This is a genomic window from Rhodococcus sp. NPDC079359 (assembly GCF_040702585.1).
Classification (GTDB): Bacteria; Actinomycetota; Actinomycetes; order Mycobacteriales; family Mycobacteriaceae; genus Rhodococcoides.
In genome coordinates this window covers 1-55,034 of sequence record NZ_JBFBLH010000020.1, presented here as the reverse complement: position 1 = coordinate 55,034, position 55,034 = coordinate 1, and the positions used below count along the sequence as shown (strand labels likewise).

55 protein-coding genes and 1 pseudogene are annotated in these 55,034 nt (G+C 65.3%); 39 read left to right on the top strand and 17 right to left on the bottom strand.

The genetic code is table 11. The annotated features are described in order from the left end of the window. A partial coding sequence (locus AB0362_RS26245) for a carboxyl transferase domain-containing protein (protein ID WP_366236296.1) occupies positions 1 to 629 on the bottom strand: 629 nt, incomplete at its 3' end. 96 nt (positions 630 to 725) lie between these two features. Here AB0362_RS26245 and AB0362_RS26240 point away from each other — a divergent pair. Genes AB0362_RS26240 through AB0362_RS26225 form a run of 4 tightly spaced genes read left to right on the top strand, consistent with a single transcriptional unit; the run spans position 726 to position 4,255 of the window. After that, the gene (locus tag AB0362_RS26240; protein ID WP_149405436.1) at positions 726 to 1,562 is read left to right on the top strand and encodes a biotin--[acetyl-CoA-carboxylase] ligase; all 837 of its coding nucleotides are present in this window, start codon (positions 726 to 728) and stop codon (positions 1,560 to 1,562) included. A gap of 47 nt (positions 1,563 to 1,609) precedes the next feature. Continuing rightward, entirely contained in the window at positions 1,610 to 2,209 is a 600-nt protein-coding gene (locus AB0362_RS26235; RefSeq protein WP_094688946.1) for a PH domain-containing protein, read from the top strand. A 39-nt stretch (positions 2,210 to 2,248) separates the two neighbouring features. Then, complete coding sequence (locus tag AB0362_RS26230; protein ID WP_037190266.1) at positions 2,249 to 2,929, top strand: response regulator transcription factor; 681 nt, start codon at positions 2,249 to 2,251, stop codon at positions 2,927 to 2,929. Positions 2,930 to 2,935: 6 nt separating this feature from the next. Next, a complete protein-coding gene (locus AB0362_RS26225; RefSeq protein WP_317808774.1) occupies positions 2,936 to 4,255 on the top strand; it encodes a HAMP domain-containing sensor histidine kinase in 1,320 nt (439 codons plus the stop codon). Between the two features lie 21 nt (positions 4,256 to 4,276). Here the strand turns inward: AB0362_RS26225 and AB0362_RS26220 are convergent, their stop codons facing one another. Continuing rightward, positions 4,277 to 4,837 (bottom strand): GtrA family protein, encoded by a 561-nt coding sequence (locus AB0362_RS26220; RefSeq protein ID WP_179272203.1) that lies wholly within the window; start codon positions 4,835 to 4,837, stop codon positions 4,277 to 4,279. A 146-nt stretch (positions 4,838 to 4,983) separates the two neighbouring features. Between AB0362_RS26220 and AB0362_RS26215 the strand changes: the two genes are divergently transcribed. The 3 genes from AB0362_RS26215 to AB0362_RS26205 are packed head-to-tail and all read left to right on the top strand — an operon-like array spanning position 4,984 to position 7,134. Next, on the top strand, positions 4,984 to 6,237 hold the full coding sequence (locus AB0362_RS26215) for a 5-(carboxyamino)imidazole ribonucleotide synthase (protein ID WP_149405437.1): 1,254 nt from the start codon (positions 4,984 to 4,986) through the stop codon (positions 6,235 to 6,237). Then, positions 6,230 to 6,748, top strand: coding sequence for a 5-(carboxyamino)imidazole ribonucleotide mutase (gene purE / locus AB0362_RS26210; protein WP_317808775.1), 519 nt, complete (start codon positions 6,230 to 6,232; stop codon positions 6,746 to 6,748). Before AB0362_RS26215 ends, purE begins: the two co-directional genes overlap by 8 nt. After that, positions 6,745 to 7,134 (top strand): hypothetical protein, encoded by a 390-nt coding sequence (locus AB0362_RS26205; RefSeq protein WP_255183293.1) that lies wholly within the window; start codon positions 6,745 to 6,747, stop codon positions 7,132 to 7,134. The genes purE and AB0362_RS26205 overlap by 4 nt, the downstream gene beginning before the upstream one ends. Here the strand turns inward: AB0362_RS26205 and AB0362_RS26200 are convergent. Genes AB0362_RS26200 through AB0362_RS26190 form a run of 3 tightly spaced genes read right to left on the bottom strand, consistent with a single transcriptional unit; the run spans position 7,122 to position 9,639 of the window. After that, positions 7,122 to 7,862, bottom strand: coding sequence for a TIGR03089 family protein (locus AB0362_RS26200; protein WP_149405439.1), 741 nt, complete (start codon positions 7,860 to 7,862; stop codon positions 7,122 to 7,124). The genes AB0362_RS26205 and AB0362_RS26200 overlap by 13 nt on opposite strands. A 56-nt stretch (positions 7,863 to 7,918) precedes the next feature. Continuing rightward, positions 7,919 to 9,343, bottom strand: coding sequence for an LCP family protein (locus AB0362_RS26195; protein ID WP_149405440.1), 1,425 nt, complete (start codon positions 9,341 to 9,343; stop codon positions 7,919 to 7,921). After that, complete coding sequence (locus tag AB0362_RS26190) at positions 9,316 to 9,639, bottom strand: hypothetical protein (protein ID WP_149405441.1); 324 nt, start codon at positions 9,637 to 9,639, stop codon at positions 9,316 to 9,318. The genes AB0362_RS26195 and AB0362_RS26190 overlap by 28 nt, the downstream gene beginning before the upstream one ends. Positions 9,640 to 9,800: 161 nt before the next feature. Here AB0362_RS26190 and rfbD point away from each other — a divergent pair, with 161 nt between their 5' ends. From rfbD to AB0362_RS26175, 3 genes are read left to right on the top strand one after another with little or no spacing between them, the layout of a single operon-like run. Then, positions 9,801 to 10,655 carry a dTDP-4-dehydrorhamnose reductase gene (gene rfbD / locus AB0362_RS26185; RefSeq protein WP_317808777.1) on the top strand — a complete coding sequence of 285 codons (855 nt, stop codon included), beginning with the start codon at positions 9,801 to 9,803 and terminating at the stop codon, positions 10,653 to 10,655. A gap of 34 nt (positions 10,656 to 10,689) precedes the next feature. Continuing rightward, a complete protein-coding gene (locus AB0362_RS26180; RefSeq protein ID WP_317808779.1) occupies positions 10,690 to 11,601 on the top strand; it encodes a glycosyltransferase family 2 protein in 912 nt (303 codons plus the stop codon). After that, positions 11,591 to 12,685, top strand: a complete 1,095-nt coding sequence (locus AB0362_RS26175) for a sugar phosphate nucleotidyltransferase (protein WP_068045714.1) — start codon at positions 11,591 to 11,593, stop codon at positions 12,683 to 12,685. The genes AB0362_RS26180 and AB0362_RS26175 overlap by 11 nt, the downstream gene beginning before the upstream one ends. Before the next feature lie 12 nt (positions 12,686 to 12,697). Here AB0362_RS26175 and AB0362_RS26170 read toward each other — a convergent pair whose 3' ends face one another. From AB0362_RS26170 to cofD, 3 genes are read right to left on the bottom strand one after another with little or no spacing between them, the layout of a single operon-like run. Next, complete coding sequence (locus AB0362_RS26170) at positions 12,698 to 13,249, bottom strand: NUDIX hydrolase (protein ID WP_317808780.1); 552 nt, start codon at positions 13,247 to 13,249, stop codon at positions 12,698 to 12,700. 1 nt (position 13,250) lies between these two features. Then, positions 13,251 to 14,630, bottom strand: coding sequence for a coenzyme F420-0:L-glutamate ligase (locus tag AB0362_RS26165; protein WP_317808782.1), 1,380 nt, complete (start codon positions 14,628 to 14,630; stop codon positions 13,251 to 13,253). Continuing rightward, entirely contained in the window at positions 14,627 to 15,601 is a 975-nt protein-coding gene (gene cofD, locus AB0362_RS26160) for a 2-phospho-L-lactate transferase (RefSeq protein WP_317808784.1), read from the bottom strand. Before cofD ends, AB0362_RS26165 begins: the two co-directional genes overlap by 4 nt. Before the next feature lie 726 nt (positions 15,602 to 16,327). Here cofD and AB0362_RS26155 point away from each other — a divergent pair. Further along, a complete protein-coding gene (locus AB0362_RS26155) occupies positions 16,328 to 16,561 on the top strand; it encodes a WhiB family transcriptional regulator (RefSeq protein WP_027496498.1) in 234 nt (77 codons plus the stop codon). A gap of 42 nt (positions 16,562 to 16,603) precedes the next feature. On the opposite strand, the gene AB0362_RS26150 is transcribed toward AB0362_RS26155, so the two are convergent. Next, positions 16,604 to 17,083 (bottom strand): metallopeptidase family protein, encoded by a 480-nt coding sequence (locus tag AB0362_RS26150; protein ID WP_094642321.1) that lies wholly within the window; start codon positions 17,081 to 17,083, stop codon positions 16,604 to 16,606. A 72-nt stretch (positions 17,084 to 17,155) separates the two neighbouring features. On the opposite strand from AB0362_RS26150, the gene AB0362_RS26145 reads away from it, so the two are divergent. The 14 genes from AB0362_RS26145 (at position 17,156) to secA (ending at position 35,892) form a co-directional block, all read left to right on the top strand. Beyond that, on the top strand, positions 17,156 to 17,566 hold the full coding sequence (locus AB0362_RS26145) for a DUF3499 domain-containing protein (RefSeq protein ID WP_176460497.1): 411 nt from the start codon (positions 17,156 to 17,158) through the stop codon (positions 17,564 to 17,566). 196 nt (positions 17,567 to 17,762) lie between these two features. Then, positions 17,763 to 19,145: a phosphomannomutase/phosphoglucomutase gene (locus AB0362_RS26140; RefSeq protein WP_300520874.1), complete on the top strand. Its 1,383-nt coding sequence runs from the start codon at positions 17,763 to 17,765 to the stop codon at positions 19,143 to 19,145. Between the two features lie 72 nt (positions 19,146 to 19,217). Continuing rightward, positions 19,218 to 20,360 carry a tobH protein gene (locus AB0362_RS26135; protein WP_068045700.1) on the top strand — a complete coding sequence of 381 codons (1,143 nt, stop codon included), beginning with the start codon at positions 19,218 to 19,220 and terminating at the stop codon, positions 20,358 to 20,360. Further along, a complete protein-coding gene (gene manA / locus AB0362_RS26130; protein WP_094642319.1) occupies positions 20,360 to 21,589 on the top strand; it encodes a mannose-6-phosphate isomerase, class I in 1,230 nt (409 codons plus the stop codon). The genes AB0362_RS26135 and manA overlap by 1 nt, the downstream gene beginning before the upstream one ends. A gap of 159 nt (positions 21,590 to 21,748) precedes the next feature. Beyond that, positions 21,749 to 23,266 carry an amino acid permease gene (locus AB0362_RS26125; protein ID WP_317808787.1) on the top strand — a complete coding sequence of 506 codons (1,518 nt, stop codon included), beginning with the start codon at positions 21,749 to 21,751 and terminating at the stop codon, positions 23,264 to 23,266. A 269-nt stretch (positions 23,267 to 23,535) separates the two neighbouring features. Next, entirely contained in the window at positions 23,536 to 24,639 is a 1,104-nt protein-coding gene (locus tag AB0362_RS26120) for an alkane 1-monooxygenase (RefSeq protein ID WP_149405447.1), read from the top strand. A gap of 123 nt (positions 24,640 to 24,762) precedes the next feature. Further along, a complete protein-coding gene (gene ahcY, locus AB0362_RS26115; RefSeq protein ID WP_149405448.1) occupies positions 24,763 to 26,247 on the top strand; it encodes an adenosylhomocysteinase in 1,485 nt (494 codons plus the stop codon). 11 nt (positions 26,248 to 26,258) lie between these two features. After that, positions 26,259 to 26,924, top strand: coding sequence for a dTMP kinase (locus AB0362_RS26110; protein ID WP_149405449.1), 666 nt, complete (start codon positions 26,259 to 26,261; stop codon positions 26,922 to 26,924). Positions 26,925 to 26,928: 4 nt separating this feature from the next. Next, complete coding sequence (mtrA, locus tag AB0362_RS26105) at positions 26,929 to 27,606, top strand: MtrAB system response regulator MtrA (RefSeq protein WP_027496508.1); 678 nt, start codon at positions 26,929 to 26,931, stop codon at positions 27,604 to 27,606. Further along, positions 27,603 to 29,288, top strand: a complete 1,686-nt coding sequence (mtrB, locus tag AB0362_RS26100) for an MtrAB system histidine kinase MtrB (RefSeq protein ID WP_149405450.1) — start codon at positions 27,603 to 27,605, stop codon at positions 29,286 to 29,288. Before mtrA ends, mtrB begins: the two co-directional genes overlap by 4 nt. Then, complete coding sequence (lpqB, locus tag AB0362_RS26095; protein WP_283347168.1) at positions 29,288 to 31,063, top strand: MtrAB system accessory lipoprotein LpqB; 1,776 nt, start codon at positions 29,288 to 29,290, stop codon at positions 31,061 to 31,063. Before mtrB ends, lpqB begins: the two co-directional genes overlap by 1 nt. Positions 31,064 to 31,110: 47 nt before the next feature. Then, positions 31,111 to 31,794, top strand: coding sequence for a ComF family protein (locus AB0362_RS26090; RefSeq protein WP_283347042.1), 684 nt, complete (start codon positions 31,111 to 31,113; stop codon positions 31,792 to 31,794). A 200-nt stretch (positions 31,795 to 31,994) separates the two neighbouring features. Continuing rightward, positions 31,995 to 32,663 (top strand): ribosome-associated translation inhibitor RaiA, encoded by a 669-nt coding sequence (raiA, locus tag AB0362_RS26085; RefSeq protein ID WP_149405452.1) that lies wholly within the window; start codon positions 31,995 to 31,997, stop codon positions 32,661 to 32,663. A 307-nt stretch (positions 32,664 to 32,970) separates the two neighbouring features. After that, on the top strand, positions 32,971 to 35,892 hold the full coding sequence (secA, locus tag AB0362_RS26080) for a preprotein translocase subunit SecA (RefSeq protein WP_317808790.1): 2,922 nt from the start codon (positions 32,971 to 32,973) through the stop codon (positions 35,890 to 35,892). Positions 35,893 to 35,929: 37 nt separating this feature from the next. On the opposite strand, the gene AB0362_RS26075 is transcribed toward secA, so the two are convergent. After that, entirely contained in the window at positions 35,930 to 36,505 is a 576-nt protein-coding gene (locus AB0362_RS26075) for an Rv3235 family protein (RefSeq protein ID WP_149405454.1), read from the bottom strand. Between the two features lie 185 nt (positions 36,506 to 36,690). Between AB0362_RS26075 and AB0362_RS26070 the strand changes: the two genes are divergently transcribed. The 5 genes from AB0362_RS26070 to AB0362_RS26050 all read left to right on the top strand — a co-directional run bounded on the left by AB0362_RS26070 (position 36,691) and on the right by AB0362_RS26050 (position 42,696). After that, positions 36,691 to 38,136 (top strand): wax ester/triacylglycerol synthase family O-acyltransferase, encoded by a 1,446-nt coding sequence (locus AB0362_RS26070; RefSeq protein ID WP_317808791.1) that lies wholly within the window; start codon positions 36,691 to 36,693, stop codon positions 38,134 to 38,136. 11 nt (positions 38,137 to 38,147) lie between these two features. Then, positions 38,148 to 38,672, top strand: a complete 525-nt coding sequence (locus AB0362_RS26065; protein ID WP_068045663.1) for a hypothetical protein — start codon at positions 38,148 to 38,150, stop codon at positions 38,670 to 38,672. A 124-nt stretch (positions 38,673 to 38,796) separates the two neighbouring features. Beyond that, positions 38,797 to 39,912, top strand: a complete 1,116-nt coding sequence (locus tag AB0362_RS26060; RefSeq protein ID WP_094642485.1) for a ferredoxin reductase — start codon at positions 38,797 to 38,799, stop codon at positions 39,910 to 39,912. Between the two features lie 108 nt (positions 39,913 to 40,020). Continuing rightward, positions 40,021 to 41,322: a fatty acid desaturase gene (locus tag AB0362_RS26055; protein WP_317808792.1), complete on the top strand. Its 1,302-nt coding sequence runs from the start codon at positions 40,021 to 40,023 to the stop codon at positions 41,320 to 41,322. A gap of 123 nt (positions 41,323 to 41,445) precedes the next feature. Further along, entirely contained in the window at positions 41,446 to 42,696 is a 1,251-nt protein-coding gene (locus tag AB0362_RS26050; RefSeq protein WP_283347038.1) for a fatty acid desaturase, read from the top strand. Positions 42,697 to 42,933: 237 nt separating this feature from the next. Here the strand turns inward: AB0362_RS26050 and AB0362_RS26045 are convergent, their stop codons facing one another. Continuing rightward, entirely contained in the window at positions 42,934 to 43,503 is a 570-nt protein-coding gene (locus AB0362_RS26045; RefSeq protein WP_149405458.1) for a TetR/AcrR family transcriptional regulator, read from the bottom strand. A gap of 208 nt (positions 43,504 to 43,711) precedes the next feature. Between AB0362_RS26045 and AB0362_RS26040 the strand changes: the two genes are divergently transcribed. Together AB0362_RS26040 and AB0362_RS26035 are read left to right on the top strand one after the other, a co-directional pair. Beyond that, entirely contained in the window at positions 43,712 to 44,506 is a 795-nt protein-coding gene (locus tag AB0362_RS26040) for a bacteriorhodopsin-like (RefSeq protein WP_223145633.1), read from the top strand. A gap of 9 nt (positions 44,507 to 44,515) precedes the next feature. Further along, positions 44,516 to 45,670, top strand: a complete 1,155-nt coding sequence (locus tag AB0362_RS26035; RefSeq protein WP_317808793.1) for a Brp/Blh family beta-carotene 15,15'-dioxygenase — start codon at positions 44,516 to 44,518, stop codon at positions 45,668 to 45,670. On the opposite strand, the gene rsgA is transcribed toward AB0362_RS26035, so the two are convergent. From rsgA to ybaK, 3 genes are read right to left on the bottom strand one after another with little or no spacing between them, the layout of a single operon-like run. Continuing rightward, a complete protein-coding gene (gene rsgA / locus AB0362_RS26030; protein WP_317784090.1) occupies positions 45,594 to 46,628 on the bottom strand; it encodes a ribosome small subunit-dependent GTPase A in 1,035 nt (344 codons plus the stop codon). The genes AB0362_RS26035 and rsgA overlap by 77 nt on opposite strands. Beyond that, the gene (aroA, locus tag AB0362_RS26025; RefSeq protein WP_317784091.1) at positions 46,580 to 47,896 is read right to left on the bottom strand and encodes a 3-phosphoshikimate 1-carboxyvinyltransferase; all 1,317 of its coding nucleotides are present in this window, start codon (positions 47,894 to 47,896) and stop codon (positions 46,580 to 46,582) included. The genes rsgA and aroA overlap by 49 nt, the downstream gene beginning before the upstream one ends. Before the next feature lie 6 nt (positions 47,897 to 47,902). Further along, positions 47,903 to 48,394, bottom strand: coding sequence for a Cys-tRNA(Pro) deacylase (gene ybaK, locus AB0362_RS26020; protein WP_149405463.1), 492 nt, complete (start codon positions 48,392 to 48,394; stop codon positions 47,903 to 47,905). A 90-nt stretch (positions 48,395 to 48,484) separates the two neighbouring features. On the opposite strand from ybaK, the gene AB0362_RS26015 reads away from it, so the two are divergent. The 4 genes from AB0362_RS26015 (at position 48,485) to AB0362_RS26000 (ending at position 51,555) form a co-directional block, all read left to right on the top strand. Beyond that, on the top strand, positions 48,485 to 49,267 hold the full coding sequence (locus tag AB0362_RS26015) for a sigma-70 family RNA polymerase sigma factor (protein WP_094642309.1): 783 nt from the start codon (positions 48,485 to 48,487) through the stop codon (positions 49,265 to 49,267). Then, a complete protein-coding gene (rsrA, locus tag AB0362_RS26010; RefSeq protein WP_262498294.1) occupies positions 49,264 to 49,572 on the top strand; it encodes a mycothiol system anti-sigma-R factor in 309 nt (102 codons plus the stop codon). The genes AB0362_RS26015 and rsrA overlap by 4 nt, the downstream gene beginning before the upstream one ends. A 267-nt stretch (positions 49,573 to 49,839) precedes the next feature. Further along, the gene (locus AB0362_RS26005) at positions 49,840 to 50,055 is read left to right on the top strand and encodes a biotin/lipoyl-binding carrier protein (RefSeq protein WP_008717734.1); all 216 of its coding nucleotides are present in this window, start codon (positions 49,840 to 49,842) and stop codon (positions 50,053 to 50,055) included. Positions 50,056 to 50,076: 21 nt separating this feature from the next. Next, the gene (locus AB0362_RS26000; RefSeq protein WP_317808795.1) at positions 50,077 to 51,555 is read left to right on the top strand and encodes a sensor histidine kinase; all 1,479 of its coding nucleotides are present in this window, start codon (positions 50,077 to 50,079) and stop codon (positions 51,553 to 51,555) included. A 130-nt stretch (positions 51,556 to 51,685) separates the two neighbouring features. Here the strand turns inward: AB0362_RS26000 and AB0362_RS25995 are convergent, their stop codons facing one another. Further along, a complete protein-coding gene (locus AB0362_RS25995; protein ID WP_032366305.1) occupies positions 51,686 to 51,940 on the bottom strand; it encodes a WhiB family transcriptional regulator in 255 nt (84 codons plus the stop codon). Between the two features lie 265 nt (positions 51,941 to 52,205). Beyond that, positions 52,206 to 53,159, bottom strand: a complete 954-nt coding sequence (locus AB0362_RS25990) for a diacylglycerol kinase family protein (RefSeq protein ID WP_068045641.1) — start codon at positions 53,157 to 53,159, stop codon at positions 52,206 to 52,208. 156 nt (positions 53,160 to 53,315) lie between these two features. On the opposite strand from AB0362_RS25990, the gene AB0362_RS25985 reads away from it, so the two are divergent. Next, entirely contained in the window at positions 53,316 to 53,744 is a 429-nt protein-coding gene (locus AB0362_RS25985; protein ID WP_149405464.1) for a hypothetical protein, read from the top strand. A gap of 10 nt (positions 53,745 to 53,754) precedes the next feature. Here the strand turns inward: AB0362_RS25985 and AB0362_RS25980 are convergent. Next, positions 53,755 to 54,045, bottom strand: a pseudogene (locus AB0362_RS25980) (GNAT family N-acetyltransferase); the annotation flags it as partial. Between the two features lie 90 nt (positions 54,046 to 54,135). Between AB0362_RS25980 and AB0362_RS25975 the strand changes: the two are divergent. Together AB0362_RS25975 and AB0362_RS25970 are read left to right on the top strand one after the other, a co-directional pair. Beyond that, a complete protein-coding gene (locus AB0362_RS25975; RefSeq protein ID WP_366236295.1) occupies positions 54,136 to 54,279 on the top strand; it encodes a hypothetical protein in 144 nt (47 codons plus the stop codon). 184 nt (positions 54,280 to 54,463) lie between these two features. Further along, positions 54,464 to 54,709, top strand: a complete 246-nt coding sequence (locus AB0362_RS25970) for a hypothetical protein (protein WP_317808796.1) — start codon at positions 54,464 to 54,466, stop codon at positions 54,707 to 54,709. Positions 54,710 to 55,034 lie beyond the last annotated feature (325 nt).

Below are 55,034 nucleotides of genomic sequence, written 5' to 3'. Positions count from 1 at the left end.
ATCTGGGAGGTGCCGTCGACCATGACCACGAAGTCGGTCAGTGCCGGGGAGTAGACGTGCCCGCCGGCGGCGGGTCCCATGATCAGCGAGATCTGTGGGATGACTCCGGAGGCGCGGACGTTGCGGTGGAAGATCTCGCCGTACAACCCGAGGGAGACGACGCCTTCCTGGATGCGGGCTCCGGCGCCTTCGTTGATCCCGACCAGGGGGCGGCCGGTTTTGACGGCCAGGTCCATGACCTTGACGATCTTCTCGCCGTAGATTTCGCCCAGGGAGCCGCCGAAGACGGTTGCGTCCTGGGAGAACACGCACACATCGCGGCCGTCGACGGTGCCGTAGCCGGTGACGACACCGTCACCGAAGGGCCGGTTGTCCCCGAGCCCGAAGTTCTGGGAGCGGTGCCGGGCGAGGGCGTCGAGTTCGACGAACGAGCCCTCGTCGAGCAACGCGGTGATCCGTTCGCGGGCGGTGAGCTTGCCTTTGGCGTGGACCTTGTCCACCGCTGCCTCACCGGACGGAATCTCCGCAACCGCGAGACGTTTACGAAGATCGGCCAATTTACCCGCAGTGGTATGGATATCGGGGGCTTCGGCCGACCCGTGTGCAGTGGAATCCTGGACGCTGGTCATGGGGCACCACTTTAACTGCGAGTGTGATCTGCGCCCCGACCGAGGGTGGTTGCCGACAGGCCGTCGGCCTGTCGGCGAGCCCATATGCTGGTGCGCATGTGGACAAACCTCGATCGGCCACCACTGGACGTCCGCGCGCTTCGCCGGGCGCTGGTGGACGGCCCGCAGGCCTCGTGGTCCCGGCTGGACGTGGTGGCGGAGACCGGTTCGACCAATGCCGACCTGATCGCGGGGGTTGCCAACTACGCAGACCGGACGGCATTGATCGCCGAACACCAGGACAGCGGACGTGGCAGGCATGCAAGACCGTTCTCCGGCGCGCCTCGGTCGCAGATCCTCGTGTCGATGCTGCTGAAGTTCCCGGGAATCGATCCCGCCGTGCTCGGCTGGGTGTCGCTCATGACCGGAATCGCTCTCGTCGACGCGTTGCGCACCGTCGGTGAAGTGGATGCTCGGCTGAAATGGCCCAACGACGTCCTCATCGGAGGCAAGAAGGTCTCGGGCATCCTGGCCGAGGTCGCCGCGCACGGACCGTCGCCCACTGTCGTCATCGGGCTCGGGGTGAATGTGACGATGACCGTCGACGAGTTGCCGGTACCCACGGCGACGTCATTGGCGCTGGAGGGGGCCGCGGTTCTCGACCGCGACACGTTGGTTCGGGCGATTCTGCGGGGGATGGCCGCCGAGATCGACTCGTGGCGGGACTCGAACTGGAACACCGACGCCCTCGCCCACCGGTACCGGGACAGGTGCGGCACGATCGGGCAGCGTGTGCGAGTCGATCTGCCCGGTGGCGACGAGAAGGTCGGAACTGCGGTCGACGTCGACGAGCACGGCCGGATCGTGATCGAGGTCGAGCACCCCGGGTCCGATCACCCGTCGGTGCTGGCCGTGGCCGCCGGTGATGTCACTCATCTGCGACCTCTCGCGTGAGACCATATCGACTCGACGGAAGTCGTAGCGAGTAGTCAGGAGTGCACGTGGGTTATCCACAGGACGCGTTGGCAGACGAGGAAGAGCTCCTGCTTCATCATCACCCCCACTGGAAGATGCTCGTCCTGCCGTCGGTCACGTTCGTTCTCGTCACGGGCCTGGCAGGCGTCGGTCTGGGGGCCGCGAGTGCACGCCTCGACTCGACGGCAGCGAACGCCGCCATGATCGCCACAGCGGTGCTGTGGGCGGCGATCGTCGTGTGGCGGTGCCTGGTGCCGCTGATCAGCTGGAAGTGCACGCATTTCATCGTCACCGATCGACGAGTGTTGATCAGGCAAGGCGTGCTCACCCACTCCGGCATCGACATTCCGATGAGCCGAATCAGCAATGTGCAGTTTCGACACGGACTGATCGACCGGATGTTGCGGACCGGCACGCTGATCATCGCCTCGGCATCGGACGACCCACTCGAGTTCGACGACATTCCGCACGTACAACGCGTCCATTCGCTGCTCTACCAGCAAGTATTCGACTCGATGGAGTACCGTCGCGAACCCGTGCACGGCCGGGAAGCGGCGTTCGAGCCGACACCCGAGGATTCGGCCGGCGAGTCCAAGCCCGGTTGGCGAGCCGGTAAACGCAGGTAACACAGGCTGTTCTCACCTTCGAACCGTAGGGTGACCGATGTGACCGACGTGCTGCTTGCCGAAGACGACGAAGCCATTGCTGCACCCCTGTCCCGAGCTCTCGGGCGCGAGGGCTACACGGTGACCGTCGAACAGACCGGCCCTGCCACCCTTCAGCGTGCGCTGGACGGAAAATTCGACCTGTTGATACTCGACCTCGGCCTGCCGGGGATGGACGGCCTCGAAGTGTGTCGGCAGGTGCGTGCCAACCGATCCGAGGTTGCCGTACTCATGCTCACCGCACGCACCGACGAGGTCGACTTCGTGGTCGGCCTCGACGCCGGGGCCGACGACTACGTCGGTAAGCCCTTCCGCCTCGCCGAGCTCATGGCCCGCGTACGTGCGTTGCTCCGCCGCCGTGGTGCCGGGGAGGATTCCCCGATCGAGGTCGGCGCTATCCGTCTCGAACCCGCTGCCCGACGCGTCCTGGTCGGTGGCACCGAGATATCTCTCGCCAACAAGGAATACGAGCTGCTCAAGGTCCTGCTCGACCATGCGGGCCAGGTCGTCTCTCGCGAAGTGATCCTGCGTGAGGTCTGGGGCGATGCAGAGTTGCGCGGATCGAAGACTCTGGACATGCACATGTCCTGGCTGCGTCGCAAGATCGGCGACGAAGGGCCGGTGGCCGAGCGTCGCATCGCCACGGTGCGCGGCGTCGGCTTCCGCATCAACAGCGACTAGCGGTCGATGCGGCGTCGAATTCTGGTCTCGATTCTCGCCGTCGTCGTCATGACGGCGTTGCTGCTCGGTTTGCCCCTGATGTACACCGCGTGGTTGTGGGTGGAGGATTTCACCCGCAACGACCTGCAGGCACGCCTGGATCGAATGGCGGCGGAGATCATCTCGCAGGAAGGGTCTGCGGGGCTGATCGAGGGGCAACTCGACATCGGCTCGCTTCGGTTGGCGATCCCGCAGGGCGGCCGGCTCGTGGTCATCTATCCGACTCCGGAGGATGCAGCCTCGCGCGCGGACATCGGGCAGTCGTCCGTGCCTCGCCCGCTGGTGGAATCGCTGTCGATGGGTACCTCGGGTTCGCTTCGCCTGGAAGTGCCGTCCGACGACATGCGGTCCCTTCAGCGCCAAGCGCTGGGAGCGGTGACTCTCGTCGTGCTCGCATCTGCGATGGCAGGCACCGTCGTGGCCGTCGTGACGGCCAAGCGCTTGGCCGACCCGCTGCAGGATGTGGCGCGGCGAGCTGCTCGCCTGGCCGAGGGCGACTTCAGGCCGGATCCACGACGGCACGGCATCGCCGAACTCGATCGGGTCTCGGAGGTTCTGGACTCGGCCACCGTCGAGATCGCCGGACGGTTGCAGCGTGAACACACGTTGGTTGCCGATGTCTCGCATCAGCTTCGCAGTCGCCTGACCGCTGTCCGTCTACGCCTGGACGAAATTTCCACACACCCGGACCCGGCGGTGGTCGACGAGGCCAACGAGGCGATGGACCAGGTGGATCGGCTGACCCTTGCCATCGACGAGCTCGTTCGATCCTCTCGTAGTGACGGCGCGGCCGACGCGCACGAGGTCTCGGTCGTCGAGGAACTGACAGGAACCATCGTCGAATGGCAGCGAAACTTCGAGGACGTGGGTCGGACCCTGGCGATCAAGGGCGACGCGGATCTGAAGGCCTCGGTGACCGGATCGCGCTTGCGCGAAGCGGTCTCGGTGCTGATCGACAATTCCCTGGTGCACGGAGAGGGAGCGTGCACGGTGGCGGTTCGAGCCGTCTCGGCCGTGGAGAGCACCGAGGGACGCCGCGAAAGACTGGTCTGCGTCGAGGTCTCGGACGAGGGGCCAGGGGTGAACAACGAACTTGCTCCGCACATCTTCGACCGCGGATTCTCGGGAGCCGGTTCCACCGGTGTCGGGCTCGCACTGGCCCGGGCGCTGATCGAGGCGGACGGCGGACGTCTGGAACTGCAGCGACGCCGCCCGGCACTCTTCTCGGTGTTCCTGCCTGCGTGGCGGGAACCGTCGCCTACCGTGCCTCGGCGCGAACCGCGCTGAGCATCTCAGCGTTGGTGCATCTCAGGGTTGGTCGAGTGCGTCCGCTGCGTCGGTCGGATCCTCGTTGCGTTCGGCGTCCACTTCCAGGATCGTGCGCGCGTTGTCCTCGGGGAAAGCGAAGCGGCGTAGTGCCCAGAACCGGAATGCCATCTGCAACAGGTTGCCGATGATGTAGTTGAGGACGAAGTCGATGATGACCACGGTCGTCAGGGATTCGCTGGTATCGCGGATGTCGAAGACGTTGTTCGCGATCCACAGCGGACCGGCTGCGATGAGCACACCGATACCGCTGATCGCGAAGAAGAGCAGTGCCTCGTGGTGCCGCTCGCGTCCGCCGCGGTGTTTGAAGGCCCACTCACGGTTGAGGAAGTAGCTGAGCAGGGTGGCGAGGACACCCGAGATGATCTTGGCGATCACCGGCTTCTGCTCGAGCACCGTCAGGCTGAGCGAATAGAAGATGACGAGGTCGAAGACCATCGTCGTGCCACCCACGATGGCGAACTTGATCAGCTCACTGTGCCGAATCGCGAGGTCCCGAAGGGGCGTGGGTAAGCGCTGGAGCACGCTTGCGATCGTCGGCACAACGGTGAAGTCTACGAAACACATTCCGGTTCCGCCGAACCGAGGCTCCGATCATCAGGGTTTCCACAGGTCCTCGCCGAGTCCGCCGTCTCGAGTGAGCCTGCCGGTTCGGACCGAATGCGTGCGACATGACACCATGGTGAGCCGTGACAGGTACCGAACCGCGCCCCACTGCTGCGCGCCCGTCGTCGACCGGAATGCCCGTGGTGACGATGATCGGCGGCGGTCAGCTCGCCCGCATGACTCACCAGTCCGCGATCGAACTCGGACAGACCCTTCGTGTTCTCGCCGCCGGTGCCGACGAGCCTGCAGCTCAGGTCAGCCCCGACGTCGTCTTCGGCCACCACGACGACCTCGATGCGCTGCGCACTGCCGCGACCGGTTCCAATGCGCTCACCTTCGACCACGAGCACGTGCCCACCGCGCACCTGGAGACTCTCGTGGCAGAAGGGGTCAACGTACAACCGCCGCCGAGCGCGTTGATCTTCGCCCAGGACAAATTGCGCATGCGTCGCAAGCTCGCCGAACTGGGCGCGCCCGGTCCCGCCTACGCGGAGGTCTCGTGGGCGCAGGACGCGATCGCGTTCGGCGACGAGCACGGCTGGCCGGTGGTGCTCAAGGCAGTGCGCGGCGGCTACGACGGGCGTGGAGTGTGGATGCCCGCCGACGCCGAGGAAGCCGAGGAGATCGTCACCGCACAACTCGACCTGGGTGTACCGCTCATGGTGGAGGAGAAGGTGGCCATGCGCCGTGAGCTGTCGGCGATGGTGGCACGATCACCGTTCGGCCAGGGAGCCGCGTGGCCCGTGGTGCAGACAGTGCAGCGCAACGGCCAGTGCGCGGTGGTGCTGGCACCGGCTCCCGACCTCGACGAGGACGTGGCCACGTTCGCAGGCAGGCTTGCCCTCGACATCGCAGGTGCGCTGGGCGTGGTCGGAGACCTCGCGGTCGAACTGTTCGAGACCACCTCCGGCAAGCTCCTGGTCAACGAACTGGCCATGCGACCCCACAACTCCGGTCACTGGACCATGGACGGGTGCCGTACCTCGCAGTTCGAGCAGCACCTACGTGCAGTACTGGACTACCCGCTCGGTGACACCGATCCACTCGCTCCGCTGACGGTCATGACCAACATTCTGGGCGCGCCGCAGGCCCCCGAGATGACGATGGACGAGCGGCTGCATCACCTGTTCGCCCGCATGCCCGACGCGAAGGTGCATCTGTACGGCAAGGGCGAGCGCAAGGATCGCAAGATCGGACACGTGAACATCCTGGGCGCGCAGTCGGGTTCGCTCGCCGACCCCGCCTACGTGGCCTCGGTGCGCGAGCGAGCCGAGCGCGCAGCGCACTGGATGTCGCACGCCGAATGGACCGACGGATGGGACCCGCACGATGACTGACAACACGATCGACTCAGGCCCTGCAGTCGGCCTGATCATGGGCAGCGACTCCGACTGGCCGACGATGGAAGCCGCGGCAGAAGCGCTCGCGGAGTTCGGAATTCGCTTCGAGGTAGGCGTCGTATCCGCGCACCGCACCCCGCAGCGCATGCTCGACTACGCCCGCGAGGCCGCAGGCCGCGGGATCCGCGTCATCATCGCCGGGGCCGGGGGAGCGGCCCACCTGCCCGGCATGGTCGCGTCGGCGACGCCGTTGCCGGTCATCGGAGTGCCGGTGCCGCTGAAGTACCTCGACGGTATGGACTCTCTGCTCTCGATCGTTCAGATGCCCGCCGGAGTCCCTGTGGCCACGGTCTCAATCGGTGGTGCACGCAACGCAGGGTTGCTCGCGGTCCGGATTCTCGGTGCGTCCGATCCGGCTCTGCAAGAACGGATTTCCGCGTTCCAGGCCTCACTCGAGGCCATGGTGCTCGAGAAGGACAAAGCTCTGCGCACCGCTCTGCTCGGGTGAGCGCAGCCGTGTCACGGAGCGAGCAGATCAGGCGCGCCGGTCGCGGTAGTCGGCAGTCCATGCTGGTGACGCGGCTGGCGCTGTTCTATGCCCGACTCTGGCGCGGTACGGCGCGTTTCGACGACGAATTCTCCCTGTTCGTGTGCACCGGTCTGCGTGGCGGATTCGGCCGCGGCGGAACGACATTCGGCGGTGCCTACCTGACGAAGGGCAACACCGCCCGTCGGGTACTGCGACACGAGGCCGTACATGCAGACCAATGGGCGAACTTCGGGCTCACCTTCCCGTTTCGCTACCTCGCCGAAGAAGCGCGACATAGGGGCCCGGCGAACAAGTACGAGATCGAGGCCGGACTCGCCGACGGCGGCTACCGTCAGCCCGGCTGACCAAAAGTGCCGGTGACCTTCTCGGTCTCGGCGCGCCGCTGCGACTTACCCTCGTCCGGATGTGCCACCTGAACCAGTGACGCCCCCACGACGAGTACCGAGAGCAGACCGTCGATCAGCTCGTCGGCTGTGGTCCAGGACGCGCTGGACATGACCCGGTCCGAGGCCGTCCAGGACCGTGTGTCGGCTCGCTCACGAGCGGCGGCGAGAACCTCGTCCACCGAACGCCCGTCCAGCGCCGCGGCTGCGATCTCGGAACCCGCGCTCCCGGAACCCGCGACCCTGAACTGATCGCCGTGCACCCGCACCGACGTCGCGTAATCGGTCATCCCGATCGGCAGATCGGGGACCGCCTTGCCGAAGGCGTCGAGCGAGAACGCCAGCACTTCTTCTGTGTCGGGAGCCTCGTCGAGCCGATCACCCGACACCATCGCGACGTCCGCGGAGTCGTCGGCCCCGAGGATCACCTCGCCGCCTGCCCACCAGATTCCCAGCAGCGCCGCGGCCGTCTGCCAGTGCGCCGGCAACAGCACACTCACCCTGCCACCCACCTCGAAGCCGAACTCGTCGCGCAACAGATTGGCGGTCTTGGCCGCCCAGTTCGCGAGGGTCACCGCCGACACCTCGACCCGCTCACCGGTCGCATCGTCGTAGAACGTGATGCGCGGACCGGCCGGATCGGCGGCGAGAATCGGGTCGAGCAGGGTCTGAGTCAGATTCGAAGCCACCCCACGACCCTAGATGACGCTCGACGACTCCGATTCACACAGTGAGCGAACGCCGATCAGTTGACGCACATCGGGCCGACGGAACCGGCGTCGATCGGAGCAGCCGGTGCCTCGGGAACCGCCGTACCCGACTCGGGAGCAACGGTTTCCGCCGTCGCAGCCTGACCCGAGCCCGGCCCCGCGTAGTCGTTCGCGAGGACCACCCGAACGGTATCTGCCGACAGCGAGTCGTCCGCGGTGATCTGCAGTCCGCCGAGCGCTGCCGAGACGGCGCGTGCGGCATCACTGTCCACATCGGCAGCCTGGATGCGGCTCGCCGAGATCGACGCGCCCTCGTAATTTCCGATGGTGCCGTCGACGTACCCCAACGCTGTCAACGAACCGGCGACACCGTTGGCGAGCCCGTCGATACCGCTGTCATTCGCGACATCGACGGTCACCGTCGACGGATCGACAGCCGGTGCGTCCGAATCCTCGGCGTTGGCCTCCGCCGAATTACCGTCGGCGAGCAGGCCTGCGACGTACTTCTTCACCGCAGCGGGATCGACCTGCACGATCGATTCGCCGTAGTCGGTGGTCGCATTGATGTCCACTGCGGGGATTGTCTCGAACTTGACCTTGCCGCCGGCGAGATCCTGCAGGCGCGTGGCGAACTGCAGAATGTCCCAGTCGGAATCGAGAGTCACCGATCGCTGCACCGCGGTGCTGAGTTGGCCCAGTTTGCCAGGGTTGCTCAGCGTCTTGGCGCTGAGCACACTCCGCACGAGCGAGGCCATGAACACCTGCTGGCGCACGATGCGGTCCAGATCTCCGCGCGGAAGATCGTGCCGCTGTCGGACGAAACTCAGAGCCTGCGAACCGGAGAGATTCTGCTCGCCCGCGGGGAAGTTCGCACCCGACAGTGGTTCTTGCACAGGGTTGTTCAGGCACACCTCGACACCGCCGACGGCGTCGGTCAGCAGCACGAAGCCGAGCAAGCCCACCTCGGCATAGTGATCGACGGTGATGCCGGTGAGGTTGGCGACGGAATCGATGAGGGCCTCTCGGCCGGCCTCGGTGGCCTGGGATTCGGCATCGGCGTCCGTCACCCCTTGCTCGACCAATTCGAGTCGCTTGTTCTCCTTGGTCGCGCCGTACGCGGCGTTGATCTTGGACATGCCGATGCCGGGTACCTCGACGTACGAGTCTCGCGGGATGGAAATCGCGGTGGCCGACGAACCGTCGTTCGGAACGCGGATCAGCACGATCGTGTCGGTGTTGGACGCCACCTCTTCGCCGGCGTTGAGGGACGCGAGTTCTGCGGGGGACAACGCATTGCCGTGAGCATCGGTACGACTGTCCGTGCCGACCATCAGAATGTCGACGGCACCGTCGGCGGCTCCGCCGAGACCGAGACCACCCGCGGTGGCGATATTGGAGCGCAGGCTGTCGACACTGCGCCACGCGAAACCGGTCACCAGCAGGACCAGGATCGAGAGCACTGCGACCGCGACGTGGGTTGCAGGCCATCGGGTACTGCCGACGCGAGGGCCCCTGCCGCCGGATCCGGGTCGCTCGACGCCACCGCGAGGGCTTCGCCGATCGGGACGACGCGATCTGGTCGCGCGTTCGCCGGGAGCACCATGTCTGCGTTCTCCGGTGCGGCGTTCTCCGCGGTGTTCGTCGTCGACGTATCGGTGGGCGGCGCCCTCGCGCTCGCTGGAGCGTCCCGAGGTGCGCGCTCGGGGATCGTCGGATCGCCGGGGAGCGCTCCGCCTCGGCGGGGGAGTGCGCTCACCTCCGGGCGTGCCTGGATCTCGTGGCACCGTGACGACCCTCTCTCGTTTCCGGCCGGCCTGAAACCTGCCTACTTCGTTGTTCTCCCCCCGCCGTTCGAAGGTTACTTGTCACCGGTCGCTGCCTCGCCGAAGCGAACGCGGCGTGCCACACTTGGCAACCGTGAATGCGATCGTGGTGACCGGTGCACACGGCCAGTTGGGCCGCCGAGTGATGTCTCTGGCCGCCGAACGAGGTGACGGAGTCGAGGTGTTCGGATTTTCGTCCGCCGACCTGGACATCACCGACCCCGACGCCGTGAACGCCGCGGTGAGCGCGGGGGCGACGGTGATCAACTGCGCTGCCTACACCGCCGTCGATGCCGCCGAGACCGACGAGGACCGGGCGTCGGCGGTCAACGCGGACGGCCCTCGAAATCTCGCGCGCGCCTGCGGGCGTGTCGGAGCCCGGTTGATCCACGTCTCCACCGATTATGTGTTCGACGGCACAGCAACCGAACCGTACGAGGTCGATGCGAAGACCGCACCGCAGTCGGCGTACGGACGCACCAAGCTCGCAGGCGAGCTCGCGGTGCACGAGGAGCTGCCCGAGGCCGTGGTCGTGCGGACCGCCTGGGTGTACGACAACACGGGCAAGAATTTCGTGACCACGATGCGCCGACTCGAAGGCGAGCGCGAAACGATCCCCGTGGTGAACGATCAGATCGGTTCGCCCACGTTCGCCCTGGATCTGGCGTCGGGGCTGCTCGAGATCGAAGCCGACCCTGCTGTGCGCGGACGAACGCTGCACTTCACCAATGCGGGGCAGGCCAGCTGGTTCGACCTCGCACGCGCGGTGTTCGCGGGGATCGGTGCCGATCCCGAGCGAGTCGAGCCGTGTTCGAGCGCCGAATACGTGGTTCCGGCCCCTCGGCCCGCGTACTCGGTGCTCTCACCGACCGCGTGGGTCGATGCCGGCCTGACCCCGGCGCGGCCGTGGTCGGATGCGTTGACAGCAGCCTTGACGCAGTCGACATGAGGGTTCGACGCGAGATCGGGCTAGTCTTGCCCGCGTGAGTTCCGAGCTGGCCGTGGTGACGGTGACCTATTCACCCGGCGAATACCTTGACCAGTTCCTGACGTCTCTACGTGAGGCGACGACGCGGCCCCTTCGGGTGATCATGGCGGACAACGGCTCGGTCGACGGCGCGCCCGAGGCAGCCGAGGTCGCGTTCGAGGAGGCCGAGTTGCTGCGAACCGGCGCGAACATCGGCTACGGCGCAGCGGTCAATCGCGCGGTGGCCGAGATCGACCCCGACGTCGAGTTCGTCGTCGTGGCCAATCCGGACGTGCGGTGGCATCCCGGATCGCTCGACGGTCTGCTCGACGCAGCGGCGCGGTGGCCACGGGCGGGTGCCCTCGGACCGCTCATTCGCGAGCCGGACGGCTCGCGGTACCCGTCGGCACGGTCGGTACCCGATCTCACGTCCGGTGCGGGCCACGCGGTGCTCGGCAAGCTATGGCCGACGAACCCGTGGACTCGGCGGTATCGCCAGGAGAACGAGACCGTCAGCGAGAGGCCGGTGGGGTGGCTGTCGGGATCCTGTCTGCTGCTGCGGCGTTCGGCGTTCGATTCCATCGGCGGATTCGACTCGCGCTACTTCATGTACATGGAGGACGTGGATCTCGGCGACCGGCTGAGCAGAGCGGGCTGGCACAACGTCTACGTTCCCGACGTCGAGGTGACCCACTCGAAAGGCCATGCGGCAGGACGGCATCCGGAAGTGATGTTGCCCGCACATCACACCAGTGCGTACCGCTTCCAGGCCGATCGACACGACCGAACGTGGCAGGCTCCCTTACGATGGGCCCTGCGTGGCGGTCTCGGTCTTCGTTCGAAGATCGTTGTGGCCTCGGCGCTTCGGGCGCGAGCAGTTGACGGACGAGAATCGGACGAGAGAACAGAGGCTGGACATGCCGGATAGTCCCACATCGGTCGCCGCACGTACCGACGCAGTCATCCTGGTCGGCGGCAAGGGAACTCGGCTCCGGCCGCTGACACTCTCGGCACCCAAGCCGATGCTCCCCACCGCAGGGCTGCCGTTCCTCACGCACCTGCTGGCGCGCATCAAGGCCGCGGGTATCGAGCACGTCGTCCTCGGAACGTCGTTCAAAGCCGAAGTGTTCGAGCAGCATTTCGGGGACGGGTCCTCGATGGGCATCGACCTCGAGTACGTCTTCGAGACCGAGCCGCTGGGTACCGGTGGCGGCATCAGGAACGTACTTCCGCGCCTGCGCGCGGACAACGTCATGGTCTTCAACGGCGACGTCCTCGGCGGTACCGATCTGACCGCGGTCCTCGATACGCACCGGAACACCGATGCCGATGTCACGTTGCACCTGGTTCGTGTCGGCGACCCGCGCGCGTTCGGCTGCGTGCCGACCGACGAATCCGGCCGAGTGACAGCGTTTCTCGAAAAGACGCAGGATCCGCCGACCGATCAGATCAACGCCGGGTGCTACGTCTTCAAGCGCGAGATCATCGAGTCCATTCCGGCCGGCCGGCCGGTGTCGGTGGAGCGAGAAGTGTTCCCGGCCTTGCTCGCCGAGGGCAAGAAGGTCTACGGACACGTCGACAGTGCGTACTGGCGCGACATGGGAACACCCGAGGACTTCGTCAAGGGCTCGGCCGATCTGGTTCGCGGTATCGCGCCGTCGCCTGCGCTGCACGGGGACCGCGGCGAATCGCTTGTACATCCGAGCGCGGGAGTGGCACCGGGCGCACTGCTGATCGGTGGAACCGTCGTCGGACGCGGCGCCGAGATCGGAGCGGGTGCCCGCCTCGACGGAGCCGTCGTGTTCGACGGTGCCGTCGTCGAGGCAGGTGCCGTCGTCGAGCGATCGATTCTCGGCTTCGGCGCTCGTATCGGACCCCGTGCACTGGTGCGCGACGCGGTCATCGGCGACGGTGCCGACATCGGGGCCCGCTGCGAGTTGCTCCGCGGAGCGCGCGTGTGGCCCGGCGTCAAGTTGCCCGACGGTGGAGTCCGCTTCTCCACCGACGTCTGACCCAGGCGGTCCCTACCGACGACGCGCGGCGAGCGAGACGAGGTGGTCGATCGTCTCGCGCTCCGCGTCGTCGGGCAGAGCATCGACCGGCCACCAGCGCAGATCCGTCGATTCCTCGCTGCGGACTGCTCGCGCTCCGTCCGGGGCCCGGACCAGGAACCTCAGGTCGAGGTGCCGCGTCGGCTTACCGAGCGAGCAGGTGATCGGATGAGTGTGCGCGGAGAGCATGATCGGGTCGACCGTCAGATCGGCGATCCCGGATTCCTCGGTGGCCTCCCGTAGCGCTGCGTCGACAACCGTCTCGTCCGACGGTTCGCAGTGGCCGCCGAGTTGGATCCACCGACCGACCTTCGGATGCAGGGTCAGCAGCACATGGGTACCCGACGTGTCGAGCACCAACGAGGACGCGGTGAAATGGCCGGCCTCGTTGGCCCGCAGGCAGGCGTCCGGGTTGCTGTCGAGAAACGCCAGCATCGTGTGCCGCAGCGATTCGTCGTTCGAATCGGACGGTGCCCATCGATCGAGCGATGCTCCGACCGAACGCCACAGTGTCGACGCCGACACGTCAGAGCTCCACCAGTGACGACCCGGGAACCACGGGATCCCGGACGGTCAGCGATTCGCTGGGATGCCCGATTGCGATGGCTCCCATGGCTTTCCAATCCGCGCGCAGGCCGAGTTCGGCGCGCACGGTATCGGCGGCGAAGATGGTGGAACCGATCCAGCAGCTGCCGAGTTCACGCACCGCGAGGGCGACGAGCAACCCCTGCACGGCCGCACCGACAGCCACGGTGAACATCGTGTCCTCCGCGGTTCGACGCTTCTCGTCGGGGTACGAGTGCGCGCCGTCGGGCACGCAGAACGGGATCACGATTTCCGGGGCGTCGAACAAGATGTCGCCGCGGCTCAGTCTCGCGGCGATCCGCTCCTCGCTCAGCCCGTCGCCGGCCAGGTCGGCTCGCCATTGCTCCCGCATCGTCTCGAGCAGTCGACGCCGGACAGCAGGGGTTCTGACCCAGACGAATCGAACCGGACGGGTGTGGTGCGGGGCCGGGGCGGTGAGTGCATCGGCAACGGCCGCTCGAACGGCGTCGGGATCGACCGGTTCGTCGGTGAACGACCGCACCGAGCGTCGGCGCAGCAGCGCCTCGCGTCGACCGCGATCGAGTGCCTCGGCGGTACCGAGCCAGAACAAGTCGTCCTCGCCGCCGCGCAGAAGCGTCGCCGCGGTGGAACCGTCGTCGACGGGGGTCAGTCCGCGCACGACCGCGATCGGAACTCCGCCGAGCTTTCCCTTCACCAGATCGCCTGCGGCCGCGAGCTCGTCGGCGATCGCGACCTCGGTGACGACGAGCTCGTTTCCCTGACCGTCCTCGGCTCCGGCATACGCATGTACGACGCCCAGGCCCGCCGCACCGATGGCGGCGTCGGTCTGGCCGATCCGCCACGCCCGTCCCATCGTGTCGGTGACGACCACGGCGACCGTCACCCCCAGTAGCGCGCCGAGCGCAGTGCGGAGCGCGGCGGCACTGGCGTCGGGGTTCTCGGGCAGCAGCGCCAGTTCGCCTCCGTCGACGTTGGAGCCGTCGATTCCCGACGCGGCCTGCACGATGCCGAGTCGGTTCTCGGTGATGAGGGTTCGGCCCTTGCGTGCGACGATGCGCACGGCTTCCTGTTCCACGAGGACTCTGCGGGCGGCATCTCGCTCGTCCGCATCGCGAGGTGCCTGCACAAGACGGCCCTCGACCTTCGAGATGATCTTGCTGGTGACGATCAGGATGTCTCCGTCACGCAACCACGGCGCTCGGTCCGCAACGGTCGCGGCCAGATCGTCGCCCGGCCGGAACTCGGGGAGGCCGGTCACCGGCAGTATCTCGATCGAGCCGCCCGGAGCGTGATCCTCGGGTGCCGACCGGAGCGAATCGGTATCGCGAGTGTCGGTCACAGGTCGAGTCCGGCTGCGCGCAGAGCGGTTCGGGCCATGACCGCTGTGGTCTCGGGGTCGGTCATCAGCAACGGAACCGACTGCACGTCCACCCCGTCGACGACCGCCGTATCGGTGGTGTGCACCAGCCATGCGTCGAGAATGCCCGTACCGCTTCGGCTTCCGTAGTGACGGCCCACCGCCTGCGCCGTGGTCTCCACTCCGATGACGGACAGGCACTCGTCGGCCATGCCGCGCAACGGCTTACCGTCGACGACGGGGGAGAGGCCGACCACCTTGGCGGTCGTCGTGCGAAGCGCCCCGCGGATACCCGGTACTGCGAGGATCGCACCGACGCTCACCACCGGGTTGGACGGAGCGAGGACGACGGCGTCGGCCTCGGCGATCGCTTCGACGACTCCCGGTGCCGGAGTTGCCTGTTCGGCTCCGATGTTGGCGAAGCTGTGGGTCGGGATCTGCGCGCGGTACCGAACCCACCACTCCTGGAAGTGAATTGCGCGCTGCTGCTCCCCGGCCGGGTCGTCCGGATCGGTGACGACGACGTGGGTCTCGGAGCGGTCGTCGGTGACGGGCAGGAGCCGAACTCCGGGTTGCCAACGGTTGCACAGCGCTTCGGTGACGGCGGACAGCGGAAAGCCGGTGCGCAGCATACGACTGCGGATCAGGTGTGTGGCGATGTCACGGTCGCCGAGTCCGAACCAGTCGGGATCGGCACCGTAGGCCGCCAACTCGTCCCGAGCGTTCCAGGTCTCCGCGATGCGCCCCCAGCCTCGCTCGGTGTCGATTCCTCCGCCGAGGGTGTACATGCACGTGTCGAGATCCGGGCAGATGCGAAGACCGTGCATCCACACGTCGTCACCGACGTTGACCACGGCGGTGATCTCGTGCTCGGGCTCGTCGCCGAACAAGGTTTTCAGACCCTGCAGAAACCGAGCGCCACCGACGCCACCGACCAGAACAGTAACTTTCACAACACGCGAGCCTAATGGGGTTGCGGTGGTGCGGGGTGAGCGCCCACCCGTGGGCCGACGTCCGCGGGGACCGTTTGTGACCGGGAGAACCGATGCGACACGCACGGGACGGGCTTCGATCCGGGGAGAGCGCCGATTTCGGGCATGTGATGGTATTGGATTTGTGCGATCGGCTTGACCGCGACACACCTGGACGTGTCTAATCACAGGTATGTCATTCGGTGTTCGCAACACGAGTTCGATTGCAGCGAACCTGGTTTCGAACACTCGTTCCCTTCCTGTTCGTCCCTGACTGGACGTCGAGTAGAGGTCGAGAGTCGGATCGGCACGTTGGACCAGCTCGATCGAATACCGGCGCGGGGCAAGGTATTCGAGAACACGAGGACCGAAAGTATCTGCGCTACCACAGGTGAGGAGGCGGAAGCGATGTATGACCAGCACGTGACACGTGATCAGCGGGGCGGACCCACTGCACATCTCAGCGCTGTCGACGACGCGCCGCAAACCGAGTCCGGCATAGGCGCAGATTCGAGCGTCTCGATCGACGCGGGTTCTGCGTACGTCGGCCGAACGGACGAGTCCGACAACGACGTCGATGTCGTCGACGCCGAACTGGACTCGGACTCCGACACAGAACTCGGTTCCGACGTCGACTCGATGCCGTTCGTCGCCGAGTCGGTTCCCCCGGCCAAGCCGTTCCTCAGTCTCGTCGCGGGTTTCGACGAGATGTTCGAGGAGATCGAGGATCAGTGGCAGGAGCGCGCTCTGTGTGCGCAGACCGATCCCGAGGCCTTCTTCCCGGAGAAGGGTGGCTCCACCCGCGAGGCGAAGCGCATCTGCCTCGGCTGTGAGGTCAAGGACGAGTGCCTCGAGTACGCGCTCGCCAACGACGAGCGGTTCGGTATCTGGGGCGGGTTGTCCGAGCGCGAGCGTCGCAGGCTCAAGCGCGGAATCGGCTGAGCGGTTTCGTTCGGTCTCGGTGATCGGAACCGCACGGATCGTTCATACCCCGGCCGGGTCGACCTCGTCGGGGTCGATGCCGAGGTACGTGGCCACTTGCTCCACGAGAACCTCGAACAACAGGTCTTCCAAGTCCTCCGGGTGCTTCGCCCGCCGCTCGAGCGGCCGCCGGAACAGCACCACCCTGGCGCGTGTCGTCTCTCCGCGCTTGTCGATGCCTGCTGGTACCAGTCGCGAGAGCGGGACCGGACCCTCTGCCACCACCTCGGGTGGCCACGTCACCGATTCCGGGTCCAACGCCCTGATCTTGGGTACCTCGTCCACGGCGATGTCGAGCTTCGAGAGCTTCTCGTGCCATCGATGATCGATCCGCGCGAACGCTTCGAGCACCAGCCGGTCGAACTTCTCCGCTCGTGAGCGCCTGGCCGGGATGTCCTCGGGCAGAACCGGTCCGCGGACGCCGCGTCCGTGCCGGGCCACGGACCGAGAGGTGATCCTGCGCGCGGATGAGAATCGAGGCATAGGGGGAGGTTATCGCGCTCGTCCGGTGTGTCGGTCGTTCGGTCGGTTGCACCCACCGGATACTCTGCACTCGTGAGATCACTGCGTGGCTGCTGCAGGCCTGGTTGCAACCGTTCTGCCGTTGCGACGCTCACATACGTCTACTCCGATTCCACCGCGGTCGTCGGGCCGCTGGCCACAGTCGACGAACCGCATTCCTGGGATCTGTGCGAGGTACATGCGTCGACCACCACCGCTCCCAAGGGCTGGGAACTGGTGCGTTACGAAGGCGGCTACTCGACGTCGAGCCCCGACGAGGACGACCTGACGGCTCTGGCCGAGGCCGTCCGCGAGGCCGGCCGCGGCGATCGCGTCCGGTCCGAGGACCGCGAGAGCTCCGACCGCTCGAGCTCACGGCCGTCCGACACCGAACGCCGATCCGCTCCGGCCGTCCGAACGGGCAGGCGCGGGCACCTTCGAGTTCTTCCCGACCCCACGTCCTGAGCAGCCCGAGCACACCGAGTGTGGTGTGCGCCGGTCCGACTGGCCGGTCCGTCTGCCGTCTGGCAAGGTTCGACGAGCAGGACCGAAACGGACAGCTGCGGTATGCCGATACTCGGTGTGGATCGCACCGCTACCGACGCTCGATTTCCGACGCCGATGTGCGGCGTCGTCAAGAACGATCACCAGGAGAATCTTCGTGGCCCGAACCGCAGAGTCCGTCAACGCCGTCATCAAGGCATACGACGTCCGTGGCGTCGTAGGTGAACAGATCGACGAGGCGTTCGTGCGTGACGTCGGTGCATCGTTCGCGCGACTGGTTCGCGACGAGGTAGGGGCCGCGCGCTCGGTCGTCATCGGCCACGACATGCGTGATTCCTCGCCCGCACTGTCACGGGCGTTCGCCGACGGCGTCACCGCTCAGGGCCTCGACGTGGTGCACATCGGGCTGGCGTCGACGGACCAGCTCTACTTCGCCTCCGGCATGCTCGATTGCCCGGGAGCGATGTTCACCGCCAGTCACAATCCGGCGAAGTACAACGGGATCAAGCTCTGCCGCGCCGGTGCCAAGCCGGTGGGTCAGGACACCGGCCTGGCCACGGTCAAAGCCGAATTGGTGGACGGGGTACCGGAGTTCGACGGGCCGTCCGGAACAGCGACATCGCGAGATGTGCTCGACGAATACGCGCAGTTCGTCCGAGACCTGGTCGATCTGTCGGGAATCGGATCCATGAAGATCGCCGTCGACGCCGGAAACGGAATGGGCGGTCACACGGTGCCCGCGGTGTTCGGGCCGTTGCCGGTGACGATCGAGCCGCTGTTCTTCGAGCTCGACGGCAGCTTTCCCAATCACGAGGCCAATCCGCTCGATCCGGCGAACCTGGTGGATCTCCAACGTTTCGTCGTCGAGACCGGTGCCGATATCGGACTCGCCTTCGACGGCGACGCGGATCGGTGCTTCGTCGTCGACGAGAAGGGCGACCCGGTCTCGCCGTCCGCAGTCACCTGCCTGGTGGCCGAGCGGGAACTGGCCAAGGAACCGGGCGCGGTGGTCATCCACAATCTGATCACCTCACGCGCGGTTCCGGAATTGGTCACCGAGCTCGGTGGCACACCGGTTCGTACCCGAGTGGGGCACTCCTTCATCAAGCAACAGATGGCCGACACCGGGGCGATCTTCGGCGGCGAGCACTCCGCGCACTACTACTTCCGTGACTTCTGGGGTGCAGACTCGGGCATGCTCGCCGCGCTGCACGTTCTCGCCGCACTGGGGGCACAGGACCGTCCGCTGTCGGAAATGATGGCCAGCTACGAGACCTACAGTGCATCGGGCGAGATCAACTCGACCGTCGACGACGCCGCCGAACGCACCGAGGCGGTCCTGGCGGCATTCGCCGATCGGACTGCCGGCATCGACCGACTCGATGGGGTGACGGTCGATCTTGCCGACGGTGCCTGGTTCAACCTCCGAGCCTCGAACACCGAACCGCTGCTTCGGCTGAACGTCGAAGCACGCACCGAAGCGGACGTCGATGCGCTTTCGACAGAGATATTGAGCATCGTTCGCGCCGGACTGGAATAGTGGTTACCGAGGGTTCATCAGTGGGTATACAGCGGTTTCGCGCAGGGTGACGTAAGGGGAGGTGTCGCAGCCATGACGGCAGTGTCGTCTCTGGTCGATCTCGACGATTCGGATGCTCTCATCGCAGCCGATCGTGAGGGCTCCTTGCGTAGCGCAGCGCTGGCGGGCGCGCAGGTGCGCGCCGTCGCGACCGCGGTCGACGAGTCGGTCCTGGAGCGGTTGGCCGATCTGCGTCCCCGAAGTGTGGTGATCGTGACCGGCGACGGGCGGAGCAGCCGGGCGGCGTCCCTGCTCGTCGCCGCGCTCGGTGATCGCCTGGGGGTGCCCCTGGTCCGAAGCACCGGAACCCCGCCGTGGATCGGCCCGCTCGACGTGGTGGTGGTGGCGGGCGACGACGCCGGGGATCCGCGACTGGCCGAGTCGGTGGACGCGGCAGCCCGGCGTGGGGCCGAAGTCGTCGTGGTCGCCCCGGAGGAGGGGCCCTTGCGCGCCGTCCGGGGAGCAAGAGTCATGTGGCTTCCGCCGCGAATCGCAGTTCGTGACCACAATGCTCTGATGCGCTACCTCGCGGCCTTCGTGGCCGTACTCGGGGCGGTTGCCGGCGGATCGTGGAAGACGTTGCTGCCCAATTTGTCTCGACTTGCGGACCTGCTCGACGCGGAAGCGGTACGAAACAGCCCGTCCAACGAGATGTTCCACAATCCGGCCAAGGCCCTCGCAAGTGGGTTGAACGGTCGGCGTGTGGTGCTGACCGGGGCCAGTCCTGCCGCAGTCGAGGTGGCTCGGCACGGCAGCGAGGTGCTGCTGCGGGTGGCGGGTGTCGTCGTCGGTGCGGGGGAGTTGGGCGACGTCATTGCCGCGTCCATCCGGGCGTCGGTTGTCGAATCGTCGCGCACACCACAGACATTCGACTCGTTCTTTCACGACGAGCAGCTCGACGGGCCGCCACCGGCGCTGCCGATGCGCGTCGTCGTGGTGGCCTCGGACGCCGATCGGGCGATGACCGAACGACGAATTGCCGGTGTTCCGGAATCGGAGTTGTTGCTCGCCGATTCGAGTGAAGCGCTGTTCGGCGGCGACCGCGCGAGATCCGAATTCGACAACCCCGCACCGGCACCGGATCCGGATAGACTCTCGGTGCTCGACACGATGTCCGTGTTGGCGACGCGGTTGGACACCACTGCCGCGTATCTGCTGTTGATGGGCGGTAGCTAGTGCAGCTCTTGCGAGGCGCGGTTCGGTCCTACGCATGGGGTTCGCGAACAGCACTGGCTCGAATTCAAGGCCGGCCGGTGCCGTCCGATCATCCCGAGGCCGAGATCTGGCTCGGAGCTCACCCGGCCGACTCCGCGCACGTGGTGCACGAGGGCGGCAGTACGCCACTGCTCACGCTGATCGACGGAGATCCGGGCACTCACCTGGGCGGCTCCGCGCAACATTTCGAGTCACGCCTGCCGTATCTGCTGAAACTGCTTGCCGCAGAAGAGCCGTTGTCTCTGCAGGCGCATCCCAGCAGCGCTCAGGCCCGTGAAGGCTTCGCTCGCGAGAACGCCGCGGGTGTCCCCATCGATTCACCGGTACGGAACTACCGGGATCCGAACCACAAGCCCGAACTGATCGTCGCCCTCACGGAGTTCGAGGCGTTGGCGGGTTTCCGGCGGCCCACCGACACCGTCGAACTGCTCGACGCGTTGGCCGTCCCCGCCTTGGGCGGGTATCGAACCCTGCTGGCCGCTCAGCCCGATGCTTCCGGTCTGCGCACGGTGTTCACCTCGTGGATCACGTTGCCGGGGCAGGCATTGGACGACATCCTGCCTGCGGTCGCCCAGGGGTGCATCGACTATCTTTCCGGTCCCGCACGCTCGGACGGTGGACGATTCGCCGCCGAGGCCAGAACTCTGCTCGAGCTGGGGGAGTCGTATCCTGGTGACGCCGGAGTGCTCGCGGCGCTGCTGCTCAATCGGGTCACATTGACTCCCGGTCAGGGCCTGTACCTCGACGCCGGAAACCTGCATGCGTACCTGCGCGGGACGGGCGTGGAGATCATGGCGAACTCCGACAACGTGTTGCGCGGAGGACTGACACCCAAGCACGTCGATGTCCCGGAACTGCTGCGCGTGTTGGATTTCGAGCCGGCCGATCTTTCGCCCATCACCCCGGGTGCCGACGATCGACCGACCTACCTGTATTCCACGCCTGCACCCGAATTCGCGCTGAGCCGGACTGCGGTGGCGGCGGGGGAGACGGTCGCCGTGCCCGGCTCCGGCCCGAGAATCCTGCTGTGCACGAGTGGCACCGTCGTGGCCGCCACGAAGGGCACCCAGTTCGGGCTGACGGTGCCGCAGGGCAGCTCTGCCTGGATACCCGCTGCAGACGAATCCGTCACCGTGACCGCCGAGTCGGGCGAGGCCGAGGTCTTCGTGGCCTCCGTCGGACGCGTGTAGATCGGGCAATTCGGTCATCGTTGCGCCGCTTGCGGTTTCGGACTGCGTAATTGTGCGAACGGTCCGCCCGGAGGCAATAGTCTGATGCCACAGTGAATCGAAGTGACGGATGAGTTCGGTGATCCGTCGACAGATGTGAAGTGGCGATACGGAGACCCGATGACCAGAGCAGACCGGCCCGCGAAGAACCCACGCACGACGGGTTGGTTCCGGACCAAATCGATCGAGCAGTCGATCCAGGACACCGACGAACCGGACACCAAGCTCCGGAAAGAACTCGGATCCTGGGATCTGACCGTGTTCGGTGTCGCCGTCGCCGTCGGTGCCGGCATCTTCACCCTGACCGCGCGGACCGCCGGAAACGTTGCGGGACCGGCAGTGTCGTTGGCCTTCGTGCTCGCGGCCATCGCCTGCGGACTCGCGGCGCTGTGTTACGCGGAGTTCGCGTCGACGGTGCCCGTGGCCGGAAGCGCGTACACGTTCTCGTACGCGGCGTTCGGTGAGTTCATCGCCTGGATCATCGGATGGGATCTCATCCTCGAGTTCGGCCTCGCAGCCGCGGTGGTGGCGAAGGCGTGGTCGCTCTATCTGGGCGATCTGCTCGGTACGGCCGCTCCGGTGCTCGAGATCGGTTCACTGAACTTCGATTGGGGTGCACTGCTGATCGTGGTGGTCCTGACGGTGCTCATCGCATCGGGCACCAAGTTGTCCTCGCGGGTGTCGCTGGTCATCACCGCGATCAAGGTGATCGTCGTGCTGTTCGTCGTCGTACTCGGAGCCTTCTACATCAAGGTCGCCAACTACGACCCCTACATTCCGCCGTCGGAACCGGGATCCACGGGCGAGGGACTGCATCAATCTCTGCTCTCGTACGTCACCGGCGCGGGAGGCAGCACATTTGGTTGGTACGGACTGCTGGCCGCGGCGTCCCTGGTGTTCTTCGCATTCATCGGATTCGACGTGGTGGCGACGACCGCCGAAGAGACCAAGGAACCGCAGAAGGCACTTCCCCGCGGAATCCTCGGGTCGCTCGCGATCGTCACCGTGCTGTACGTGGCCGTCACTCTGGTTCTGACCGGGATGGTCAAGTACACGGATCTGGCCGGTGACAGTTCCACGCTGGCGACCGCATTCGAGCTCAACGGACTGACCTGGGCCAAGAACATCATCTCGTTCGGCGCACTCGCCGGTCTGACGACCGTGGTGATGGTGTTGATGCTCGGGCAGACCCGGGTGCTGTTCGCGATGTCGCGAGACGGACTGGTGCCGCGTGCATTGGCACACACCGGAAAGAAGGGCACGCCGGTCCGAACGACGATTCTGGTCGGTGTCATCGTCGGCCTGCTCGCCGCTTTCGTTCCGCTCGGCACGCTGGAGGAGATGGTGAACATCGGCACGCTGTTCGCGTTCGTGCTGGTCTCTGCCGGGGTTCTGGTACTACGCCGAACTCGACCCGACCTCGAGCGTGGTTTCCGCGTTCCCTGGGTTCCCCTGGTGCCGATCCTCGCGGTCCTCGCGTGCCTGTGGTTGATGCTGAACCTGTCGGTCGAAACATGGCTGCGCTTCCTGGTCTGGATGGCTGCCGGTGTCGTCATCTACGTCGTGTACAGCAGGCGGCACTCGGTGATGGGACTGCGGGAAGCCGAGAAGGCTCGTACCGACAGGTCGGGGAACTGACCCCGGCATCGGCGACGCGGATGCACCGACTCACGTTCCGACCAGGAACTTTCCGCTCAATTTAGATAGCGTCACATCAAACCGCTGGAATGTTATACCCTCGAAAACAGACTTGGAGGACTCAAAAAGTTCGATGAGAGGGTGTTGCAACAGTGAGTGTGGACGGCCGAATTCCTTCGTTGGAGGGTTCGGGTGTCGCTTTCGGGGGGCGGGATTCGAAGGCCAGTGAGCGGTCGGTTCGCTGGCAGGACAACAAACGATATCTATGGATGCTGGGGCTGCTGGCCCCGGCGTCGGCATTGCTGCCGTCGCAGTTGGTCTACTGGACGGGCATGCCGCTGTTCTGGTGGAGCGGCGTGCTGGTGTTCTTCGTGATCATTCCGGTGATCGACGTGATCGCAGGCGAGGACGGGCACAATCCGGACGCTTCGGCCAGTGAAAAGCTGCAGAACGACCGGTACTACCGGTGGTGTACGTACCTCTTCCTGCCCGTTCAGTTCGTCGGGCTCTTCGTCGCCTGCTGGATGTGGGCGTACGGCGATCTGAGCGTGGTGGACAAGATCGGCCTCGCAGTCACAGTCGGTCTGGTGGCAGGTACCGGCATCAACGCGGCCCACGAACTGGGCCACCGCATCGAGCAGCACGAGCGGTGGCTGGCCAAGATCGCCCTGTCTCAGACGCTGTACGGGCACTTCTTCGTCGAACACAATCGCGGACACCACGTTCGAGTGGCGACGCCCGACGACCCCGCGAGCGCACGACTGGGCGAGAGCGTGTGGAGCTTCGTGCCGCGCAGCACGATTCTGGGCCTCGGCTCCGCATGGAAGCTCGAGTCGCAGCGACTTCGGCGCAAAGGCCGCTCGGTCGCAAGCCCGACCAATGCCCTGCTGCACACGTGGCTGCTCAGCCTGGTGCTGTTCGGCGCGCTGTTGATCGTGTTCGGCTGGTCCATCGCGCCGTACCTGCTGTTGCAGGCCGTCGTCGGATTCGTGCTGCTCGAGATGGTGAACTACGTGGAGCACTACGCCCTGCTCCGGGAAACCAACGATCGCGGCAGATACGTTCGGTGCTCGCCCCGCCACAGCTGGAACAGCGACAGGATCTGCACCAACATATTTCTGTACCACTTGCAGCGACACAGTGACCACCACGCCAATCCGGGCAAGCGCTACCAGACCCTGCTCTCCTGCGACGAGGCGCCGCAGCTCCCTGCCGGCTACGCCTCGATGGTGATGCTCGCCGCAATTCCGCCGCTGTGGCGTCGGGTCATGGATCCGCGGGTACTGGCGCACTACCAGGGAGATATCACCCGAGCGAACATCCTGCCCCGCAAACGGGCTCGAATCCTGGCGCGAGCCGGACGAAACGGATAGCGCGGGTCTCGACAATCGGTCGCAGGCGACAGGCTCCACCTCTGCACTTCCGGGCAGTCGGAGCCCGAAGCGTGCGGACCCGATAGCCTGGACGGCAGACACTCAGTCAACAGGAGAGGCAAGATGACGACCTCAGTTACGTCAGGATCGGCACTCACCGTGGAACACCGCGGTGGAATCGACTTCAAGGTCGCGGACCTGTCCCTCGCGGAATTCGGCCGCAAGGAAATTCGGCTCGCCGAGCACGAGATGCCCGGTCTGATCGCGCTGCGTCGCGAATACGCCGACGTACAGCCGCTCAAGGGAGCGCGAGTTTCGGGATCGCTGCACATGACCGTGCAGACCGCGGTGCTGATCGAGACGTTGGTTGCGCTCGGAGCCGAGGTGCGGTGGGCGTCGTGCAACATCTTCTCCACCCAGGATCACGCAGCAGCGGCCGTCGTCGTCGGCCCGTACGGCACCGTCGAGGAGCCCAAGGGCGTCCCGGTGTTCGCGTGGAAGGGCGAGAGCCTCGAAGAGTACTGGTGGGCGGCGGAGCAGATGCTCACCTGGCCCGATCAGCCCGCCAACATGATTCTCGACGACGGCGGCGACGCAACGATGCTGGTACTGCGCGGCGCGCAGTTCGAGAAGGCAGGCGTGGTTCCGCCGACCGACGACGATCACGATTCGGACGAGTACAAGGTGTTCCTCGGCCTGCTGCGTCGTTCGCTCGAGGCATCGAAGTCCAAGTGGACCGAGGTTGCCGCGTCCGTGCAGGGCGTCACCGAGGAGACCACCACCGGCGTGCTGCGGCTGTACCAGTTCGCAGCTGCGGGTGAGCTCACGTTCCCCGCCATCAACGTCAACGACTCCGTCACCAAGAGCAAGTTCGACAACAAGTACGGCACCCGCCACTCGCTGATCGACGGCATCAACCGCGGCACCGACGTCCTCATCGGTGGCAAGGCCGTTCTGGTCTGTGGCTACGGCGACGTGGGCAAGGGCTGCGCCGAGGCGCTCAAGGGCCAGGGTGCACGTGTGACCGTCACCGAGGCCGACCCGATCAACGCCCTGCAGGCGCTCATGGACGGCTTCGACGTGCGCACGGTCGAGGAGTTCATCGAGCAGGCCGACATCGTGATCACCTCGACGGGCAACCTGTCGATCATCACGTTCGAGCACATGCGCAAGATGAAGCACCAGGCCATTCTGGGCAACATCGGCCACTTCGACAACGAGATCGACATGGCCGGTCTGGAGAAGGCCCCCGATGTCACGCGGATCAACATCAAGCCGCAGGTCGACGAGTACCAGTTCAAGGACGGGCACTCGATCATCGTGCTGTCCGAGGGCCGTCTGCTCAATCTCGGCAACGCCACGGGCCACCCGTCGTTCGTCATGAGCAACAGCTTCTCCAACCAGGTCATCGCTCAGATCGAACTGTGGACCAAGCCGGACGAGTACGACAACGAGGTCTACCGCCTGCCCAAGCACTTGGACGAGAAGGTCGCGCGCATCCACGTCGAAGCGCTCGGTGGCTCGATCACCAAGCTCACCAAGGAGCAGGCCGAGTACATCGGCGTCGACGTCGAGGGCCCGTACAAGCCCGAGCACTACCGCTACTGACCGCACCGTCAGTGGGAAAACTGTTCGTCATCGAAGGAGTCGACGGAGCGGGCAAGAACACGCTCGCCCGTCGGCTCGTTTCGGCGTGGCAACGTGAGGGCCTGTCGGTCGAGCGCATCGGGTTTCCCCGGTACGGCCGGTCGGTGCACGCCGATCTGGCGGCCGAGGCGTTGCACGGCGAGCACGGTGACACCGCGGGCAGCGTGCACGCGATGGCTCTGATGTTCGCGCTCGATCGCCGGGACGCGGGCGACGAGATCCGAAAGTTGCTCTCGGACAACGACATCGTTCTCCTCGATCGGTACGTGGCATCCAATGCCGCCTACACCGCGGCTCGGCTGGAGCAGTCCGTGGACGGCGAGGCCGTCGAATGGATCAGGTCGCTCGAATTCGATCGATTCGCAGTGCCCGTTCCCGATGTCCAGATTCTCCTCGACGTCCCGGTGGCGCTCGCCGCCGAGCGTGCGGCGGCCCGTGAGAGTGCGGACGTCGCTCGAACCCGGGACGCCTACGAGAGGGACGGCTCACTGCAGAGCCGAACCTCGGCTGCGTACGGCAGGCTCGCGGCCTCGCACTGGGTGTCACCGTGGCGAGTCGTCACCGCCGACGTCGATCCCGATCGACTCGCCGCCGACATGTTCAATCAGCCATCAGGCGTTCGGAAAGTGACACCATAGGACCATGAAGCCTCGGATTCTGGTTGTGGACGACGATTCGGCTCTGGCGGAGATGCTCACCATCGTGTTGCGCGGTGAGGGATTCGAGCCTTTCGTGGTCGGCGACGGTACCCAAGCACTGGCGGCCGTGCGCGAGAACCGGCCGGATCTGGTGCTGCTGGATCTGATGCTTCCCGGCATGAACGGCATCGACGTCTGCCGCGTCCTGCGTGCCGACTCGGGCGTGCCGATCGTCATGCTGACGGCCAAGACCGACACCGTCGATGTCGTACTGGGTCTCGAGTCCGGTGCGGACGACTACATCATGAAGCCCTTCAAGCCGAAGGAACTGGTCGCTCGTGTTCGTGCGCGCTTGCGCAGGACCGAGGACGAACCCGCCGAACTGCTGTCCATCGCGGACATCGTCATCGACGTGCCCGCCCACAAGGTCAGTCGCGGTGACGAACTCGTCTCCCTCACCCCGCTCGAATTCGATCTGCTGGTGGCACTGGCGCGCAAGCCACGTCAGGTGTTCACCCGAGAGGTGTTGCTCGAACAGGTCTGGGGCTACCGCCACGCGGCCGACACCCGGCTGGTCAACGTGCACGTGCAGCGTCTGCGCGCCAAGGTCGAGAAGGATCCGGAGAACCCCGAGGTGGTGTTGACCGTGAGGGGGGTCGGCTACAAGGCCGGACCGCCGTGATCCGTCTTTCCCATTCTCGGCGGCGAATCAACGGCAAGTTCTCTCCCGTACTGCGTTGGTTTCGTTCGCTGAGTACGTCGCTAGGCCATGCCTGGCGTCGATCACTGCAGCTGCGCGTCGTCGTGTCGACGCTGACGCTGTCCCTGGTGGTCATCCTCATCCTCGGGGTGGTGTTGACCTCTCAGATCACCGACCGACTACTCGAAGCGAAGCTATCCGCCGCCACCGAGGAACTCGACCGTTCGCGGACCACCGTCGAGGGCAACCTCGCCGGGGCCGACGATTCGAGCGGGCTCGCAACGCGCCTCGAACGAGCCAGGGCGGCGCTGACCAATCAGGACCTGGACGCCGCGTCGACCACCGGGTCGGCGGGATCGTTCGATCCGGTCCTGATCGTGGAAGGCGACGCCACCCGCGCGGAGGCCTCGGTGGGCCCGGTCGATCAGATCCCGAACAGCCTGCGCGACTTCGTCAAGAAGGGCCTGATCAGTTCGCAGTACGCGACGGTGACCGACAGTGACGGCGGGTACTCCGGCTCGGCGCTGATCATGGGATCGCCCACCGGATCCGACATCTCGGCCCTGCAGCTCTATCTCATCTTTCCGTTGGCCAGCGAGGATCGCACGCTCTCGCTCGTACGCGGCACGTTGTTCATCGGCGCAGTGGTGCTGCTGGTGCTGCTCGCGGCGATTGCGATGCTCGTCGCACGTCAGGTGGTTCTGCCCATTCGTTCGGCGTCGAGGATCGCGGTGCGGTTCGCCGACGGCAGGCTCAAGGAGCGCATGCCGGTCCGCGGCGAGGACGACATGGCCAGACTCGCGATGTCGTTCAACGAGATGGCCGAGAGTCTCTCCAAACAGATCACCCAGCTCGAGGAATTCGGCAACCTCCAGCGCCGATTCACCTCCGACGTCAGCCACGAACTGCGCACCCCGCTGACCACTGTTCGGATGGCCGCAGACCTCATCCACGACGCCAGCGACGACCTGGAGCCTGCACTCAAGCGATCCTCGGAGCTGCTGGTCAACGAGCTCGACCGGTTCGAAACCCTGCTCGGTGACCTGCTCGAGATCAGCCGGCACGACGCGGGCGTGGCCGAGCTGGCCGCCGAACAGCTCGACCTGCGAATGTGCGCCCGGGCGGCAGTGTCGACCGTGCGGCACCTGGCGCGCGAGACCGGCACCGAAGTGATCGTCGACATGCCCGAGACCGCAGTCATCGCCGAGGTCGACCCCCGACGGGTGGAACGGATTCTGCGCAATCTGCTGGCCAACGCACTCGACCACGGCGAAGGCAAGCCGGTCCTGCTGCGGCTCCGCTCGGACGCCGACGCGGCCGCATTCGTCGTGCGTGATCAGGGAGTCGGTCTGCGACCAGGCGAAGAGAAGCTGGTGTTCAACCGGTTCTGGCGCTCGGATCCCTCCCGCGTTCGACGATCCGGAGGCACCGGCCTGGGGCTGGCGATCAGCGTCGAGGACGCCCGCTTGCACGACGGTAAGCTCGAGGCGTGGGGAGCACTGGGCGAAGGCGCATGCTTCCGACTCACTCTGCCGCTCGTGCGCGGGCACAAGGTGATCGGATCCCCACTGCCCCTCAAACCCAGCACCAAGAAGTTCGCACAAGGACAACCGATTCCCGCGATCACCGCAGCCAAGACAGCCACGTCGGAGCCCGCGACGTGATCTTCTCGTGCCGTCGCACCCGAGTGCTGGCGATGTGCGCGCTCGTCGTCGCCCTAGTGAGCGGATGCGCCAGCCTTCCCGAGTCGTCCAGCCCCCAGGCCATCGGCACCCTGACCGCAGGTGCCGTGCCCACCAGCGCCCCGGCCCCGGAGCCGGGACGCGAGCCCGACCGCCTGCTGGACGACTTCTTCGAGGCCAGCGCCGTCTCTGCCAACAGACACCAGGCCGCCCGGCAGTTTCTCACCGAGGAGGCGTCGGGAACCTGGGACGACGGCGCACGGACGGTCGTGGCGGATCGGATCGACACCCTGTCCGGTCCAAGAACCGCAGACACCGCGCAGTTCACGATCCGCTCGGCGACGGCCGGGATGCTGGCCTCGGGCGGCGAGTACCAGGCAGGATCGGACACCTTCGACGCCGCGATCGAGATGGCACGGGTGGACGGTCAGTGGCGGATCTCGAAACTGCCGCCCGGTGTCGTCATCGATCGGTCCGCTTTTCTGAACACCTACCAGCAGCGATCGCTCTACTTCGTCGACCCGCTCGGTGGCGTACTCGTGCCCGATGTGCGGTGGACCAGCGGATCGCAGGACCAGCTCGCCAACCAACTCGTGCAACTGCTCATCGACGGCCCCAAGTCCGCGCTGTCGGCCGCGGTGAGCAACGAACTGTCCGACGACGTGAGTATCCGCGGGCCCATCACCAAGGCCGATGGCCAGACCTCACAGGTTGGGGTAGGACTCGGTGGTATCAGGATCGACTTCGGCGGCCTGCAGAACAAGGGTGATCGCGACCGCGAACTGCTTGCTGCGCAGGTGATCTGGACCCTCGCCTCGGCCGAGGTCGCCGGGCCCTACGTGCTGCTCGCCGACGGTCAACCGATCGACACGACCAAGCCCGACGGGTGGACGACCGCAGGCGTCGACTCCTTCGATCCGCTGGGTAGTACCGGCGACGGTGTCGGACTGCACGCACTCGCGTCCGGCCAATTGCTTCGCGTCGACGAGGCGGAGACCACTCCCGCTCCCGGGTACTTCGGGCAGGCCCGCAATCTGCGCTCGGTGGCCCTGTCCAACGACGGCACGCTCGTGGCAGGAGTCGCGGACACCGGACGGCCCGCCCCTGCGCCGTCGAGCACGCTCATGGTCGGCAGCTACGACGGCGGCGCGTTTCCCGTGGCCGAGGGGCAATCGATCACCCGGCCCACCTGGGGAGCCGACGACAACGCGGCCTGGGCGGTGATCGACGGCACCAACGTCATCCGGGCCGCCCGCGATCCTTCCACCGGCCAGGTGTCGGTGATACCCGTCGAGGCCACCGCCGTCACGACACTCGGCAACCGGGTCACCGAACTGCGACTGGCTCGAGACGGAGTGCGAGCGGCGCTCATCGTCGACGGCGTCGTGTACGTGGCAACGGTGGTGCGCGAGCCCTCGGGCGTGTACTCCCTCACCGAGCCGAGGGCCGTGGCCATCGGACTCGGTAGCGACGCCACGAGTTTGGACTGGAGTACCGGCGACACCATCGTGATCGCGCGGGTCGCCACCGACACACCGGTGGTCCAGGTGAGCGTCGACGGATCCCGGATGGATCCGTTGCCGTCACGCAACCTGACCACTCCGGTGTTGGCGGTCGATGCCTCGCCGGAAACGGAGTACGTGGCCGATGCACGGGCCGTGTTCGCCCTCAACAACTCCGATCCGGTCGGCGACCGGTACTGGCGTGAGGTCACCGGTCTGGCCGGAGTGAAAGCTGTGCCCATTCTGCCCGGCTGACGTCGGTCGCAGATGTCTGTCGGTGGGCCGGGGCAGACTCCGCATCCATGCGGACGCTCCTCGATCTGGTTCTGCCCCTCGAGTGCGCCGGGTGCAGTGTGCCGGGGGAGCACTGGTGCGGAGGGTGTTCTCTGGCCCTGTTCGTTCCGCCCGTCGCCGTTCGGCCACGAGTCGATCCCGGTGTGCCCTGCTGGTCCTTGGGTACGTACAGCGGGCCGCGCCGCAGTGGTGTGATCGCACTGAAAGAGCGAGGTCGGCGGTCGGTGGCCCGGCCTTTCGGGCGAGCGCTCGCCGAGGCCGTCGGACATCTACGCGACGCGGGTGAGATCGATCCACCGGAGCTGAGTTCGCTGATTCTGATCTGCGCACCCTCTCGGGCTCGTGCGGCGCGGGCTCGTGGGGGCGATCCCGTTCTGCGATGCGCTCGAGTCGCTGCCGAACAGTTGGCACCGGAGCGTGTGCTCGTTCCCGAGTTGCTCCGCATGACCGGTGGAGTACGTGATTCGGTGGGACTGTCGGCGGGCCAGCGGCAGCACAACGTGGCAGGGCGGATCGAGGCCGTCGGGGTGGCTCGTTCGCGCGCCGACGCACGTGCGACGCCTTCGGCGGACTTCACCGTTCTGCTGATCGACGACGTCGTCACCACCGGGGCCACGTTGGCCGAATCGGCAAGAGTGCTAACCGATTTCGGAGTGCCGGTGGCCGGAGCGCTGGTGGTGGCGAGTGCGTGACTGCGGAGTGGAAGGACACGCCGACAACCAATTCGGGGTGAACGGTGGCACACGAGTCGATGACCGACTAACGTCGCGGACACGCACCGACTGGACCAGATGTGAGGTGATGCCCCGGACTTTGATGCCGGAAGGTTCCCCATTCGGCATGCACACTTGCCACGTCCAACAGTGGGCGTGGCCGATATCGGGAGGTACGCGTGACGACCCCTTCACAAGCCTCGGTTTTCTTCGACGAGAAGCCCTCTGAAGAACCCGCCAAGAGCAATGCGGACGTCGTGGTCAAGGGCCGCAACGTCGAGATACCGGATCATTTCCGGATATACGTCTCCGAGAAACTGGCTCGCCTCGAGCGCTTCGATCCCTCCATCTACCTGTTCGACGTCGAACTGCAGCACGAACGAAATCGCCGCCAGGCCAAGGCATGTCAACGCGTGGAGATCACCGCGAAGGGCAAGGGCCCGGTCGTTCGAGCCGAAGCGTGCGCCGACAGTTTCTATGCCGCACTCGAAGCGGTGACGTCGAAACTCGAGAGCAGACTCCGGCGCACCAAGGACCGTCGCAAGGTTCACTACGGCGAGAAGCGGCCCGTATCCGTCGCCGAGGCCACTGCCGAACTCGCCGAGGACGACACGCTGGCACTCGACCCCGAGACGAAACTCGACTCCTTCGAGGACGACCAGAGCGGCCCGGGGCACATCGTGCGGACGAAGACCCACTCGGCCGCACCGATGAGCGTCGACGACGCACTGTACGAAATGGAACTCGTGGGCCACGATTTCTTCCTGTTCCACGACAGCGCAACCGATCGCCCCTCGGTCGTGTACCGACGGCACGCCTTCGATTACGGCTTGATCAGACTCACCTGACCGGACCGATCGGGACGGTTCGACACGTTCGCCGTCCGTGAAATATTTTCACCGCTGCAGGCTCGACGCCGGAGACTCGATCCCCACGTCGAGCCTGCAGTGCTGTGTCGGTGTTGTCCGAATGGCCGACCGGCGATCTCCGACGACCGATAGTCGGGCTGCCGGGTTCACAGCGACACCGCCTACCATGGACGCGTTCGGGTTACCCGCCGCGCAGATGTCGTGGTGACGAACCCGTGAGCTCGTGCAGTATGCAGTGTTGTTCGTACCAGTACCCGTGAACCGAGGATCGAGGACGAGAAAGCCCGTGCCGTCGCTGTCGTTTTCCAAGCTGCTCCGTGTCGGTGAAGGTCGCATGGTCAAGCGGCTCAAGAGCATCGCCGACCACGTCTCGACCCTGTCTCCGGACGTCGAGAGCCTCTCCGACGACGAACTGCGCGGCAAGACCGCGGAGTTCAAGGAGCGGTACTCCGCCGGCGAGACCCTGGATCAGCTCCTGCCCGAGGCCTTCGCCGTGGCCCGTGAGGCGTCCTGGAGAGTGCTGTCGCAGCGGCACTTCGACGTACAGGTCATGGGCGGTGCCGCTCTGCACTTCGGCAACATCGCCGAGATGAAGACCGGTGAGGGCAAGACACTGACGTGTGTTCTCCCGGCTTACCTCAATGCCATCTCCGGCGAGGGTGTGCACGTGGTGACGGTCAACGACTACCTCGCCAAGCGCGACTCGGAGTGGATGGGCCGCGTGCACCGCTTCCTCGGTCTCTCGGTCGACGTGATCCTCTCCGGCATGACCCCGGTGGAACGCCGCGCCGCGTACGCCGCGGACATCACCTACGGCACCAACAACGAGTTCGGTTTCGACTACCTGCGCGACAACATGACGCACTCGCTCGAAGACCTCGTGCAGCGCGGACACAACTTCGCGGTCGTCGACGAGGTCGACTCCATCCTCATCGACGAGGCCCGTACACCGCTGATCATCTCGGGACCGGCCGATGCGTCGAGCAAGTGGTACGGCGAGTTCGCCCGCATCGCGCCGATGCTCAAGGTCGACACCCACTACGAGGTCGACATCCGCAAGCGGACCATCGGTGTACACGAGGCAGGCGTCGAACTGGTCGAGGATCAGCTCGGCATCGACAATCTGTACGAGGCCGCCAACTCACCACTGGTGAACTACCTCAACAACGCGATCAAGGCCAAAGAGCTCTACACCAAGGACAAGGACTACATCGTCCGCGACGGCGAGGTCATCATCGTCGACGAGTTCACCGGCCGCATCCTGGTGGGACGCCGCTACAACGAGGGCATGCACCAGGCGATCGAGGCCAAGGAGAAGGTGGAGATCAAGGCCGAGAACCAGACTCTGGCCACGATCACACTGCAGAACTACTTCCGCCTCTACGACAAGCTCTCCGGCATGACCGGTACCGCCGAGACGGAGGCCGCCGAGCTCCATCAGATCTACGGACTCGGCGTCATTCCGATTCCGACGAACCGTCCGATGGTCCGAGTGGACAACGGCGACCTGATCTACAAGACCGAAGAGGCCAAGTTCGACGCGGTCGTCGACGACGTAGTCGAGCGGCACGGCAAGGGCCAGCCGGTCCTCATCGGCACGACGAGCGTCGAGCGCTCGGAGTACCTGTCGAAGCAGTTCACCAAGCGCGGCGTCGCACACAACGTGTTGAACGCGAAGTTCCACGAGCAGGAAGCGACGATCATCGCCGAGGCGGGCCGGCAGGGCGCGGTGACCGTGGCGACCAACATGGCCGGTCGTGGTACCGACGTCGTGCTCGGCGGCAACCCGGACATCCTCGCCGACCTGCAGCTCCGGAAGCGGGGCTTGGACCCGGTCGAGACCCCCGAGGAATACGAGGCTGCCTGGGAGCCAGCGCTGGAAGAGGTCAAGGCGCAGGTCAAGGCCGATGCCGATACCGTGCGCGAGGCCGGTGGCCTGTATGTCCTCGGTACCGAACGGCACGATTCGCGCCGCATCGACAACCAGTTGCGAGGCCGCTCCGGTCGTCAGGGTGACCCCGGCGAATCGCGTTTCTACCTCTCTCTCGGCGACGAGTTGATGCGTCGATTCAACGGCGGCGCACTCGAATCGATCATGACTCGGCTCAACCTGCCCGACGACGTCCCGATCGAAGCCAAGATGGTGTCCAAGGCCATCAAGAGTGCTCAGACGCAGGTGGAGCAGCAGAACTTCGAGATCCGCAAGAACGTTCTCAAGTACGACGAGGTGATGAACCAGCAGCGCACCGTCATTTACGAGGAGCGCCGCCGCATCCTCGAAGGTGCGGACATGGAGGGCCAGGTCGAGGGCATGATCACCGACGTGATCACCGCCTACGTCGACGGCGCCACCGTCGAGGGCTATGTGGAGGACTGGGATCTGGAACAGCTCTGGACCGCGCTGAAGACTCTCTACCCGGTGGGAATCGACCACAAGGTCCTCTCCGGCGAGAACGAGGACGGCGAGAAGGGCGACCTGACCCGCGACGAATTGCGTGAGGCGCTGCTCGAGGACGCGCGATCGGCGTACGCCAAGCGCGAGGCCGAGATCGACGGTATCGCCGGCGAGAACGGAATGCGCGAACTCGAGCGTCGAGTTCTGCTGTCGGTTCTCGACCGCAAGTGGCGCGAGCATCTCTACGAGATGGACTACCTCAAGGAAGGCATCGGCCTGCGCGCGATGGCGCAGCGCGACCCGCTGGTCGAATACCAGCGTGAGGGCTACGACATGTTCCAGGGCATGCTCGACGGCCTGAAGGAGGAGTCGGTCGGCTTCCTGTTCAACCTGCAGGTCGAAGCCACACCGGCTCCGGCAGGTCCGGCAGCCTCGGCAGGTCTCGCAGTGGCTCCCGGACTGTCCTCTCCGGTGGGCTCCGGCCGCCCGGCAGCGACACCCGCCGCAGCACCTGCACCGACGGCACCTGCACCGACGGCTCCCGCACCGACGGCTCCCGCACCCACCGCTCCTGCACCCGCTGCTCCTGCGGTGCCCTCGGCGCTGCGGGCGAAGGGTCTCGACGAGCAGGAAGACCAGCGACTGACCTTCTCCGGTCCGGCCGAGGGCGGCGGCACTGCCGTTCGTCGGTCCGGGCCGACCCCGACCGGCAGCGAGTCCGCGGCCGAGGGCACCCGCCGCGAGCGTCGCGAGGCGGCGAGAACTCAGAGCAAGGCCCCCAAGAAGGCAGCTCGCTCCAAGCGCAAGCGGTAGTACACGACGGTCGCGTCGCCGCGGGGCGACTCGAAACTCACCCCACTCGCAACGACGTGACCGTCCACCCGGGCCGGCGCGGGTCGATGGCGAGCTCGATTCGGCCTGCGAAGGCGAACATACGTGGGCCGCGAGTGTACGAGCCGAAGATCTCCGCCGAGACATCCGACTGATACGCCACATGCACTCGACGCACTGCGGCGAATCCGAGTCGCCTTCCTGGCGGTGGGTTTCGCACTATGGTCCGCACCAGGTCGATCATCGAGGCGGTGAACAAAGGCGACAGCTGGTCTGCGCTGCGTCGTCGATCGATCACCTCGATCATCATGCGCATCGCCCGGTCGGCACTCGAGCGCGCATCGGCGGGCACCGTCGGCCGGCCGGGAGGCTCGATGCGCCGTCGAGAACGGTTGCTGCGCACGGAGGGTCGGTGCCGGGCGGGCAGCGAATCGGTGATCGCCGCTGGATCCCACGTGTGCACGGCACCGGAGCTGAGCGGCGGCTCGAACGGAGCGGCACGCGAGAGGAAGCAATGATGTTCGGCGCGGAGTTGCGAGCCCGGGGCCGAGGTGTCCGCGATGTGCGGCGGGTCGTTCGATTCGATGACGCTCACACCGACATTGACGGTCCGAGCGCGCGTTCGGTTCCCGTCGAAACCCGGGAACAACACACGACACGGTCCTCGAACGACCCCGAGACCGACATTCGTCCGCCACGTACTCTAGGTTCGAGCACACTGCGCGCTCGGCCACAGGAATCGGCGCGTACTTCACGCGAGGACGGGGACTGGAACACGCGATGGCGACCAGGCTGACAGCGCAGGATGCGTCGTTCTATTTTCTCGAGGCCAGTAGCAGCCCGATGCACCTCGGGTCGCTCGCCATCTTCCGGACTCCGCGCAGTGGATTCAGCTACGACCGTCTGCTGTCGTTGGTCGAGCAACGCCTGGCATTGGTTCCCCGGTACCGGCAGAAGGTGCGTGAGGTCGCCTTCGGGCTGGCCAGGCCGGTGTGGGTCGACGACGCGGATTTCGACATCACCTACCACATCCGCCGTTCGGCACTACCCAAGCCGGGTTCGGACGATCAGCTGCACGATCTGATCGCGCGGCTGACCTCGCGCCCACTCGATCGCACCCGTCCGCTGTGGGAGATGTACCTGGTCGAGGGGTTGTCGAAGAATCGTTTCGCCGTCTTCACCAAGTCTCACTCGGCGCTGGTCGACGGTGAACACGCGCTCGACATCGGTCAGGTCATTCTCGATGCCAGCAAGAATCCGCCGCCGATGGCCGAGGAACTCTGGATGCCCGCGCGCGAGCCGAAGGATTCGGCGCTGGTCTTCGATGCTCTCACCGACTTGGTGGTACGTCCGGGGGAGAGCGTCGAGGCACTGCGCGGCGCGGTCCACGGCGCTGCCGGTGTCGCGGGTGGAGCCTTGCGGGCCGCAGCGAAGGTCGCGGCCGTGCTGCGCACCGCGACCCAGAGCGCGCCGTCGAGTCCGCTGAACGCCCCGATCTCGCGAAACCGCAGATTCGCGGTGGCCAAGACCGAGCTCGCCGACTACCGCAGAATTCACAACAGGTTCGGCTGCTCGATCAACGACGTGGTGCTCGCTGTCGTCACCGGGGCACTGCGCAATTGGTTGCTCTCTCGAGGCGAGCCCGTCACGGCGTCCTCCACGGTGCGGGCCATGGTGCCCATGTCGGTGTACGTCTCGGCCGATCGGGTCGGTTTCGGAGACGCGGCCGATCGGCCGGTCGAGGCGGCCGAGGAAGATCGCAGCGAGGTCTCGTCGTTTCTCGTCGACCTGCCCGTCGGTGAATCCAATGCCGTGGTGCGGCTCTCGCACATTGCGCACGCCACCGAGGCCCACTCCAAGCAGAGCCGCGGCGTCACCGCTCAGACATTGATGCGCATCTCCGGATTCGCGCCTGCGAGCCTGCACGCGATGGGCGCGCGAGCGGGTAGTCGGCTGTCCCAGCGGGTGTTCAATCTGATCGTCACCAATGCCCCCGGACCACAGTTCCCGCTGTATGTGGGCGGTGCGCGCATGCTCGAGATGTATCCGGTGTCGCCGCTGTTCGAGAACCAGGCGATGAGCATCGGGCTGACGTCCTACGACGGCTACGTGTTCTTCGGGCTCAATGCAGATCGAGGTGCCATGCCCGATGTGGACGTCGTCACGGCGCTTCTGCACGAGGCTCTGGAAGAGTTGGTCGACGCGAGTAACGAATCGAGAGTGTGAGGTCTTCTGTCATGCGTGTCTACGTTCCGGCGACGCTGGAGTTCTTGAAAGTGCTGTCGGCGGAGGGCGAGTTCAGCCCGGTCTCGCGCACGGCCTTCGCGGTGACACCGACACTGCGTGAGGCCTATTCGTCCGGCGACGACGAGGAGCTCTCCGAGGTGGCGATGGGGGAGGCCGCTCGGGCCTCTCTGCGGCTGATCGCCGCAGCGGTCGACGACGAGACCGACACCGGGACAGTCGCCGAAGGGGTGGTGTACCGGAGGGCGGTGATCGCGGCCGATGTCGACGATCCCACTCTGCGTCCCGATTTGGACGACGCCGTCGTCCGCCTTAAGGAGCCGTTGCGGATGGATCAGGTCGCGTCGGTCCACGTCGATCTCGAGGGGGCCGAATCGGCGGTCGCCAAGGCCGTAGCCGCGGTCGATGCCGCGGACATGGGAGACGAGGATGCGGAGTTCGTGCTGGGAGATGCCGAGGATCACACGCTCGCGTGGTACGCCCCGCAAGAGTTGTCGTTTCTGCTCGAACTGCTGTGATTCCGTCGTGTTCGTTCGCACACGATTCACACCGACACAGGTGTTCCCGAACCCGAACCTACGGTAGCGTAACCTCGATGACCGCAAGCGGTTCAGTATCTCGATCGAGGGGATGGAACACCCGATGGATCTGAAGAAGTGGCTGGAGGCTCCGGCGGCCGGAGTATCGGCCCCCAAGCGTCCGAGACTGAACATGGTGCGTGGTGCCTTCACCCGCATCACCACCCCCTTGTTGCCCGACGACTACCTTCATCTCGCGAATCCTCTGTGGTCGGCACGCGAACTCCGCGGCCGCATCGTGCGAGTGGAGAAGGAGACCGCCACGGCGGTGACCCTGGTGATCCAGCCGGGTTGGGGCTTCAATTTCGACTACCGGCCCGGCCAGTACATCGGGATCGGGTTGCACCTCGGCGGGCGATGGCACTGGCGTTCGTACTCGTTGACCTCCCCGCCGAACTGGGAGGACAAGCTGATCTCCATCACCGTCAAGGCGATGCCGGAAGGCTTCCTCTCCTCGCATCTGGTCGGCGGTGTGCCGCAGGGGACCATCGTTCGGCTGGCCGCCCCGAAGGGCAATTTCGCGCTGCCCGTGCCGCCGCCGAACAAGATCCTGTTCGTCACGGCCGGTAGCGGCATCACCCCGATCATCTCGATGCTGCGGGCCTTGGATCGCCACGGCGACATGCCCGACACCGTGCACATCCACTCGGCACCGACCGAGGACGAAGTCATGTTCGCGGCCGAGATCGCTGCGCTCGAGAAATCGCATCCGAACTTCACCTCGCATGTGCAGCTGACACGATCGGACGGCAAGTTCGCACTCGCCTCGCTCGACGAGCTCTATCCCGACTGGCGCACGCGCGACACCTGGGCGTGTGGACCGGCAGCACTGCTCGAGGAGATCGAGAAGACCTGGAAGCGAGAAGGAATCGAGGACCGGCTTCATCTGGAGCGGTTCGAGATCTCGCGCGCCGATACCTCCGGTGCCGGCGGCACCGTCACGTTCTCCAAGTCGGACAAGAAGACCACTGTCGACGGCGCGACCAGTCTGCTCGAAGCAGGCGAGAACGTCGGAGTTCAGATGCCGTTCGGCTGCCGGATGGGTATCTGCCAGACATGTGTGGTGCCGTTGACTTCGGGGCATGTCATAGACCTGCGTTCCGGTAAGGAACACAGCGAGGGCGACCGCGTCCAGACGTGCATTTCCGCAGCTGCGGGCGACTGCACATTGGAACTGTAGGTCTGTTTCTCGCACACTGCCTTCTCAGACTGTTCGGTTACGCTTACGTAGGTTGCCCACGTCGAAACCCGATATTTCGGGCACTGCACTCAACTGTTGGAGGACCCGGTGGCCATCACCGACATCAAAGAGTTCGCTCATCTCAGCGAAGCGGACATGGAAGCGTTCGGTCGCGAACTGGATTCGATTCGTCGAGACGTCGAAGACAGCCGTGGCGAGCGCGATGCCGCATACATCCGTCGGACCATCAGACTGCAGAGGTTGCTGGAGCTCGGCGGCCGCGCGGTGCTGCTCGGCAGCAAGTATCGGCCTGCTTGGATCGCCGGCACAGCGATGCTCAGTGTCGCCAAGATCATCGAGAACATGGAGCTCGGTCACAATGTGATGCACGGGCAATGGGACTGGATGAACGATCCGGAGATCCATTCCACCTCGTGGGAGTGGGACCAGACCGGGCCGTCCGAGCAGTGGAAGCGAGCCCACAACTACTCGCACCACACCTACACCAACATCGTCGGCATGGACGACGACATCGGCTTCGGAATTCTGCGCATGACTCGTGACGAGCCGTGGAAGCCGATCAATCTCGTTCAGCCGCTTGCCAACATCGTGCTGGCCACCACCTTCGAGTGGGGCATCGCGCTGCACGATTACGACGCGCAGAAGCAGTTGGACGGCGAGGATCAGAAGGGTCTGCTGAAGTCTCCGGCGAGCCGCGCTTTCGCGCGCAAGATCGCCAAGCAGGTCGGCAAGGATTTCGTCCTGTTCCCGGCACTGTCCGGCCCGGCGTGGAAATCCACGTTGACCGCCAACGCCACGGCCAACCTGGTCCGCAATCTGTGGGCCTACGCGGTGATCTTCTGCGGTCACTTCCCCGATGGCGCCGAGAAGTTCACGATCGGGCAGTTCGAGACCGAGACACGCCCCGAGTGGTACCTGCGTCAGATGCTGGGTAGTGCCAACTTCGAGGCCGGTCCGGTCATGGCCTTCATGAGCGGCAACCTCTGCTACCAGATCGAGCACCACATGTTCCCGGATCTGCCGAGCAACAGGTACTCGGAGATCGCCGAGAAGGTGCACGCTCTGTGTGAGAAGTACGATCTGCCGTACACCACAGGATCGCTCGGCAAGCAGTACTTGCTGGCGCTGCGGACCATCCACAAGCTGTCGCTGCCCGACTCGTGGCTGCGCGCCACGTCCGACAACGCTCCCGAGACGTCGTCCGAGCGACGATGGCGGGAGGGCGATTCGCCTACCGTCCACGCGCTCAGAATCGATCCGCTCACCGGGCAGCGTCGAGGTCTGCGTTCGGCAATGCAAGAGGCACGCGTGAGCTTGCGCAACGCCAAGAAGGAAGCCAAGCGTCAGGCCAAGGGCCTGCGTCGCTCGGGTGACCGCGTTCCGTTGTGAATCGTCACACAGATTTCCGCCACTAACCTACGGGACCGTAACTTACGATACGGTAGGTGACGGAATTGCACATGGCCTGATTACGCGAGCTGTGTGTTCACGACTGCCAGGAGGTTGTATCCCATGGCGATTACGGACGTCAAAGAATACGCGCATCTGACCGATGCCGACATCGAGGCGTTGGGCCACGAGCTCGACTCCATCCGACGTGACATCGAAGCGTCCCGCGGCGAACGCGACGCCCGGTACGTCAAGAACACGATCCGTCTGCAGCGATCCCTCGACATCGGTGGCCGGGCCGTGCTTTTCGCCAGCCGCAAGCGTCCCGCTTGGCTGGTCGGCACCGCCATGCTCGGGGTCGCGAAGATCATCGAGAACATGGAGCTCGGCCACAACGTCATGCACGGCCAGTGGGACTGGATGAACGACCCGGAGATCCACTCCACGTCGTGGGAGTGGGACAACACGGGCCCGTCGGCTCACTGGAAGCAGACGCACAACTACATCCACCACAAGTACACCAACGTGCTCGGCATGGACGACGACGTCGGCTACGGTCTGCTCCGCGTCACCCGCGATCAGCGGTGGAAGCCATTCAACATCGGCAACCCCGTCTACAACCTGCTGTTGCAGTTGTTCTTCGAGTACGGAGTGGCGCTTCAGCACCTCGAATTGGGCAAGGTCGCCAAGGGTCGAGTGCCGCGCGAGGAATTCGAGCAGAAGCGGCGCGAGGTGCTCGAGAAGGTCGGCAAGCAGATCGGCAAGGACTACATCCTGCACCCGTTGCTGACCGGACCTGCCTGGAAGAGCACGTTGACGGCGAACATCGTCGCCAACATGATGCGCAACGTGTGGACCAACACCGTCATCTTCTGTGGCCACTTCCCTGACGGTGCGGAGAAGTTCACCAAGTCCGACATGGAGGGTGAGACGCAGGGGCAGTGGTACCTGCGTCAGATGCTCGGCAGCGCGAACTTCAATGCCGGTCCCGTCATGGAGTTCATGAGCGGCAACCTCTGCTACCAGATCGAGCACCACCTGTTCCCGGACCTCCCCAGCAACCGCCTGCGGGAGATCAAGGTTCGAGTGCTCGAACTGGCGGAGAAGTACGACCTGCCGTACACGACCGGTTCGATCGTTCACCAGTACTTCCTGTCCTGGCGAACCATCGCGAAGCTGTCGCTGCCGAACAAGTACCTGAGGGCGACCAGCGACGACGCTCCCGAGACTGCGTCCGAGCGTAAGTGGGCCGACGCGCCGGCGGGCCTGTTCACCGTCGATCCCGAAACCGGCAAGCGTCGTGGTTTGCGCACCGCCATCGCAGAAACGAAGAAGCGCAAGGGAATCCGCAGGCTGGTCGGTAAGGCCGCGTAAGCCCTGCACCGAATTGGAGCCTGGTGGCAATCGACCCCGAAGCGGGTGGTTGCCTACCAGGCTTCGTTCGTTCGAATGGCCTCGAACAGTAGGCGGACCGAAACGACACCCTCCGGGGGCGTTGCCCGTTCTGTCGGGTCAGCCTGCCCAGCTGGTGAATCGACGCGATGACATCATCGCCGGCAAGGTGTGGTCGTCGACCTGCGTCCGATCGCGGGCTTTCGGCGCGGAGGCCCGTCAGTCGCTGCGGACGATCATGTCCACGGCCGCCTCGATGACGTCGTCGCTCGGGACGGTGTCGAACATCAGCGACGGGCAGGCGACCACGCCGGCGAGCATGGAGATGGCCGCTTCCAATCGTGGTCCTTGGAAGGACTTTTCGAGCATCTGCCGGACCGGACGCTGTGCATTGGTGTTGATGGCGTCCCGCAGTCGACCCACGGTTTCGACGCTCGCCCACTGGGCCATGGCGATGAGCACGCGATCGAGCCGCAGCTCGATCACTGCGTGGCGGAACAATTTCAATTCGGCGATCAAGTCGCTCCGCAGGTCGCCGGTGGCCTCGTGGTGAGGCATGTCTCCCAGGGCATCGAGCGCGACGAGCACGAGGTCGATTTTGGAAGGCCAATGTGAGTACAGGGTCGTCTTGGAGTACCCGGCGATCTCGGCTACTCGGGCGTGGGTCAACGCGTCCGAACCCTCTTGGGTGAGAACCGCCAAAGCGCTACGCGCGACGTCCGCTCGGGTGCGGGCCACCCGCGGTTCGGCGGGCACCGTGAGCTGCTCGAGCTTCTGTACGGATGTCATGTGTGTTTCACCTCGCCTCACGTGTGAAGCGGCTGACTATACGCCGCAGCGTCCAAAATAGCTGATGTACAGAAAGACCAGTTCTGGATCGATTAATCACTAGTGAACTAATAGTTCAGTACAGTACGGTTAGTTCGTCCGGTAAGTATCACGCGCTCAGAGGTGAGAGATGATTCCCGAGGAACTAACTCAGTCACAGTTCGACACGGTGTACAACTTTTTGTCCCTGGTCATCGCCGCGCAGCTGTTCGGTTCGCTGTTTCTGCTCGCAGCTCAGCCGCGGGTGCTTGCGCGGTATCGCCAGGCCCTGGTTATCTCTGCGATCGTGTGTGGCATTGCTGCGTACCACTACTTCCGCATCTTCGAATCCTTCAAGTCCGCGTTCGTCACCGACGCCCAGGGTGGGCGCGGAACGTACGTTCAGGCGGTGGGCGAGTCCTTCAACGAGGGGTATCGCTACGTCGACTGGTTGCTCACGGTCCCGCTGCTGCTGACCGAGCTCATCGTCGTTCTGGCACTTGCCAAGAAGCTGCAGGCTTCGTTACTCTACCGACTGATTCCGGCGTCTGCTCTGATGATCGCACTGGGTTACCCGGGGGAGATCAGTGCTGACAACACCATTCGAAACGTCTTCGGATTGCTGTCCACCATCCCGTTCCTGTACATCCTCTACGTGCTCTTCGTAGAGCTGACGCGTTCGCTCGACCGGCAGCCCCCGGCAGTGCGCCAAACCGTCAGTCGGATGAGGATTCTTCTGCTGGCCACCTGGGGTGTATACCCGATCGCTTACATCATTCCGCTGTACTTCTCGGACACCGGTGCCACGGCATGGGTTGCGAAGCAGGCTGGATACTCGATCGCCGACATCCTCGCCAAGGTGCTGTACGGCCTGTTGATCTACAAGATCGCTCGCCTGAAGTCCTTCGCCGATGACCCCGATTTCGCGGCGCGGGAAAATGAGCTCGAAGTTCGGCCCGCGTCGGCCGGGAAGAACGGCTCGTAGCGCACGATCGTGAGTCTCACGGAACAATCGGGCGACTCGACGACAAGCACCACCGCCCCATTGCTGACTGCTGCGACATGGTCGCGGTGGTTGGTGGTGGGGACGGTGGTGATGTCGAGCGGCCACCTGATCGGGCTGCCCGCCATCACCGCGCCGGTGGCGTTGGTTGTCGCGGGCGTGGCTTTCCTCGCAGGGATCCCGCACGGGGCGATCGACCATCTGATGGCAAAGCGATTGTCGGGGGGTGCACCGCTACTGGCGGTAGCCGCGGTCTATGCGGGCGCGGCTGCCGCAGCATGGGCACTGCTGGAGTGGGTCGGTCCGATCGCCTTGGTCGCGGCCGTGCTGTTCAGCGCGGTGCATTTCGGAATGGGGGAACTCGAGGTCTCCCGGTTGCTGACCGGGTGGCTGCCACGACGGATTCCGGCTGCTGCGATCGTCGTAGCGGGCTCCGGTGCTCTGGTGTTGCCGTTGGCGCGTTCGGGCGATCAGCTCCTTCGAGTGGCGACAGCTGTTTCGCCGGAGTTGGCCGTTCTCATTTCGGCTGCGCCGGTTCAGATGGCACTGGTGTCGACGTGGTGCGTTGCGGCGTCCGTCGCAGTGGCCGCCGCCCTGCGGTCGGGGCATCGAACCGTGGCGCTCGATGTCGTACTCATCGGTGCCCTCGGGATGGCGGCGCCACCGCTGGTGGCCTTCGCAGTCTGGTTCGGCTGCTGGCACGCGCTGCGCCACACCGCGCGATTGTTGACGGTAGAGCCCGGCTGCGCCGCACTCCTCGGCGATGGTCGGGGGCGCGCGGCGACCTGGCGGCTGGTTCGGCTTTCCGCAGTGCCGTCGCTGGCGGCGTTGACAGCGGTGCTCGCCCTCGGCTGGTTCACCGTTGCGTCACCGAACCCGACGACGATGGTGGCCGAGGTGCTTCGCCTCCTGCTCGCGCTCACCGTGCCGCACATGGTGGTGGTCTGGTGGCTCGATTCCGTGCCCTCTCGGCAGGTGCACGGGCCCTGCGCACGACCGGCTGCGGCACCGTCACCATCCGAGTCCAGACACAGACTTCGACCGCTGCCGAGTTCCTACCTGTCCATAGCTACCAAGCGTCGTTCGTTCGAACGGCTTCGAGGAGCAGACGCACGGCGGCGACACGTCGAGCAGCATCGCCGGTGAGGGTGTCGAGCGCGCACTCGGGATCGGCGGGCGGGCCGAGGTGCGTGCATCCACGCGGGCAGTTCTCGATCGTGTCGGCCAGGTCGGAGAACGCTGCGACGACGTTCTCGGGGGAGATGTGCGCCAGTCCGAACGACCGGATCCCGGGAGTGTCCACCACCCAGCCGCCGCCGGGAAGCGGTAGCGCCACCGACTGCGTCGAGGTGTGGCGGCCCTTGCCGACGCCCGAAACCACCCCCGTGGCGCGATAGGCGTCGGGCACCAGCCGGTTGACGAGCGTGGACTTTCCGACGCCCGAGTGTCCGATGAGCGCGGTCACCGAGTTCGTCAGCATCGAGGTCAGCTCCGTGAGGTCCTCGGACTGGCCCGCCAGCACCACCGGTACGTCGAGATCGGCAAAGGCGGCGGTGAATTCTTCGGGGTCGGCCAGATCGCTCTTGGTCAGGCACAGAACGGGTTCGAGTCCGCCGACGTACGCCGCCACGAGTGCTCGTTCGACGAAGCCGGTGCGAGGAGGTGGGTCGGCGAGCGCGGCGACTATGAGCAGCCGGTCGGCATTGGCCACCACGACGCGCTCGAACGGGTCGGTGTCGTCCGCGGTGCGGCGCAACACCGTCCGCCGCTCGGCCACGCGCACGATGCGAGCCAGAGTGTCGACCTTGCCCGACAGATCTCCGACGATACCGACCTCGTCTCCGACCACGATCGGAGTTCGGCCCAGCTCGCGGGCGCGCATCGTCACGACCGGCCGTTCCGGGTCACCGTCGAGCACGCATCCCCATCGGCCGCGGTCGACGGACACGACCATGCCTGCTTCTGCGTCGTTGTGTTCGGGTCGAGTCTTGGTCCGTGGTCGCGAACTCTTGCCCGGTCGGATCCGAACGTCGGACTCGTCGTACCGGCGCGCGGTCAGGAGCCGACCCCACTCGGTGTCGATGCGGACAGCATTGCGTCCCATAGCGTTTCGAAGCCGGGGAGCGTCTTGGCGGTGGTGCCGATGTCGTCCACCTCGACCCCGGGTACCCGCAGTCCGACGATCGCGCCTGCCGTCGCCATCCGGTGGTCGGCGTAGGAGTGCCAGACGCCTGCGTGCAGCGGTGCCGGATCGATTCGGATGCCGTCGTCGGTCTCGACGGCGCGTCCGCCGAGTCGGACGATCTCGGTTGTCAGTGCAGCGAGTCGGTCGGTCTCGTGGCCACGCAGATGGGCGATGCCACGCAGAATCGACGGCCCCTCGGCCAATGCGGCGAGCGCCGCGACCGTTGGGGTCAGTTCGCCGATATCGTGGAGATCGAAATCGATGCCGCGCAACGTATCCGGGCCCTCGACGGTCAGGATACCTGCGGTCAGGTCGACTCGAGCGCCCATCAGGGTGAGTATCTCGCGGAATGCGTCGCCGGGCTGAGTGGTCGATTCGGGCCAATTCGGCACGCGCACTCTGCCTTTCGTCACCACCGCTGCAGCGAGGAAGGGGGTGGCGTTGGACAGGTCCGGCTCGATGGTCCAGTCGATCGGCGCGACCGGGCCTGGGTGCACCCGCCAGGTGTTCGCGTCACCACCGGACTCGGGGGTATCGACTCGGACGCCCGCACGCCGCAACATCTCCACGGTCATGTCGATGTGCGGCATCGACGGAACGGGCTTGCCGATGTGGTGGATTTCGATTCCCTCGTCGAAGGCCGCAGCGGAGAGCATCAGACCGGAGACGAACTGCGAAGAGCCCGAGGCGTCGATCTCGACCGATCCGCCGCGCAGCGAACCGGTGCCACGCATCGTGAACGGCAGCGCGCTGCCGTCGATCTCGGCCCCCACCGCGCGCAGAGCGTCGAGGATCGTGTCGAGCGGTCGGATACGTGCCTGCTCGTCGCCGTCGAACGACACTTCGCCTGCGGCGAGCGCAGCCAGGGGTGGCACGAAGCGCATGACGGTACCTGCCAGCCCGCAGTCGACGGCTCCTCCGCGCAGCGGTGCCGGAGTCACCCGCAACGACGTCCTGTCGTCCTCCGCGGCCTCGATATCGATGCCCAAGGTTGTCAGGGCGTCGATCATGAGATCGGTGTCACGGCTGCGCAGGGCACCGGTGATCGTCGACGAGCCGGTGGCGAGCGAGGCGATGATCAGTGCGCGATTGGTGATCGACTTCGATCCGGGCAGAGTGACTGTCGCGTCGATGGGTGCGACGGCGGCGGGGGCTGTCCAATTGCTCACCCGTCCATCTTCTCTCATTCGGGATCAGCGCGCGGCGATGGGCGCGGATGTAGCGGCTGTGAGCCGGACGAGATCGGCCGGTGCGAGTTCGATCTCGAGTCCGCGCCGACCTCCACTGCACAGAATCGTCTCGAAACCGAGGGCCGAAACGTCGATCGCGGTGGGCAGGGATCTGCGTTGGCCGAGAGGTGAGATACCGCCGAAGACGTACCCGGAGGAGCGCTCGGCGGCAGTCCTGTCGGCCATCGTGATCTTTCTGGTGGACAGCGCGGCGGCCGCGGCCTTGAGCGAGAGCGTCGTCGTCACCGGGACGATCGCCACCGCCAGCGAGCGATCCGCTCGTTCGACGACGAGAGTCTTGAAGACCTGTTCGGGCCGAACGCCGAGTCGTTCGACGAGTATCTGTGCCGCCTCCTCGCCGTAGGACTGCGCCCGTGCGTCGTGGTCATACGAATGCACGGTGTGCGCCACCTTTCGTGCGGTGAGCAGCGCGAGAGCAGGTGTGGACGCAGCCATTCACGGGACTCTAGCGATCGGGCGGGAACACGGCGGCACGACGCCGTGTTGTGCAACAACAGATACGAATGCAGGTGGAAGGAATGACGAATGGCAGTGCTGACCGCGGGACGTCCCCTCGCGCTGAAGGGGGTGATCTCTTCGCAGAAGTCGACTTCGGGCGCGGTAGCCTGGGCGGTGGAAGCTATCGAAGGGATCAGCGTGACAGAAGCCAGCAATCCCGTCGCTGACGTGGACGACGAGAAGGCGATCGCGGAGCGCAGAGCTGCCGAGACCGAGGCGCAGTTGACCGAGCGCTTCGAGCGCGACGCGCTGCCGATGCTCGATCAGCTCTACGGCGCAGCTCTGCGTATGACGCGCAACCCCGCCGACGCCGAGGATCTGGTTCAGGAGACGTTCGTGAAGGCCTACTCGGCTTTCCGGTCGTTCCGTGAGGGCACGAACCTCAAGGCGTGGCTGTACCGAATTCTCACCAACACCTACATCAACTCCTACCGCAAGAAGCAGCGTCAGCCCGCTCAGTACCCGACCGACGAGATCAGTGACTGGCAGCTCGCCGCCACCGCCGAACACACGTCGACGGGGCTGCGTTCCGCCGAGGTCGAGGCTCTGGACGCGTTGCCGGACGACGACATCAAGGCGGCGCTGCAGTCTCTACCCGAAGAGTTTCGGATGGCTGTCTACTACGCCGACGTCGAGGGGTTCCCGTACAAGGAGATCGCCGAGATCATGGGCACTCCCATCGGCACGGTGATGTCGCGTCTGCACCGCGGACGCAAGCAGCTGCGGGGCCTGCTGGCAGGGGTTGCACGCGAGCGTGGTTTCAACCGGGACGGCGCAGTCGACCGGCACGAGCAGGAGGTAGTCCAGTGACGGGCACCGGAAAGATCGATAGCGGGAACGACGGCGACGCACAGTTCGAGCGTCTCGACTGCTCCGCGGTGATCGCGGACGTATGGGTCATGCTCGACAACGAGTGCGACGAGGCCAGTCGATCCCGTCTGCAGAAGCACATCGACGAGTGCGGGTCGTGCTTCGAGGCCTACGGCATCGAAGAGAAGGTGAAGCGGCTCATCTCGCGTAAGTGCGGGGGAGATCAGGCTCCGGCCGGACTACGCGAACGACTCAGTGTCGAGATTCGACGAACAGTGCTGATACGTCAGACGGACTCCGAATAACCGCAGGGCCGAACAACCGACGAGGGGCCGAGAAGCACATGCTTCTCGGCCCCTCGCGGCTTGTGGCAAACCGTCAGCTGTTCGGACGTTTGCCGTGGTTGGCCTTGTTGCCCTTACGAGCACGTTTCTTACGTCCACGCTTTCCCATGATGGGCTCCTCTCGTTTGTTCACTACAGTCTCCCACGTGTGATTGGCTTACTGTGACGGGCCTGGTCTCGTGTGGGTGTCCAGCGCAGTTCGTGGTGACGTGAGAGAGGGGTTCGCCGATGTCCGAGGACGTTCGCGCGGAAATGGTGTCCACTGTGTTTCAGGTGGTCGTGGCCCGAGGCGATGCCGTCGAGGTCGGTGACACCCTCGTGATACTGGAATCGATGAAGATGGAAATTCCTGTGCTGGCCGAGACCGCAGGGACGGTCACGTCGGTGGACGTCGCGGTGGGCGACGTCATTCAGCAGGGCGACCTCATCGCCGTCGTGTCCTGAGCAACGATCACGTGAGATCTCGTGTCGACCCTCAGTGACCTTCTGGCCGAGCACACCGACCTCCCCGGTGTTGCGGTGGACCATCTCCAACGCGTCGTAGGCGAGTGGCAGCTGCTGGCCGACCTGTCTTTCGCCGATGTGCTGCTGTGGGTCGGCACGGACGACGTGTCCAGTGGGACTGCCGACGTACTGTGTGTGGCCCAGTGCCGGCCGACGACCGCGCCCACGGTCTTCACTCACGACATCGTGGGAACGACGATCTCCGAATCCGAGCACCCCGATGTGATGGTCGCGCTGCAGCAGCGGAAGATCGTGCACGGAGGCGTGGTGACGCGAACCGAGAGCATTCCGGTGCGCTGCGGAGAGCACGTCATCGCGGTGCTGACCCGCGATACCAATCCCGCGCAGGTCCGACCGCCGAGTGCCCTCGAGGTGGCGTATCGAGAATGCGCCGACGACCTGTGTCTGATGATCAGCGAAGGCACGTTTCCCACCCCCGAAGAGCGCACCGATGTGAACTCGTCCCCCCGCGCAGGCGACGGATTCATTCGCGTCGACACCGAGGGGCTGGTGGACTACGCCAGTCCCAACGCCCTCTCGGCGTACCACCGGATGGGATTGACGACCGAGCTGTCCGGCCGGGATCTGGCGTCGGTCACGCGGTCGCTGGTCACCGACCCTTTCGACTCGCAGGAAGTGGCCGATCACATCAGGTCGTCGCTCAACGGCAACGTGGGACACCGGATGGAGGTCGATGCCCGCGGTGCCACCGTTCTCGTGCGCACGCTGGCCCTGCAGCCGCGCGGAAGGTCTGCCGGGGCGGCCGTGTTGATCCGCGACGTCACCGAGGTCAAGCGCCGCGATCGTGCTCTGCTCAGCAAGGACGCGACCATTCGGGAGATCCACCATCGGGTGAAGAACAACTTGCAGACGGTGGCGGCGCTGCTCCGACTTCAGTCGCGCCGACTCGAGAACGAGGAAGCGCGCACGGCGTTGTCCGAGTCGGTCCGCCGAGTCACGTCCATTGCACTCGTGCACGAAATGCTGTCGATGTCGGTGGACGAGGAAGTGGACCTCGACGAGATCGTCGATCGATTGGTGCCGATCATGCTGGACATCGCCACGGTCAATCCGAGGGTGCGAGTGGTGCGCGAGGGCAAACTCGGAGTCTTCTCGGCCGAACGCGCGACGCCCTTGGTGATGGTGCTCACAGAGCTGGTGCAGAACGCGATGGAGCATGGATTCGACGCCGGGTCGGCCGGTGTCGTCCGAATCGGAGCCGACCGATCCGCGAAATGGCTGGATGTTGTCATCCACGACGACGGGCGCGGTTTGCCCACCGGGTTCTCGCTGGAACGCTCGGACGGCCTCGGGCTGCAGATCGTGCGCACTCTGGTCTCGGTGGAGCTGAACGGATCGCTGGGTCTGCATCCCGCGGCGGGTGGGGGAACCGACGCGATGCTGAGGGTTCCTCTGGGACGGCGTGTGCCCAGGCCCTGATGCACGTTCGGTGAACAGTGCGTAACGGGCTCGTCGACCGCCAGAGGGACCCTGGAGGCCCGTGGAACGCAGAAAGCCCGGTATCCGCTACAGCGGATACCGGGCCTCGAGCGTGTGCTGGTTTCGCGTCCTAGACGGAGCTGCGTGCGCGCGTACGTGCGTTGCGTCGCTTGAGTGCACGGCGCTCGTCTTCACTCATTGCGCCCCATACTCCTGCGTCCTGGCCGGATTCGAGTGCCCAGGACAGGCATTCAGCGGTGACGGGGCACCGAGTACAGACGACTTTGGCATCGGCGATCTGCGCGAGCGCCGGACCACTGTTTCCCACCGGGAAAAATAGTTCCGGATCTTCATCGCGACAAATTGCCTTGTGGCGCCAGTCCATCCTCTGCTCCTTACCGGGCGCCGAAGCGCCGTTTCGTTTCTCTTCTGTTCACGAGTGGGTAACCAATGTTTCCGCACTGTTGCTTGTGAATGCTTTCACGAACTCAGGTGAAGTCAAGGGGTACGCGCGTGACCGTGGTCAAGCTCACTCTGTTAGGCTCGCTTTAGCCTTCTGCGCTCCTTTGTACCCCGAGTGAACAGATTTCGCTCGTGATTTCACAGAAAGTGCGCTCTGCGCCTCAGTGGTACTCGGCACACGCGGCCCCTCACATGCTCGGCGCAACCACCTGCAGCGCGTCGGGAGTGGAGAAGAACTCGGCCTCGGTGCGTTCGCCCAGGTAGTCGCCGTCCATCTGCAAACCGACCGGTTCTGCTGAGGAAATACGGACGCTCGGTACATCGTCGATACGAATCAGCTTGCGAGACTTCGGTTCTGCACCTTTGGCAAGCAGCTGGCGAGAGACCCGCAACGTAGGGAACAACGCAGTCGAGCGCATGCCGAACACTCCGAGACCCGAATCGAAACCGGTACCCGGATTGGTGTGCACCGGCCTCTGGTTCAAATAAGTCCACGGACTCGAATTCGACACGAACGCATAGTGGACTCCCTCGAACGGATCCCGACCCGGAACCTCCACCGTCAACCGAGCCGGCTGCCGCTTGTGCTTGAAGAACTCCTGCACAGCCGACCGCAGATACCGCGTCGCAGACACCGGCTTGCCGTCCTTACGGCCGGCATCGATCGCCCGACACACATCGGCATCCAGACCCATACCCGCGTTGAAAGTGAACCAGCGATTGTCGCAATGCCCCAACCCGATCGTCCGCCGCGCCCGTGCATCGAGCAGCCCGATCAACTGATTCGTCGCCGCCACCGGATCCGCCTCGATACCCAACGAACGAGCGAACACATTCGCACTACCGCCAGGAACGACCGCGATCGGCGGAATCGCACCGATCGTCACCGCCTGCATCGACGTCGGCAACGGCACCCCGAGCAAACCGTTGATCACCTCGTTGACCGTCCCGTCGCCACCGTGAACGATCACCAAACCCATCCCGTCCTCACGGGCACCCCGAGCCAGCTCCGACGCATGATCACGATGAGTCGTCTGCGCAACCGTCACCCGCACCCGACTCGACAATGCATGAGCCAACAGATCCCGAGCCGCAGCAGTCGTAGAAGTCGCATTGGGATTGACGATCAGCAGCGCACGCACGAGCAATGACACTAACCGGGTCGTTCCGCACGCTCCACTCCGGTCACCTGGGTCGTTCCGCAGGCTCCACTCCGGTCACCTGGGTCGTTCCGCAGGCTCCACTCCCGCCCCTGGGTCGTTCCGCATGCTCCACTCCCGGTTGCCTAGGCTGGTCGCGTGTCCACCTCACCCGAGAACCTCACCCCGCCGGCCACGTTTCGATCCGCCGGGGCGCTCGTCGCAGCGCAGGGCGTGGCGTCGTTGGTGGCCGCGATAGTCCTACTCGTCCGAGCGTTCTCCGGAGAGGGGGAGAACGCAGTGGCCAACGGGTACGGCACCGCGGGATGGTTCGGCGTCCTGGGCATCGGAGTCGGAGCCGCAGGCGTTGCCCTGGTCCTCGGAAAACGCTGGGGACGATCCATCGCCACGGTCGTACAGCTGTTGCTGCTGCCCGTCGTGTGGTCGCTGTTGACCGGATCGCATCAGACCGTCTACGGCGTCGCCCTCGGAGTCGTGGTCGTCGGCGTGCTCGTCTTGCTGTTCAGCCCGCCGTCCTCTCGGTGGATGGCCGCCGAATACAGCGACGTCGACGACGACTTCCGATGACGTAGTCGCTTCAACGCGCCTGGATGGCCAACTCGACCAATGCATCCTCGGTCAGGCGGAACGTGGTCCACTCGTCCTGTGGCTCTGCCCCGAGCGATCGGTAGAAGCCGATCGACGGGGTGTTCCAGTCCAGAACCGACCAGGCCAACCGCGTGTACTGCCGATCGACGCATTCGGCGGCCAACGCGGCGAGCAGTGCAGTTCCGAAGCCTTCTCCCCGCGCGGCGGGTTGCACGTAGAGATCCTCCAGATAGATTCCGTTGACTCCGTCCCACGTGGAGAAGTTCAAGAACGACACTGAACGATAGGGGCTGCACTCGAACGCAGTGCGGCCCGGTTGAGAGTTGCAGCTCTCGTGCGGACCTCAGCGCAACAACGGACAGGAACCGTCGTGAGCCGTCATCGCAGCATATCTGTATCCACTGACAGCGCCTACAGCCGCGCGTACGTCTGCACCATCCTCGCCGGCCTCAGCCTCTACCCGGCATTCGTAGGCCTCTGCCACGCCGCCCTCGCATTGGGCTGGCACGCATGACCCCTGAGCGCGTAGCCGTGCATTGCGCCCGCTGCGCCGCCTATCTGGTGACCGTGACCGCCCCGGCACCACCTGTGCGCGTTCTCTGCCTCGCCTGCAAATCCCGCTAGCCCGCAAGGGGTTATGCCAGACATAGCCCCTCTGTTTGTTGTGTCCGCAACCCCGAAAAGAAAGAGCCGTACCCGTGTCGAACTGCACCAACCATTTCTCGGAAACTATCACCCAGCCGGAAGGCCACCCCATCGTTGTCGAGGTCACCACCTGGCACGACGCAGACAACGTGTCGCGCCTGTACGTGGACGCTGGCCGCGAGGAACTGACCGTGACGACTGCCCGCGCTTTGCTCCATTCGCTGGCCCGCGCGGTCACCGTGTTGGAGGCGCTTGAGGGTGAATTGGACCCGCGCCTGAACGGTCTGCTGAGTCTCTGACCTGCCTTCTCAATCGTTCGATTGAAACCGTCGCTATCTGGTGAGTCCGACGTAAACCGACCACTCCAAGTAAGTGCTGACAATCCTGCGGACTTGGCCGTGGGAGCTTCACCGCCGACTGATCCCCGACAGTGAGGTCACCTGACAGCCGCTCACGCAATCAAGCGTGAGCGGCTAGAAGGCGTGGGTTGCGTCGGTCAGCGGGAAAACTGGGAGCGGTCACTGGGAGCATTGAACCGTCCTGGATCTGATGGAGACCTGGTTCAAGCCACTTCGCGGTCGGAGGTGGCGGTCGAGCATTGATGACGGTACTCGTTTTCGTAGT

Excerpts from the sequence above, each read along its gene's own strand:
- AB0362_RS26240 (WP_149405436.1), top strand. The coding sequence starts at position 726 with ATGTGGACAAACCTCGATCGGCCACCACTGGACGTCCGCGCGCTTCGC.
- AB0362_RS26225 (WP_317808774.1), top strand. The coding sequence starts at position 2,936 with ATGCGGCGTCGAATTCTGGTCTCGATTCTCGCCGTCGTCGTCATGACG.
- purE (WP_317808775.1), top strand. The coding sequence starts at position 6,230 with ATGACTGACAACACGATCGACTCAGGCCCTGCAGTCGGCCTGATCATG.
- AB0362_RS26175 (WP_068045714.1), top strand. The coding sequence starts at position 11,591 with ATGCCGGATAGTCCCACATCGGTCGCCGCACGTACCGACGCAGTCATC.
- AB0362_RS26155 (WP_027496498.1), top strand. The coding sequence starts at position 16,328 with ATGTTCGAGGAGATCGAGGATCAGTGGCAGGAGCGCGCTCTGTGTGCG.
- AB0362_RS26150 (WP_094642321.1), bottom strand. The coding sequence starts at position 17,083 with ATGCCTCGATTCTCATCCGCGCGCAGGATCACCTCTCGGTCCGTGGCC.
- AB0362_RS26135 (WP_068045700.1), top strand. The coding sequence starts at position 19,218 with ATGACGGCAGTGTCGTCTCTGGTCGATCTCGACGATTCGGATGCTCTC.
- AB0362_RS26125 (WP_317808787.1), top strand. The coding sequence starts at position 21,749 with ATGACCAGAGCAGACCGGCCCGCGAAGAACCCACGCACGACGGGTTGG.
- AB0362_RS26120 (WP_149405447.1), top strand. The coding sequence starts at position 23,536 with ATGCTGGGGCTGCTGGCCCCGGCGTCGGCATTGCTGCCGTCGCAGTTG.
- ahcY (WP_149405448.1), top strand. The coding sequence starts at position 24,763 with ATGACGACCTCAGTTACGTCAGGATCGGCACTCACCGTGGAACACCGC.
- mtrA (WP_027496508.1), top strand. The coding sequence starts at position 26,929 with ATGAAGCCTCGGATTCTGGTTGTGGACGACGATTCGGCTCTGGCGGAG.
- AB0362_RS26090 (WP_283347042.1), top strand. The coding sequence starts at position 31,111 with ATGCGGACGCTCCTCGATCTGGTTCTGCCCCTCGAGTGCGCCGGGTGC.
- AB0362_RS26070 (WP_317808791.1), top strand. The coding sequence starts at position 36,691 with ATGGCGACCAGGCTGACAGCGCAGGATGCGTCGTTCTATTTTCTCGAG.
- AB0362_RS26065 (WP_068045663.1), top strand. The coding sequence starts at position 38,148 with ATGCGTGTCTACGTTCCGGCGACGCTGGAGTTCTTGAAAGTGCTGTCG.
- AB0362_RS26060 (WP_094642485.1), top strand. The coding sequence starts at position 38,797 with ATGGATCTGAAGAAGTGGCTGGAGGCTCCGGCGGCCGGAGTATCGGCC.
- AB0362_RS26050 (WP_283347038.1), top strand. The coding sequence starts at position 41,446 with ATGGCGATTACGGACGTCAAAGAATACGCGCATCTGACCGATGCCGAC.
- AB0362_RS26045 (WP_149405458.1), bottom strand. The coding sequence starts at position 43,503 with ATGACATCCGTACAGAAGCTCGAGCAGCTCACGGTGCCCGCCGAACCG.
- rsgA (WP_317784090.1), bottom strand. The coding sequence starts at position 46,628 with ATGGGACGCAATGCTGTCCGCATCGACACCGAGTGGGGTCGGCTCCTG.
- aroA (WP_317784091.1), bottom strand. The coding sequence starts at position 47,896 with ATGAGAGAAGATGGACGGGTGAGCAATTGGACAGCCCCCGCCGCCGTC.
- ybaK (WP_149405463.1), bottom strand. The coding sequence starts at position 48,394 with ATGGCTGCGTCCACACCTGCTCTCGCGCTGCTCACCGCACGAAAGGTG.
- AB0362_RS26015 (WP_094642309.1), top strand. The coding sequence starts at position 48,485 with ATGGCAGTGCTGACCGCGGGACGTCCCCTCGCGCTGAAGGGGGTGATC.
- AB0362_RS26005 (WP_008717734.1), top strand. The coding sequence starts at position 49,840 with ATGTCCGAGGACGTTCGCGCGGAAATGGTGTCCACTGTGTTTCAGGTG.
- AB0362_RS25995 (WP_032366305.1), bottom strand. The coding sequence starts at position 51,940 with ATGGACTGGCGCCACAAGGCAATTTGTCGCGATGAAGATCCGGAACTA.